Below are 55096 nucleotides of genomic sequence, written 5' to 3'. Positions count from 1 at the left end.
AACGAAAACCCGGGCACGAACGCCCGGGTTTTTTGTCAGGTGAAGGCAAGGCTTAGCCTTTCGAGAATTCGGGGTATGCTTCCATTCCCAGTTCAGCCATGTCGAGGCCGTTGATCTCATCCTCTTCGCTGACACGGATGCCGACGGTGGATTTCAGGATCGTCCACAGGATCAGTGCGCCGACAAAGGTGAAAACGCCGTATGCGACGATGCCCAGAAGCTGCGAGCCCAGGCTCGCGTCACCGTAGAAAATGACGGCGATGGTGCCCCAGATGCCACAGAACAGGTGAACCGGGATGGCACCGACAACATCATCGATCTTGAACTTGTCCAGCATCGGGACCGCGAAGACCACGATAATACCACCCACGGCACCGATCCACAGGGCACCGAACAGGGTTGGGGCCAGCGGTTCGGCCGTGATCGAGACCAGACCCGCCAGCGCGCCGTTCAGCACCATCGTCAGGTCGGGCTTCCTGTACAGAACCTGAGTCAGGATCAGCGCTGCAACCGAGCCCGAAGCAGCCGCCATGTTGGTGTTGGCAAAGATGCGTGACACGTCCGATACATCACCCACTGTTCCCATCGCCAGCTGCGAGCCGCCGTTGAATCCGAACCAACCCAGCCACAGGATGAACGTTCCTAGGGTCGCCAGCGCCAGGTTAGAGCCGGGCATCGGGTGAACTTTGCCATCTTTGTACTTGCCGATCCGCGGGCCCAGGATAAGGGCCCCTGCCAGCGCAGCCCAGCCACCGACCGAGTGTACGATGGTCGAACCGGCAAAGTCCGCGAAGCCCTTGGCATCCAGCCAGCCGCCGCCCCATTTCCATGAACCGGAAATCGGGTACATGATGCCTGTCAGCACGATGACGAAGATCAGAAAGGGCCAAAGCTTGATCCGTTCCGCCACGGCGCCGGAAACGATGGATGCGGTCGCGGCCACGAACACAAGCTGGAAGAAGAAGTCTGAACCGACCGAAGCATAGTCCAGTGCCGCATCCGCCGGCGCAACACCAACCGCATCAAGCGTTGTGGTCGAGAAGAACGGGCCAAGCCAGCCCGTGATGGACCAACCGTCGCCGGGATACATCAGGTTGAACCCGATCAGCCAGTACATGATTGCGGCAAATGAAAACAATGCCACGTTCTTGATCATCTGCATGGCAACGTTCTTGGATCGTACCAGACCGCCTTCCAGCATGGCGAAACCTGCGGCCATGAAGAAAACAAGAAAGCCCGCCATCAGAAACAGCAGCGTGGTAAAGATATACTGGGTGTGCTGTGCCGCTTCGCCGGTTGCGGCGGCCTCTTGCGTAAGACCCATCTGCGGCAGCGCAACAATGGCGGCGGCAGGGATGAGAGATTTCATCAGGTTCATTGTCAGTCCTCGAATGATTGTGAGTGGGCGCACTTACAGCGCGTCCTCGTTGGTTTCCCCGGTACGCACACGCATCGCCTGTTCGACATCGAGGACAAAAATCTTGCCGTCACCGATCTTGCCGGTTTTGGCGGTTTTGGTGATGGTCTCGACGATCTGGTCGGCCATTGTCGCAGGCACCACGATCTCAAGCTTGATCTTGGGCACGAAGTTCACCGCATATTCGGCACCACGATAGATTTCGGTGTGACCGGACTGCGAGCCGAAGCCCTTGATCTCGGTTACCATCATGCCGCGCACGCCAGCCTCGGTCAGTGCTTCGCGCACCTCCTCCAGCTTGAACGGCTTGATTGTCGCAATGATCAGTTTCACGTCTTTCCCCTCTGATTGTCCGGTGGGACCGGCTTGTTTGCACCTGCAGAAAAAAAGCGCGCCGCGGCGCAGTAAGAAACGCTTTCGGGGCCAAAACCTGTCGGAAAATAATGCGAAGTTGCACAATTTTTGCACAACACAGTCGTTGCGACTAATAATTGAGCACTATAGAGAGGGGAAATTCCGGAAATTCGGACCTCTACATACTGCGGTTGTCGAGGTATGGTGACCAAAAAGTATAACCGGGCAGAGATTGAGCATGACTGAGTCCAAGCGCCGCAAGCCGACATTGGTCGCGGATAGACGGTACCCTTCAAAGGGCCGAAAACCGGCGGCGACCAAAAGCGCGGCGGGCAAGAAATCGACGGCGCGCAAAACGGCCACGCGCAAAACCACACGCAGGAAAACCCGCAAGTCATCAGGGGGCAAAGGCGGGGGTATCTTTCGTCGCTTGTTCCGATGGATCTGGCGGCTGATCTGGGGCTTGACCTGGCGTGTCGGTGCGGTTTCGGCCATGCTGCTCGCGCTGGCGGTGGGTATCGTTTACGCAACCTTGCCGGATGTGGATGCCTTGCTAGATGGGCGCGCGCGGGGTTCCGTGACCTTGCTGGATCGTGACGGCAAGGTCTTTGCCTGGCGTGGCGATCAGTTTGGTGGCGTGATCACAGCCGATACCGTGTCTCCACATCTGAAAAACGCGGTTGTCGCAACCGAAGACAAACGATTTTACCGGCATTTCGGGGTCAGCCCGCGTGGTGTCGCCAGCGCGGTCAGCATCAACCTGAAAGAAGGCCGAGGGCCTTTGTCCGGGCATGGCGGATCGACGATCACGCAACAGACCGCGAAACTGCTGTGTCTGGGTGTTCCCTATGATCCCGGCGATTGGGATTCCGAGGCCGCGTATGAGGCCGACTGCCGTCAGGGCTCCTTGTGGCGCAAGGCCAAGGAGGCTGTCTATGCGCTGGCAATGGAGGTGAAATACTCCAAGGACGAGGTCCTGACGATCTACCTGAACCGCGCCTTTCTTGGCGCAGGCGCGCGTGGGTTCGAAGCCGCAAGCCAGCGCTACTTTGGAAAATCTGCCGCCGAGGTTTCGCCCGCAGAGGCCGCGATGCTGGCTGGTCTGCTGGTTGCGCCTACACGCTATGCGCCGACCAACAACCTGCAACGGTCTCAGGATCGGGCGCGGCTGGTTATCGGTCTGATGGAGGATCAGGGATATCTGACCGCCGCACAAGCCAGCGAAGCGCGTACGCGCCCGGCGCAACTGTCTGAAGCGGCTGCTGCCCGAGCGGGCGGCTATTTCGCAGATTGGGTTGTTTCGGAACTTCCCAGTTATTTTGGCGACAACACAACCGAAGATGTTGTGATTCAGACGACTTTGGATCAGCGGATTCAGCGATCGGCGGAAGAGGCTTTGCAATTCATCTTTCAGGAAAAGGTGCGCGAAGGCTCCAAGGCGCAGGCGGCCATCGTGGTTATGTCCGCGGACGGAGCGGTAAGAGCCATGGTCGGCGGCCGAGAAACACGGGTTGCCGGGGTGTTCAACCGGGCCACCATCGCCAAGCGCCAAACCGGTTCGTCCTTCAAACCTTTTGTCTACGCCACCGCGCTGGAACTCGGCTATTCGCCGCTGGATACGGTGATGGATGAACCTTACTGCGTGGACATTCCCGGGTCCGGTCAATGGTGCCCCAAGAACTATACCAACAAGTACTACGGGCGCGTGTCACTGGCGGATGCGTTGAAGAACTCGCTGAATATTCCGGCGGTGAAAGTTGCCGAGATTTCGGGTTTGGATAACGTCCGCACCGTGGCCAGTGGTTTTGGCATTGCCAGCGATCTGGCGCAAGGTCCGGCCTTGGCGCTGGGCGCGTCGGAAAGCACGCTGATTGAGATGACGGGGGCTTATGCAGGTATTCTGAACGGCGGCTCTGCCGTTGAACCTTATGGCCTGACCGAGTTGAAGCTACTGGGTGATGAAGCACCTGTCATGGTTACGACAACCGGTATCGGTGAACGGGTGATTAACGACGCGGCTGCCAAACAGCTGACATGGATGATGGAACGTGTGGTGTCCGAGGGCACAGGTGGACGGGCCAAGTTGCCCGGCTGGCAGGTGGCGGGCAAAACGGGCACAACCCAGGCGGCGCGGGATGCATGGTTCATCGGGTTTACTGCGGATTACGTAACCGGCGTTTGGATGGGCTACGACGACAACACGCCCCTATCTGGTGTGACCGGTGGAGGTTTGCCCGCGGAAATCTGGAGAGAAACCATGCTGCGAGTCACCGAAGGGATGACACCGACACCCTTGCCGATGATGGCACCAGCGCCGCCGGTTCAGGTCGCACAGCCACAACCGCGCCGAAAGCGCGGAGGCTTTGCCGATGATATCAACAATCTTCTGAAGAATATTTTCGGTGGAAACTAGAGCCTTCTCTGAGGGAAAAAACGAAAAAAGGCGGTGCATCGGGCACCGCCTTTTGTCATTTCGCTGTTTCGTGTTTCAGACGCTGGCATCCAAGGCCGCAAGGATCGCGTCGCCCATTTCAGTGGTTGATACGGGCTGAACGCCCTCATCTGCAAGCAGGTCGCCGGTGCGTACACCATCGGCCAGTACTTTCTCGATCGCGGCCTCCAGACGATCCGCTTCTTCGCCCTGATCAAAGCTGTAGCGCAGGGCCATAGCAAAGCTGAGGATACAGGCGATCGGGTTGGCTTTGCCCTGACCGGCGATATCCGGGGCCGAGCCATGGACGGGTTCATACATTGCCTTGGGCCGACCATTAGCCATCGGCGCGCCCAGAGAGGCCGAAGGCAACATGCCCAGCGACCCGGTCAGCATCGCGGCGCAGTCGGACAGGATGTCACCGAACAGGTTGTCGGTCAGGATCACATCAAACTGTTTCGGTGCGCGCACAAGCTGCATCGCGCCGTTGTCAGCGTACATATGGCTCAGCTCAACTTCGGGGTAGTCCGCTGCGACGCGGGTGACGACTTCGCGCCACAGGATGCCCGATTCCATGACGTTGGCTTTTTCCATCGAGCACAGCTTTTTGTTGCGGCGCATTGCCAGTTCAAAAGCCGAGCGCGCGGCGCGTTCGATCTCGGATTCGGTGTAACGCTGGGTGTTGATGCCGACGCGTTCGTTGCCTTCCTCGAAGATGCCGCGCGGCTCACCGAAATAGACGCCCGACGTCAGTTCGCGCACGATCATGATATCCAGACCGGCAACGATGTCTTTCTTCAGCGAAGAGAAATCGGCAAGCGCGTCAAAACACTGCGCGGGGCGCAGGTTCGAATACAGGTCCATTTCCTTACGCAGGCGCAGCAGGCCACGTTCGGGTTTCAGGCTGAAATCCAGATCGTCGTATTTCGGACCGCCGACGGCGCCCAGCAGAACCGCGTCAACCTCTTGCGCCTTTGCCATGGTCTCATCGGACAGAGGCTTGCCGTGGGCGTCATAGGCGGCACCACCCACCAGGTCCTCGCTCACGTCAAATTGAAGACCACGATTGGCACCGAACCAATCGATGATTCTGCGCACTTCGGCCATAACTTCTGGGCCAATTCCGTCTCCGGGCAGGATGAGGAGCGAGGGGTTGGGCATGAAGGGTCTCCTTGCGTTTTGTTGCACAGGCCCTAGCGTCTGCGCAGCATCGGGTCAATGAGACAGACCTGTCAAAACACAAGGAAAACACATGCTGACACCCGGAAATCTGGTTCCTGCGCTGAAAATTGAAACTGTCGCCCATGGCAGTTTCGACCTCGAGACCAACAAGGGCGAAAACGGAACGCTGGTGATTCAATATCGCGGATTGCATTGCCCGATCTGCATCAGGCAGATGACCGAGGCCGAGGCGGCGCTGGACGATTTCGCGGCGCTGGGTGTCGAGGTTATCATGATCACCACCGATACCGCCGAACGTGCCGCTGAAACCGCAGCAAAAGCCAATGTTTCCCGCCTGCGTGTAGGCCACAGCCTGCCCCTGTCTGAGGCACGGGAGGGTTGGGGGCTGAACATCTCGACCAGGCGCGAAGGCAGTGCCGAACCAGACCTGTTCGCAGAGCCCGGACATTTTTACATCGCACCTGACCGGACGCTTTATTTTGGGTGGCAGCAGACCACGCCTTTTGGACGTCCGTCGATGTCGGATATCGCAGGTGGTCTGAAGTTCACTTTGGGCAATAACTACCCGGCGCGCGGAACGTATACGGGCCCTCTTTGATCCTCAGAGGCTGGCCTTGAGCCCTTCTGCCAGCAAATCCCAGACCCTGCGGATACGTGGGGTCTGGCGCATGGCCTGCGGCGCAGCCAACCACACGGGCAGAACCGGGATTTCAACATCCAGCGGCAAGATTTCGACATCCGGGTCGGCTTCGGCCATCTGGACCTGACTGAAGCCAATGCCGCATCCCGCGCGGATCAGTTCCCAATAGGCGCTTTGCAGATCGCAGCGGGTCGCAAAACTGTTGCGGCTTGCGGGCCATCCTTTTTCGCGCATGGCCTTGATGATTTCCTGATTGGCGTCAAACCCCACAAGGTCGTGGGAAAAAAGTTCCTCGGGTGTCTTGGGGCGTCCCTTACGGTCGAGATAGGACCTGGCCGCGCAAAAGCATAACGGCACCTCGCCCAGATAACGCGAAATGATATCCATCTGCGCGGGGCGATACATGCGAACGGCAATATCTGCCTCGCGGTATAACAGGTTTTCCGTGGTATCGGTGGCGACCAGCTCAAGTTGAATGGCGGGTTCCTGCCTTCGGATATTCGCCAGAATCGGAGGCAGCAGATGATGCGATGCGAAGACCGAAGCGGTGATGCGGACCGAGCCTTCAAGCTGCTGCGACTGCCCTGCGGCGGCAAGGCTGAAGGCAGTCATGGCGCTGTGCATTTGCTGCGCCATCGGCAAGAGCTGGGAACCTGCCACGCTTAGTTTCAGGCCGCGCGCGTGGCGGTCGAACAAGGATACGCCCAGTTCGGTCTCAAGGCTTTGTACTTGCCGCCCCAATGTGGGTTGGCTGCGATCAAGGTGCCGAGCAGCGGCAGACAGGGATCCTGTTTCGGCCACGGCCAGAAAGCTTTGGATCAGAGACCAATCCGCATGCGTCAGTGCTTTATCCATTCATAATTGAATACACATTCTACATTTCCCGGCAATTCCATACGTGCATTGAATGGATAGATTGGTCCGAAACAGGAGGTATCAATGACACAAACTGCTCTGATACTCGGCGCGTCGGGCCGGTTTGGGCGTAATGCTGCAAAGGCGTTTCGGAATGCGGGTTGGACCGTGCAGACATTCCGTCGCGGGTCCGATTCTCTTTCCCAGGCGGCAAAAGGGGTGGATGTCATCGTAAATGGGTGGAACCCGCTCTATCCTGATTGGTCGCGTGAAATGCCCGACCTTACCAGACGTGTGATAGATGCCGCGTCCGAGACCGGAGCCACCGTACTGGTTCCAGGCAACGTCTATGTGTTTGGAGCGGACACGCAAGGCCCATGGTCCGGGAGTACACCGCACTTGGCCACCAATCCGCTTGGCCGCATCCGGATCGAGATGGAGGAGACGTATCGCGCCTCAACCGTCCGTACGATCCTTCTGCGTGCGGGTGATTTCATTGACACCGAGGCATCTGGAAACTGGTTCGATCAGGTCATGATCAAGCATCTGTCGCGCAATCAATTCGTGTATCCCGGAGATCCAGAAGCTTTGCACGCCTGGGCCTATCTGCCTGATTTGGCCCAAGCTGCCGTCGCGCTGTGTGAAATTCGAAAGGATCTGCCGCGGTTCTGCGATGTTCCTTTTGCTGGCTACACTCTGACCGGAACTCAGATCGCGCAGTCTTTGACGAGAGTGACCGGACGCGACATATCCGTGAAGCCGATGCAATGGTGGCCATTGCAGCTGGCGCGACCATTCTGGCGCATGTCTTCACACCTGATTGAAATGCGGTATCTGTGGCAGGTGCCACACCAGTTGGACGGATCGTACCTGACCGAGTTACTGGGTTCTGAGCATCAGACCGATCTGGATGATGCATTGCGTTCTGCAATCTCACCTAACCTGGTGACTTTGTCCTATGCGACCCCAGAGTCGATCATGCCTTAAGGCAGGGTGACGTCAACCCAGACCAATCGGTGCCTGCTGGCACGTAGGGCAGATTCGTAAAGCTTGTTGCCTTTTTCCGGCCACGTCACACCGGCATCCGAAATGCGCAGGTCGGCGGACGGCAACACATAATCCACGCGCATTTCACCCGTGGCCTTCCAAGCGACCGTTGAGGTCGAGCCTGAAGGGTCTTTCGGCAGCGGGTCTTGCAAACGGGGATGGGTCAGAAGGGACTGAATGGCCTGTTTACGGCCCTCTCCACGCGTTGGATCAAGGTTGGCATCGCCGGCGATCACAAAGGCACCTTCGGGGACTGGCTCCAGTTCACCGTTCAATATTACGGACCAGAGCCGGATCTCATCCTGATTGCGCAACCCGTTTCGATCCTCGGGCCCATCGAAAACGGGCGGCGCCGCATGAAAGGTCATGAGATTGAGCCGCCCATACGGGGTTTCGATCGGTACAACCCAATGTGCAGTCGAAGACAAGCGTTGTATCTGATGTGCCGCGTCAGACGGGAAGGGTTGCCCGTTTACGCCAGGCAGGGTGGCGCCCGGTAAACTGCGCCACAACAGCGCAGAATAATCCTGAACCTCAGCTGTGATAATTTCGTATCGTGATAACACCGCCAGCCCACCTTGACCTGTGAACTGGCCCCAGCCTTGGGCGTCGCCGGGGCCTTGGGCCTTGCTATCGCCGTCCAGGTCAAGCGAGGTTTCCAGCCCGGCATTGGGTTGTGTGGCAAGGTAATATCCGTAATCAAGCCCCGCGTTGCGCAGTTTCCCGGTCAGGGCTGTTACAGCGGTATTGTTCAGGTCCCAGTCGATACCCTGAAGGGCGATGATGTCAGGGCGCGCGGCTAAGATAACGTCGACAACGGCCAGAACTTGCGCGTCATCGCGTTGAATGTCGCGAACCAGTAGGCCGGGACCTTTTCTGCTGAGCTCGGTATTATAGGTGGCGATACGCACGACTTCTGCCTGTGCCGCAAAGGGCAGCCATAGCAGACACAAGATGCGGATCATGCGGTCTGTGTTGACTCGCTGGTCGAATAGGCGCGGCGTTTTTCCATGATCAAGCCCGCGATCCTGAGGGTCGCCATGCCGCGCATGATCATGCTGGCGGGCAGGAAGGCCCATGCGCTCATGGTCCAGATCAAGGTCTGTGGGTTCCCGAGAGAGATCGGGGCGATCACACTGCTCATCAACTTGATTATCGCCGGAATGAGGAATGGCAGCAGAATGCCGATACAGATGTTCAGGCGGCCATCCCGTTGAAGGCGCGTAACGACATCGCCCCCTTTGGTCGGGTCAAACAGCGGCAGGTTTGTCCAAACATTGAAGGCGCCATTTCCGGTTGGCCATCCCCGAACCCTGACCGCATAGGCAAAGCTGACAATCGTGACCAATGCCGCGACATAAGCCACGCTGGCCGTGATGCGGACCAGTTCAATCAAGGCGTGGCTGGCATCCGGGGGCAACATCAACACGATGAGGCGCACCGGAGAATAGGGGAAGTCCACCACATTTGCGACAGCCAAACCAACCGAATAAGAGAATGTGGTCAACTGCGTTGGTTCAAAGGCGTTTTTGCAGATCAGCGTCAGAAAGGTGACCATCGACATCAGGCCGACAAACCGAAGGCGATTGACCGGGGGCGCGTCGCGGAATTCGATGAAGCTGGGAAAGGCGGAATTGTATTCGGCAAAGGTCAGGATAAACGCGAGGATCGCGAGAAAGACCAGTATCTCGGTCCCGTTCGTAGATGAGACAGGCAGGTACAACGCAGGTGTCAGCACCATAAGTGCAACAAGTATACCGCGTATCGCCGCCCCTGTTGTGCGCGCAATCACTATCCGAACCCTTTTTCAAACCGGATCAGCCGATCTTTGTCGACTTGTTTCCAACTTGTGCCCGTCGCTTCGTCTGACGTTGACGGATGCCTCTTTAGCGCCAACATGAACGATAAGCGGCATTTTGCTCAAGCCGAGGTGCAGAAAACACGGGATTTCGGGCAAAAAGATGGCGCAACTGGTGCGGTATTGCATCATTTTCGACGCAAATCCGACGTGTATCTCAAATTGATACCCACATGTTGTGGTTTGCGAAAAATCAACCCCAAGAATGCGAGCGGGGCCGCCTTGGCGACCCCGTCAGGTTGAGTATCCACAGATTCGTCCCCAGAATCACACCCAGGGACGGGCCTGACTGGCGTGATCCTCGAACTTGTCGATGTGATGATCTTTTTCCATCGTTAGCCCGATATCATCCAGACCATTCAGCAGGCAGTGCTTGCGGTGAGGATCGATTTCGAAATCGATCACGACGCCGTCCGATGTGGTGATCTGCTGGTCTTCCAGATGTACGGTCATGCGGGCGTTTTCGCCTTTATGCGCATCATCCATAAGGATCGCGTGGTGTTCTGCCTCGACAACGATCGGCAGAATGCCGTTCTTGAAACAGTTGTTGAAGAAGATGTCGGCAAAACTGGTCGAGATCACGACCTTGATGCCGAAATCCTTGATCGCCCAGGGCGCATGTTCGCGTGAGGACCCACAGCCGAAGTTGTCGCCTGCAACCAGAATCTCGGCCTCGCGATAGGCAGGCTTGTTCAGGATGAATTCTTCATTCTCCTGACCGTCATCGTGATAGCGCATCTCGTCGAACAGAACGACGCCCAGGCCGGACCGTTTGATTGTTTTCAGGTGTACTTTCGGGATGATCATATCGGTGTCGATATTGATCAGCGGCATTGGGGCGGCCACCCCGTGGACTTTTTCAAACTTATCCATGTTCACACTCCTGCGGGAGAGGGCCGCGCCCAGACCCCGCGTTAAGCTTGTTTCGTTTCTTTTGGTGCGTCCTTGACGAAGAACGCCATGAAGACAAGGCCGAGCCCGTTAAAGATCATCTCGATCCCCAGCAGGATGCCCAGCAATTGCAGCAGCACCGAAGGATCCATCGCGGCAAAGCGCCAGATCAGGATCGCCAGAACAATCGACATGATGCCCGAGACCAGCGTCGCCCAGAAATACTGTGTTCCGCGCATCTGGAACGACAGGATCACGCGGGCAATGCCGCCAGCCATGAACAGGATCAGGCAGACGGTTGCCAGTGTCAGCGTTCCTTGCAGTGGGTGATCCAGAAAGGACCAGCCCAGAAACAGCATCACGACACCCATGATAAGTGACAGTATCTTGTTGCCGGTCCCTTCAACTGTGAAGCCGCCAACAACCTGCAATGCGCCCGAAATCAACAGCAATACACCTGTGACCACCGTCACGGTAATTGATGCCACGACCGGTGCGCCCAGCACAAAGATGCCGAACACGATGGACAGAAGTCCAAGCAATAGCCATTTTGTCCAGTCACTCATGTCTTCAATCCCTCAAATATCCAGTTATGAGGGTAGCTTACATCATTTCACGAACGTCTGTCAGCCGTCCTGTGATTGCCGCTGCGGCGGCCATTGCCGGGCTTAGCAGGTGGGTACGCCCGCCCCGGCCCTGACGGCCTTCAAAGTTGCGGTTCGAAGTCGCGGCGCAGCGTTCACCCGGTTGCAACTGGTCGGGATTCATCGCCAGACACATCGAACAGCCTGCCAGACGCCATTCGAAACCGGCTTCTTTGAAGATATTCGCCAGACCTTCTTCTTCGGCCTGTGCGCGGACCAGACCCGAGCCCGGAACGACCATGGCGCGTATGCCATCCTTGATCTTTTTGCCTTTCAGAATCTCGGCGGCGGCCCGCAGGTCTTCGATCCGGCCGTTGGTGCACGAACCGATAAAGACGGTGTCGATCTCAACTTCGCTCAGCTTCTGGCCGGCTTTCAGCCCCATGTATTCGATGGAGCGGCGGGCCGCGTCGACTTTGCCACCTTCGAAATCTTCGGGGTTCGGGACGGTTGCGGTGATCGGCAGAACGTCCTCGGGGCTGGTGCCCCAGGTCACGACCGGCGCGATGTCTTCGCCGCGCAGGGTGATGACCTTGTCGAAATGCGCGCCTTCATCAGTAAAGAGCGTTTTCCACCATGTCAGAGCCGCTTCCCACTGCGCGCCTTTCGGCGCGTGCGGGCGGCCTTTGACATATTCGAACGTTGTTTCATCCGGCGCGATCAGACCGGCACGAGCCCCGCCTTCAATCGCCATGTTGCAGACGGTCATGCGACCTTCCATTGACAGATCACGGATTGCTTCGCCGCAATACTCGATGACATAGCCGGTACCGCCAGCGGTGCCGGTCTCACCGATCACAGCCAGAGTAATGTCCTTGGCGGTCACGCCCGGTTGCAACTTGCCGGTGATTTCCACCTTCATGTTCTTGGACTTCTTCTGGATCAGCGTTTGCGTGGCCAGAACATGCTCAACCTCAGACGTGCCGATACCGTGAGCCAGCGCGCCGAATGCACCGTGAGTCGCTGTGTGGCTGTCGCCGCAGACAACGGTCATACCCGGCAGGGTCCAGCCCTGTTCCGGGCCAACGATGTGGACAATGCCCTGGCGCACGTCATTCACCGGGTAGTAGTGAATGCCGAAATCCTTGGCGTTCTTGTCCAGTGCCTCGACCTGAATGCGTGATTCCGGGTTTTCGATCCCGTTCACGCGGTCCGGTGTGGTCGGCACGTTGTGGTCCGGTACAGCGATGGTCTTTTCCGGCGCGCGCACTTTACGGCCTGCCATGCGCAGCCCTTCAAAAGCCTGCGGGCTGGTAACTTCGTGCACCAGATGGCGGTCGATATAAAGCAGGCAGGTTCCATCATCGGCTTCGTGCGCGACATGGGCATCCCAAATCTTGTCATAGAGTGTCTTGGGGGACATCGGTCCTCTCCCGTATGTAATGAGAAATAGCTGGCGAGTTAGCTCAGGCGACGGATAGGCGCGCCAGAACCGTGCGGGCAGCGCCAAAGAACCGTTCACGCAAGCGCGCGCGATCTTCCAGATTCTGAAGTTGGGCCACATTGAGTCTCATGCGGTTCAGATATACCGCGCCCTTCCGGCAATCAAGGTTCAAAACCAGTGTCAGGCTTGCATCGCCCCGCATTGCTGTCCAAGCTGACCCCGCAGGAGACGTGCATGAACCAAGACCTGATCCCCAGTACGCTGACGGACCTCTACAACAACATGGTTGCGGCTTTTTCCGCGCAATTCGAGAGGCTGCTTGATCTGATCGTCACGCCGGGCTGGCGACAATATCAATTGCTCATCATCCTGTTGCTGTGGGCGCTGGCTTTGCTGCTGAAATTCCTGACTCAGTCTAGATGGGATGCCTGGGCTCGTTCACGCACGGGATGGCCGAAATGGCGGCTGCGGGTTCTGGTGCAGCTGATGCGGCGGTTGGCGCTGGTCTACTTCATTCTGCTTTCGTGGGCATTGTATCTGACCATGCAGCAGCTCACCTGGCCATCGCGCAGCTATATTATCGGGGTGATAGCTACGTTGGCGGCGGCGTGGCTGGCGATAGCACTGGTCGCGAGACTGGTCCAAAACCGCACGCTTCGCCGGATTTTCAAGTGGGCAATGTGGATCTACGCAACGCTTGTCGCGCTGAATCTGACGGATGATGTCGCGGGTTTTCTTGATGGTGTCGCGATTTCCATCGGGGATCTGCATATTTCGGCCCTTGGGATTCTCAAGGCCACATTGCTGATTGGCATCCTGCTGACACTGGCCCGTATCGGCACGCGCGCAGCCGAACGCGCATTGCAAGGCAATGACGACATAACGCCGTCCATGCAGGTGCTGTTGTCAAAAGGCATACAGGTTCTGCTTTACGGGGCAGTCTTTATGGCTGCGATCCGCACGTTGGGGTTCGATCTAACCGGCATCGCGCTTTTGTCTGGCGCCATCGGCGTGGGTATCGGGTTCGGTTTGCAAAAAGTAGTGTCGAACCTGATATCGGGGATCATCATCCTGATGGACCGCTCGATCAAGCCGGGCGATGTGATCTCGTTGGGGGATACGTTCGGTTGGATCAATGCACTTGGCGCGCGATATGTGTCGGTCGTAACACGGGACGGGCGCGAGTACCTGATACCAAACGAAGATCTGATTACCAACCAGGTGGTGAACTGGTCGCATTCCGACCGGTTCGTGAGATTGGATCTGGATTTTGGTACCAGCTATGACGACGATCCGCATAAAGTGCGCGCAACCGCAATCAGGGCGGTAAAGGCGGTTGCCCGGGTCCTGAGCGGCGGCAAACATGAACCGGTTTGCCACATCACCGGATTTGGTGACAGCAGCGTGGATTATGTGCTGAGGTTCTGGATCAGCGACCCGACAAAGGGGCTGACCAATATCAGGGGCAATGTCTATCTGGCGCTTTGGGACGCATTCAAGGAAGAAGGTATCTCGATCCCCTTCCCGCAGCGCGAAATCCGACTGTTACCGGACGGCGCAACTGCGCAACAGATCATCACAGAGTAAGCGTCTGTGTACGCGCTGCAGCGCGCATTCATTGAAATGTTGCATTCCCCTTGCTACCTTATTAGTACCCCGGCGCCGGGGTTTCACGGCGCGCAACAAAGGAGGACTATGTCCTGTCTCTACATACACAGGCGGGTTTGCCCGCCGATGATGGGGTCAACATAATGGCCCACTCTCAGTCAATCAGCGACAAGCTGCTTGAACGAATCCTTTCCTCACTTTCCGATGACAAGGCCGAAGACGTCGTGCAGATCAACCTGCAGGGCAAGTCATCGGTTGCGGATCACATGGTGATTGCCTCGGGTCGGTCGACCCGTCAGGTGTCGGCCATGGCGGAAAAGCTGACGGATCGCATCAAGCAGGAATTCGGTTTCACCTCGAAGGTCGAAGGCAAGGATACCGGCGACTGGGTGCTGATCGATACGGGCGACGTCATCGTCCATATCTTCCGCCCCGAAGTGCGTGAATTCTATCAGCTGGAAAAGATGTGGCTGCCTCAGGGCGGCAGCGCCTCGGCGAACTGAGGCGCTATCCCGGCCTGCATTAACAGGCCGGAGGCGAGAGAGATATGCGTATCAGCATAGTTGCGGTCGGGCGATTGCGCGCCGGACCCGAGAAGACACTGCTTGACGATTACCTGACCCGATTTGACCGGACCGGCCGTGCGCTGGGCCTTGGGCCTGCGCAGGTGATCGAGGTTGAAGACAAGAAAAACGCAGGCATGGCAGCCGAGGCCGCGCTGCTGCGCAAGGCCCTGCCCAAAGGGGCAGTGTTGTGCACGCTGGATGAACGGGGGCGTGTCATGTCCTCGCCCGATTTCGCGAAGAAGCTGGGTGATTGGCGCGACGCGGGTCGGCAGGACCTGGCATTTGTGATCGGTGGTGCGGATGGAATTGACCCGATTCTGCGGGCCGAGGCGGATTTTTCCATTTCATTCGGGTCGATGGTCTGGCCCCATATGCTGGTCCGTGTGATGCTGGCCGAGCAACTTTACCGGGCCGCGACCATTCTGTCAGGTGGCCCCTATCACCGGGTCTGACATGGCGCAGCTACTGATTGTCTACCACTCGCGCACAGGCGGTGCCCGGCAGATGGCCGAAGCCGCGGCCGAAGCGGCGCGAGGTGAGACTGACACAAAGCTTATGCCTGCCGATCAAGCCGGGCCGGAAGATCTGTTGGCCTCCGATGGCTACATCTTTTGCGCGCCTGAAAATCTGGCGGCAATTTCGGGTCTGATGAAGGAATTCTTCGACCGCTGCTACTACCCGGTGCTGGGAAAGCTAGAAGGCCGACCCTATGCGCAGATGATTTGCGCAGGATCGGATGGTGAAAACGCCGCCCGTCAGATCGCACGGATAGCCACCGGTTGGCGATTAAAAGCTGTTCAGCCTCCGCTGATCATCTGTACTCATGCGCAAACGCCCGAGGCCATTTTGGCCGAAAAGACAATCCCGCAAGACCAACTGGATCAATGCCGCGAGACAGGAGCCGCTTTGAGTGCCGGTCTGGCCATGGGTATTTTCTGAGGGTCAATCCAGTTTGACCACTGTGGTGCCTTCCTTCCATCCATCGACGATGCACCGTGCCTGAATTTGCACCTGTGTCATGCCATCGGGAATGACCACCCCGCCCAGAGAGCGGGTAAAGGGTTGTTCGGTTTCGTGAGGATGGAGCAGGACGCGCATTCCCAACTCGTTTCCATCCATATCCAGAACACGCCAGCCATCGGCGTAATGATCCCAACCCGTATCGGGATGCCGGATCGTCACATCGAACCGCCATGTATCACCGTTTGCACTGGTGCGGACCTGTTCGATTGTTGGCGGGTCGGCAAGGGCGGGGCTCGCCAACATGGCGCAGAGAATCAAGTATCGCATCGCACCAGTGTAACCAGTGGGATAGCGCATCGGTATCACGTATCCGTGCTGGCGGCTCGGGCCATGAGTATTTCCCGGGAGTGTGAGGCGAACTCGCGCCGATACAAGACGCCAAACGTGACCGCTGTGCCCAAAATGAGCGCGACAGGTCCAAGAAACCATGCCAACGACGCCAGTGCAAAATAAGTGGCGCGCAGACCACGGTTGAAGCTGCGCGCGGCGGTGACACAGATTTCAGCCGCCTGACGGGCGCGGGGATAGGTTTGCGGGTCTTCGGGGTCATTGGGAACTGCAGCCATCAACACGGCGCAGTATCCGAAAAGGCGGTGCGCCCAGACATATTTCAGAAATGCGTTGGCCAGCAGCAATACGACGAAAAGGATTTTGATCTCCCAGACCATTGCCGGGACACTGCCGATGGCGAGGTCGATTGCGACGCCTGCCAGTCTTTCGGTATTGCCCAGCAGGGCCAGCCCGCCCCCGATGGCAATCATCGTGGTCGACGCGAAAAATGTACTGCCCTGCCGCATGGCCGCCACGACTTGCGCGTCGAACATGCGCGGTTGGCGGGTCACCATCTCGCGCATCCAGTCGCGCCGGTAATCGTCCATCATAAGAGCTACGGATTGCCTCTGCGGTGACGGATGTTCGATTTTCCACCCGATCCACAGCCACGCAACCAGCAGCAAAAGCAATGATGCGTAGTCCAGAGGGGCAAAAAGAGCGGCACGTTCGATCCAGATCATGACCGCGACAGTAAGGTCGGGCATGGGAACTTGCCAGTGCGATAAATTGGTAATATAATTTTACCAAAAGGAGGAATGCCATGGAGATGCCAAAGCCAAGCCCGGATGTTCTGAGCCGGAAATCTGCGCTTGTTGCGCGGCTGTCGCGGGTTCTGCCCGAAGATGCGATCATCCATGACCCCTCCGAAACCCGCGCTTACGAGTGTGACGCTTTGACGGCCTATAAATGCCCGCCAATGCTGGCCGTGCTGCCGTCAAGCACACAGCAGGTTTCGGATGTTCTGCGCATTTGTCATGACGAAAACGTGCCTGTGGTGCCGCGCGGTGCGGGCACTTCACTGGCCGGTGGAGCCTTGCCGACGGCGGATTGCGTCATTCTGGGCGTCGCACGGATGAATGAGGTGTTGGAAATCGACTATGACAACCGCTTCATCAAAGTACAGACGGGTCGCACCAATCTAAGCGTTACCGGTGCGGTCGAAGAAAAGGATTTCTTCTACGCCCCCGATCCGTCTTCGCAGCTGGCCTGTGCCATTGCTGGCAATATCGCGATGAACTCGGGCGGAGCGCATTGCCTCAAATATGGGGTAACAACAAACAACCTGTTGGGCGTGACCATGGTCATGATGGACGGCAGCGTTGTCGAAATCGGTGGTGCGCATCTGGATGCACCAGGTCTGGACCTGTTGGGCGTCATCTGTGGGTCCGAAGGTCAACTGGGTGTGGTGACCGAGGCCACGCTGCGTATTCTTCGCAAGCCCGAGGGCGCACGACCGGTCCTGATGGGTTTTAATGACAATGAGGTTGCGGGGCAGTGTGTCTCGGACATCATCCAATCGGGCATATTGCCGGTCGCGATCGAGTTCATGGATACATTGTGCATCAGGGCCTGCGAAAACTTTGCCCATGCCGGGTATCCCGATTGCAACGCGCTGCTGATCGTCGAAGTGGAGGGGTCTGACGCTGAAATAGATTTTCAGCTTTCGAAAATCATCGAGATAGCAAAACGCCATGACCCGGTTGAATTGCGCGAAAGCCAGTCGGCCGAGGAAAGCGCCAAGATCTGGTTGGGTCGGAAATCTGCATTCGGTGCCATGGGACAATTGAACGATTACATGTGTCTGGATGGCACGATCCCGGTGTCAGCCCTACCAACCGTTCTGCGTCGTATCGGAGAATTGAGTGGGGAGTTTGGGTTGCCGGTCGGAAATGTGTTCCACGCGGGCGACGGAAATATGCATCCGCTGATCTTGTTCGATGCCAACAAACCCGGCGATCTGGAAAAATGCGAAGCTTTTGGGGCAGAGATTCTGAAGCTGTGTGTTGACGAGGGCGGCTGTCTGACTGGGGAACATGGTGTGGGGATCGAAAAGCGGGATCTGATGTCTCATCAATATTCACCTGCCGATCTTGAGGCGCAGATGGCGGTTAAGGACGTTTTCGATCCCAAATGGCTGCTGAACGCGGCCAAAGTGTTTCCGCTCGACGTGTCGGAGCCGCGGCGTATGGCTGCAGAATAAGGGGGCGCTGCCCCCTTGCCCCCGGAGTATTTTGGAAAAGATGAAGCCAATGAGACCTGAGACTGAGGCCGATCTGGCAAAGCTGGTGGTCGGGTTAGAAAACCCTGTACGCATTGTCGGAGGCGGGACGCGTGGAATTGCCAGCCCGTATGCGGAAATCGAAACCGGAGCTTTGCGCGGTATTACGCTATACGAACCCGGGGCGCTGACCCTTGTTGCACGGGCGGGGACGCCCTTGGCCGAGATCACGGCGACGCTGGAAGCAGAGGGCCAGCACCTCGCGTTTGAGCCGATGGATCATCGCGGATTGCTGGGGACACAAGGTGAACCGACCATTGGCGGCGTCGTCGCGGCCAATATTTCGGGCCCGCGACGGATTCAGGCCGGGGCCTGCCGGGATTTTCTGCTGGGGGTACGCTATGTCGATGGGCGCGGGCAGGTGATCAAGAACGGTGGCCGCGTCATGAAGAACGTCACCGGGTACGATCTGGTCAAATTGATGGGCGGGTCCTGGGGTACTTTAGGAGTTTTGACCGAAGTTTCGCTGAAGGTGCTTCCAAAACCGGAACGGGTGGCAACATTATCTGTTGGGGTCCGGGAAGCTGGAACTGCGGTTCGGGTTCTGTCCGCTGCGCTGAGATCGCCGTTCGAAGTAACGGGGGCCGCGTATGATCCCGACGCCGGGAAAGCCCTGCTTAGGGTCGAAGGCTTCACGGACGCGGTCGCATATCGCACAGGCAAGTTGGCGGCTGAACTGTCCCGGTTTGGAGAGATTTCAGAGGAAGCGGATGCAGACACGCTGTGGGCTGGTATCCGCGATGCTCATCCGTTTCAGGGGCAGGACGGGGATGTCTGGCGGCTTTCAGTAAAACCCGGAGATGCGGCCGAAGTTTCAGCGCGTGCCGAAGCGGATCAGTTGCTTTTCGACTGGGGCGGTGGGCTTGTCTGGCTGCGCGTCCCGAAAGGTACGGATCTGCGCGCGCGTCTAGGTGTGTTTTCTGGCCACGCGACACTTGTACGAGCGGATGCAGAAACAGTCGCGCGACTGGGGCGTTTTCAACCGGAAAACGTGGCCGTCTCGAGCCTGACAAAGGGGTTGCGCGCTAAGTTTGACCCACGTGAATTGTTTAATCCGGGGCTGATGGGATAGGTTTATGCAGACATCATTCTCAGAACGGCAGCTGCAAGACCCGGCAACCAAGCGCTCGAACGAAATTCTGCGCAATTGCGTCCATTGCGGATTCTGCACGGCGACTTGTCCGACCTATCAGGTTCTTGGCGACGAGTTGGACAGTCCGCGCGGGCGCATCTATCTGATCAAGGATATGCTCGAAAACGAGCGGCAGCCCGATGAAAAGACGGTCAAACATATCGATCGGTGCCTGTCCTGTCTGGCTTGCATGACCACTTGCCCATCAGGTGTGCACTATATGCATCTGGTCGATCACGCGCGGGAATATATCGAGGCGAATTACAAACGCCCTTTGGCGGATCGTATTTTGCGTTGGGTTCTGGCACAGATCCTGCCCTATCCGATGCGCTTTCGCTGGGCGCTGATCGGGGCGAAACTGGGTCGCCCGTTCCGGTTTTTGATGCCAGATGCCCGTTTGCGTGCCATGCTGGACATGGCGCCCAAGAACATTCCGCCGGTCAGCCGTAACGATGACCCTCAAAGCTTTGCGCCCGAAGGCGAGCGGAAAATGCGGGTGGCGCTGATGACGGGCTGCGCACAGAAAGCGCTGAATACTGACATTAATGACGCCACGATCCGTCTGCTGACCCGGCTGGGATGTGAGGTTGTGGTGGCTGAGGGTGCAGGATGTTGTGGAGCGCTGACCCATCACATGGGCAAGGTGAAAGACAGCCACGCAGCCGCAATCGCCAATATCAGGGCCTGGATTCGCGAGATGGACGGCGGCGGATTGGACGCCATCGTGATCAATACCTCAGGCTGTGGGACGACGGTCAAGGATTACGGGCATATGTTCCGGAACGACGCGCTCTCGGTCGATGCTGCGCGGGTCTCGGGTATCGCGATGGATATCAGTGAGCTGGTTATGAAGCTGAGTCTACCCGAACGGCGTGATCAGGACCTTACAGTTGCGTATCACGCAGCCTGTTCGCTGCAGCATGGGCAGAAGATCAAGACCTATCCCAAAGACCTTCTGAAACGTGCCGGGTTCAAAGTGGTCGAGCCTGCCGACAGCCATTTGTGCTGCGGTAGCGCAGGGACTTACAACCTGATGCAGCCGGAAATCTCGGGTCAGTTGAAGCAGCGTAAAATCAGGACACTTGAGGTCAAGAAACCTGATATCATCGCAGCAGGCAATATCGGTTGCATGATGCAAATCGGGTCCGGCACCCAAGTGCCAGTCGTTCATACGGTCGAGTTGCTGGATTGGGCAACAGGGGGGCCGAAACCACCCGCGTTGCAACGGGCAGGAGATTCTGTTCCTATTTTGCGATAAGCCACTCTGATGCCGCCCCGCATCATTTCCTCAGGAAATTCACCTAGACTCCGATCGCCCTATTTTTGCCCAACGTGACACGTAGGACAAAAGCCTCAGAGTGAGTCCCCGGAGACCCGAGTGCGCAACTGGATTAAGGCGATTGTTCTTTGTGCTTTGCCGATGACGGCTACAGCACAGGACACCAGGCTGGAAAGCCTGGAGACCTCGGATTCCGGGCGCGAATGGATGGCTGTCGGGCGTCTGGATATTGCCGGAAAAGGGTTCTGCACCGGAACGCTTGTGTCGCCAACCCTTGTGCTGACAGCGGCGCACTGCCTGTTCGACAAGGTGTCCGGGCAGCGGGTGAACCCGTCCGATATCGAATTTCTGGCCGGGTGGCGGCTGGGGCGTGCTTTGGCTTATCGAACGGCAAGACAAGCTGTAATTCACCCGGATTATCAATTCAGTGCCGAGTCGTCGACGGACCGTGTCGGCGCGGATGTCGCCCTGATCGAGCTTTGGCAGCCGATCCGCAACACATCGGTCATTCCGTTTGAATCAGGAGATCAGCCGCGCCGGGGTGCGGAAGTAGGCGTGGTGTCATATGCACATGACCGGTCAGAAGCGCCTTCGTTGCAACAGGTTTGTTCGGTCATGAACCGGCAGGCAGGCGTTATGATCATGTCTTGCGACGTCGACTTCGGGTCTTCAGGAGCACCGGTTTTTTCTTTTACAGGCGCGCGCCCTCAGATCGTGTCGGTTGTGGCGGCAAAGGCCAGCATGGATGGCCAGAGCGTTGCGATCGGAACTGCGGTTGAACATTCGCTGCAATTGCTGCGAGACGAGCTGTCTGCCGGGCACGGATTTGGATTGTCGACCTCCGGTTCGGGGACGGGCAAGAACGTCGGTGCAAGGTTTATCCGGCCATGACCAAGGTCTTTCTAAGTCTGCTTTTGGGCCTGAGTGTTCTGGCGACCGCATCCCATGCGCAAGCCAACAAACGCAAGCTGACAGACCGGGACGACCTTTACGGTTGGGAAGCAATCGGGCGGCTGGATGTGCGCGAAGAGTCCTATTGCACAGGTACTCTGATCGCGCAGGACATGGTGCTGACCGCTGCCCATTGTGCTGTCGACCGCCGTACCGGGGAAACATACGCGCCCGAAGACATCACGTTTCGTGCGGGTCTGAGCAACGGCAGCGCGTTGGCCGAGCGTCAGATTACGCAAATTGCCGTTCTGCCCGGCTACGCTTCAAATAACCCGCTTTCGCACGAAGGCGTTCGGATGGATGTCGCCCTGATGCGGCTGAATGAGCCCATCCCGTATTCGATTGCCGATCCTTTCGTGTTGCACAGCGGGCGAGTTTCGGGAAACGAGATCAGCATAGCCTCGTATGGGCGCGGACGATCCGAGGCGATCACGCGGGAAAGGTCGTGCCGCGTATTGGATCGCAGGCAGGGCCTGATCACTTTTGATTGCGACGTCACCTTCGGGTCTTCCGGATCCGCCATTCTGGCAAAAAACGGCTCGCGCTGGCAGGTTTTGTCCGTGGTTTCAGCGGTAGGCACGAACGGTCGCAGAAAGGTGGGGTTCGGCATGGAGCTTGACGAGATAGTGGCCGAACTCAAGTCTATCATGCGGCGCGATGCGCCAAAACCAACGGCTACGATCCGCCGGTTACAGGCTGGGTCCGGCACGTCCGGGTCTGGTGCGAAATTCATCAGCTCCGGCGGGGGTTGAACTCGGTCAAATCGCTTCCCATGTCACTGATATCGGATCGCCATAACGGGGTCCGTCATTAACATTGGTCCGTCCAGCCGGAGGGCCAGATCGTGAATCGCTCAAGACTGAGGATATGACACATGCGTACATTTGATTTTGCACCGCTGCACCGCGCCACCATTGGCTTTGACCAGATCGCCGACATGATGGATCGCGTTCTGACCAATGATGTGGCACAGCCAAGCTATCCGCCCTACAACATCGAAAAAACCGATGTCGACACGTACCGTATCTCGGTGGCCGTCGCTGGTTTTTCGGAAAGCGACCTGTCCGTTGAAGTGAAAGAAAACTCGCTGGTTGTTGCCGGTAAGAAGGCATCCGAGGACAAGAGCCGCAGCTATTTGCATCGCGGCATCGCAACCCGCGCGTTCGAGCGTCGCTTTGCTCTGGCCGATCATGTCCGTGTCACCGGCGCGAGCCATGAAAACGGAATGCTGAACATCGACCTGAAGCGAGAAGTGCCCGAGGCCCTGAAACCGCGCCGGATCGAAATTACCTCGGCTAAAGCCATCGAAAAAGACGTGGTTGACGCCAAGGCCGTGAACTGAGGCTTTGAAAGCCTGGCGGCAGTCTCCTCCTCCCGGACTGCCGCAACACCCGCGCCCCGCGTTCCTCCAGACGCGGGGCGTTGTTTTTTGATGTCAGCGCCTATGCTCATCAATGCGTCGGCCCGGTAAACTCGGCTACACTCATCGCGAACCTGTGCTAGAACTTGCAGATGTCGACGACATCCACGCAGACCAGACCGGCTATTCCGCAACCGCTTGCGGTTGTTGGCGTTCTTTTTGCTTCAATCTGTTTCGGGCTTGTTCCCTATTTCAGCAGGGGGCTGACTGAGCAGGGCGTTGCACCTTTCGCGGTCGCATTCTATCGCTACATCGTTCCAGCGGTTTTGTTACTGCCAGTGCTCATCGTACACCGAAAAGCCTGGCGCGAGATTTGTTGGGGTCTTGCGGTCGGAGTGGTGATGGGGCTTGGCTGGATTGGATATGTCACAGCCTTAAAGACACTGCCCGCATCGACGGTGGGCGTGCTCTATATGACATATCCGGTTTTCACGTTGATCATTGCGTGGGCTTTGTTCGCAGATACTCCCACAAGGCGCGCGTTTCTTGCGTCTGGCCTCATCATTCTGGCTGCCATCATAGCAGGCTCGCCAGCATCCGTTCCGTTCGAGCACATTCCTACGCTTTTAATCTCGCTGGCTGCGCCATTTGGTTTTGGCTTCGGGATTTCTGTTTTGGTCCACAGGTTGTCCCGAATTGCGCCACTTGCACGTATCGCCTCGGTGTCGCTGGGATCGGTTCTTGGGCTTTTGCCTTTGATGCTGAGTGCAGACGTTTCCACGCTGCTTCCTGACGGTCAGTCCGATTGGGTTCTGATCATTGGAATTGGATTGGTCACGGCGCTTGTGCCGCAGCTTGTCTACACGATCTGTTCGCCGCTGATCGGCGCTTCTCAAACTGCAGTTGTCGGAAGCATTGAATTGCCCACGATGTTTGCAGTCGGGTTCTTTGCGTTTGGAGAAGCAATCACTACTGCGCAAGCCATAGCCTGTGCTTTGGTTTTAGGAGCGATTGCAATCACCAGAAGTCGGGTGACGCGCACCGTAACGACCGTGATAGCCAAAGAGGAGAAGACGTAAGTTTGGGATCGGATCGGGCCTATAGAAAAGTCCCCACGAAGCTTGCCCGCAGGGAATTCATGCTTGGTGAAATAAGGTCATTGCCCAGCCGTCACCGGCCCGTTTGACCGGAACAACGCTTCGCCTGTGGGCAGAATGGCCACCGCCCCAAGGCGATGGCCGCCAGATCAGACCGACATGCAGACGTATTTCATCTCAAGATAGTCTTCCATGCCGTGGTGGCTGCCTTCGCGACCCAGACCGGATTGCTTGACGCCGCCGAACGGGCCCAACTCGGTCGAGATGATGCCGGTGTTCACGCCGACAATGCCATATTCCAGCGCTTCGGCCACTTTGTAGACGCGGCTCAGATCTTTTGCATAGAAATACGAGGCCAGGCCAAAGATTGTGTCATTCGCCATTGCGATCACGTCATCTTCATCCTCGAACTTGAACAGCGGGGCCAGCGGGCCAAAGGTTTCGTCCTGCGCCACCATCATGTCCTGAGTCACTCCGGTCACGATGGTCGGCTGAAAGAACGTACCGCCCAGATCGTGAGGCAAGCCGCCGGTCAGAACGGCGCCGCCCTTGTCCGTAACATCCTTGATATGCTCTTCCACCTTGGCGACCGCATCGGCATTGATCAGCGGACCGGTTGTGGTGCCCTCGGCCAGACCGTCGCCGATTTTCAGGGCTTCGACCGCCGCTTTCAGTTTGGCAGCGAACGCGTCGTAAACACCGGCCTGTACATAGATGCGGTTGGCACAGACACAGGTCTGGCCGTTATTGCGGAATTTGCACAGCATCGCGCCTTCGACCGCAGCATCCAGATCCGCGTCATCAAACACGATAAAGGGTGCATTGCCGCCCAGTTCCATCGAACATTTCATGACCTGATCAGCAGCTTGCCGCAGCAGGATGCGCCCCACCTCGGTCGAGCCGGTAAAGGTCAGCTTGCGTACACCGGGGTTTTCGCAAAACTCCTTGCCGATCTCGCTGGCCTGGGAAGAAGGCACTACGTTGAACACGCCAGCTGGCACGCCGGCTTGTTCCGCCAGACGCGCCAGAACCAGCGCGGAAAGTGGCGTTTCTGCCGCCGGGCGGGCAACAAAAGCACACCCCGCCGCCAGCGCAGGTCCTGCTTTGCGAGTGATCATGGCGTTGGGAAAGTTCCAGGGTGTGATCGAGGCCGCTACACCAATGGGCTGTTTCAGCACCATGATCCGTTTGTCGCGCTGATGCCCCGGGATGGTCTCGCCATACACGCGCTTGGCCTCTTCCCCGAAAAATTCGATGAAGGAGGCACCATAGCCGACTTCGCCGATGGCCTCAGCCAGTGGTTTGCCCTGCTCCGCGGTCAGGATCTTGCCCAGATCTTCGGCGTTCTCCATCATCAGGTCGAACCAGCGCCGCAGGATCACCGCTCGTTCCTTGCCGGTCAACTTGGCCCATTCCTTTTGCGCGGCTTCGGCCTGTGCAATTGCTCCGGCGACTTGCGCTCGGCTGACATCGGCCACTTTGGCCACCACATCGCCCCGGGCCGGGTTGGTCACGTCGAAAGTTCCGTTGTCACCATCCACCCACTGACCACCGATATAGGCTTTGGTTACAAGCAAGTCAGGATTCTTCAGAATTGATTTCAGATCGGTCGTTGCGTCCAGCATGTCATTCTCCGCGCAGAAGTTGAGTTGCCGCACCCAATCAGGTGTTGAGGGCTTTGTCTATGTCCACCGATGCGGGTCGATCAGCCCAGATTTGATCAAATTATTTTCAGACCCAATCGTTGCAGCATAGTCGCAGCGTTGAGTTCTACGTCAGGTTGCGATCACGTGGCTTTCCTTTCCACCCCAAGTTTGCCAGAGTTTGCGTGATTTTTGGACTCAAGGGGATGTAAATGACCGTAACATTCCCTATCTTATTGGGTAATTAAAGAAAAAAAGGACAGCAGAGATGTCGAACCAGCAATTCGAAGCGCTTATCAAAGAAACGCAAGCGAAAGTGCGCGAAAGCCAGTCGCAGATTGAGGGGCTGACCTCGCGGATCGAAGCGGCGCGGGCCAAGATTGGAACGGCCGAGGCCGATATCGACATCGAAAATGCCACGCTTGAGGATGTTCACGCCCACACCGAGGTGATGAACGCCAACATCGCCGAGCTGATCATGGGTCTGGACGATGTTACCAACGCGTTTTCCAAGGATTTCGACGAGATGCGCTCGAAAACCGGGTGGGAGTCGTTTGTCGGCATCTTTTCCAAGGGAAAATCCGAGTCGCTCCGGCAAGAGCGGATGCGAACGGCCAATATCGACGACAAATTGCAGGACCTGATCGCCAAATCCGATGTGATCGTGAAGCTGTTACAAGGGCAGCTGACTGTGCTGGAAGAGCAACGCGTAAAGGTCGAGGATAACCTGACAGGCACGCTGGACGATCGCGAGGCAACCGTGGCCGAACTGGAAGCACTGCGGGCCGAGATCCAGGGCATGGACCCGGCGATTATCACGCTGGAAAACAAGATCAGTGTCGAACAGGACGCCGCCGCGCGCACCCAGCTGGAAACTCAGCTGGCCGAGCTGAACAAGCAATACAACGCCAAGGTTCAGGAAGAGCAGGTCAAGTTGGCCAAGTCTCAGACGCTGGAGCGTTATATCGAAAAGGGTAAGACTTGGGTCGATTCACTCCAGAACCAGGCGGCGACGCAGATGGTGCTGATCAACAAGCTGCAGACGGACACGCAGCAGCGCGTGGTGCTGTATGACGCCCTGACCAAATCGCTGAAAACCGCGCAGCAGCAGGACGTGGCCCACCGCATCAACGAGATCGGTGTGCAGACGGATCAAGAGGCGCAGACGGCGATGGCCGCCATCGGCACCGCGACCAACCAGAAAATGGCCGACATGCTTGAGGCGCACGAGGACCACATGGTGTTTGCCCGCGACGTGCTTGAGAAAAAGGCCAAGGCGGATGAACGCTTTGCCCGCCGGTTTGCCTCGATTGTCGAGAAGCATGATAAGAATTTGTATGGGGGTTGAGCTTGGGCCGATTGAAAAAAAGCCGGTCAGAGCAGTTTGGTTGGTCGCCCCTTCGTTGGGTTAATGGTATCTTCGGTGCAGTGCTTGCGATGGCATATATCGGGGGGTGGTACTTTCTCTTTGCGCTACCTTTGATGGTGGCATTTGCCATTAGCTTTGCGGTTACGTTTTGGATTACCGGTGGCAACGAAACTGCCATGGGAATTTCACTAATATTGCTGTCGCCAATTTCTTTGGCGTTTCTCGTTTGGCAAGTAGCGAGGTTTGTGGGCCCTGCTTATGTTGGCATAATTCAGAAATGTGGAATTATCTGGCAGCGCGCTCACCATTTCTCTCCAGCGGATTTGCTTGGTTCTGTTCGCAAACAGCGCCAGGTAGCGTCTGCGGACTTTCTTAGACTGTGGGAGAAAGCAATTGGTAGCTGACCCCAACAAAGACCATGTTGGCCTGACCGACACGTTCGCCTCGCGCCGCTATTTCCGCAAGTTCGAGGTGATCACTGTTCACCTCCTGCGCGTGGCGGCGACGATGGAGGCGGAGGGTGCGATCAGCAAGCAAGAGGTGCGGATCATCTCGCGCTACCTCTCGGGGCTGCTCTACACCTTTCGCGCGCTTAGCATGAAATACCTTCTGGTTGGGCGCGATACGGGGCGGTTCTTTGGCAGCCTCGCCATGGACAAGCGCGACAGCGGGTTTCCGGTGGCGGCTGAGTTGCTGACCATGGCCAATGACGCGCAGCAGGCACAGGTGCATCTGGCGAATATGCCCTCGGAAGATGACCTGAAAACCGACATGGTCCGCACGATCATTGGGGACCGGGAAATCCCCACCAAGCTGCAATTCGCGCTGTCGCAAAGGCTCTATTACGAAGAGTTGCTAAAAGGTCAGCTGTTCTGGGCCCGGAACGATCCCGAATGCCACTGGATCGGGAATGAGGGCGAGCGGCGCAAGTTCATGATCCACTGGGCGGTCTATGACAGTCAGGTCAACCTGCCCGTCATATATCTGATGCAGCTGGAGGACACAGGCAAATCCGCCCTGCCCAAGGATCAACGCCGCTGGCCCGAGGTGCAGGCACATCTGATGGCGCAATCGCTGGGCGGTCTGAAATTGGTGACCATCGCCAAGGGCTTTGATCAAGATTTCGATGACCTGCATCCCAAACACCTTCGTCGAATCCATGTGGGGCCGATGTATTCCTCGGCCTATACCGAACAATCCGGCCCTTTGCGGCAGGTGTTGGAGGATGCGCAATCTCCGCAAGGGCAGGATTGGGCGCTGGCCTGGACAACCGAAGAGCTGCACAGCGAAGAGGTCATCGAGGAGCGCGCGGGCTGGTTTTCAACTGTCGAGCGCGAGGTCTTTGCGCTGGATCCTTTCGGCGGGCAGGGGGCCGAAACCGGCGCCACCCGCACCCAACGCTCGATCATCCTGCCACAGCGCCCGTTTCAGGTGCTGGCCGAACGTAACCCGCCGGGGTTTGCAGATGTGCGCAAGTTCGTCGTCAGCAATGCCGGGCAGGTATTGAGGTACTAATTTTCGCCTTCGGCGAGAGTATTTTTGAAAAGATGAAGCAAGGGCGGTTTGTTAGATGAGTTTGACGTCAGATCAGATGGAATTGCGCGAAGACGACATTCGCAAGCATTATCCGGCAGCGACCGCTTTGCTGAACGGGTTCGAACACGCGCCGCGGATCGCCAAAGCCGTGGAATCTACCGTTGAACGCTCACCAGGTGTTTCGACTGGTCGGCGGTTTCGCTCGACGACACCGGGGTTGGTGACACGCCGGACCGTGCGCGCAGACGGGGTGCATCTGGTTGAGAGGATCGAAGCCTCGGACGATGGTGACGCCTTGGTTTCGCCGCCGCAGGCAACTGCACAACAGGCGATCCGCCGCGCCATCGCAATCGCTTTGGCCGTGGCCGACACTTATGCGGAACAGACCCCGCTTGCGGATCTGAAACGCGCAAACCTTGCCGGGGATCTGCCCGCCGCGCGGAAGACCGAGTTTTCGGCGGTTCTGACAGCCGAAGCGCTGATCACGATGCACACGTTCGGCAATGCGCTGGCCTATCTGTTGTCCTCGCATCTGGGTGAGACCACGGTTGATATTGGTGAGATCGAAGAGGTCCTGACAGACAACGGCCAACTTGCCCTGCACGGCGCGTTGTGGGAACTGGACCAGACGCTGGCCAAATACGCCTCGGACGATGCCCACCTGATCGCCGCCACCAGTGCCTATGCCGAGCAACTGATGGAGAAGTCAGCCCTGCGCGCAGGGTCCGCAGGTTACCTGGCCCCGTTCCAGAACGCAGCCTGGCATATCGAGGCCGACGATCTGACGATCCGGGGGTTCGAGCCGGCCTCCAAGGCCAAATCCACCACCTTGACCATGACGTTCAAGAAGCCGAACGAAGTGGTCGGCAACCATATCGCCAAATATCAGGCGATGAAGCTGGCCAAGATGGTGATGGCCTATGATTTCGACCGCCGCCTGAACCCGTTTGCGGAACTTGGCGGGTTCATCTTTACCTTCATGGGTGACGGAAAGCCGGGCACCGGTAAGACCACGCTGATCCAGATGATGGCCGGGCTGATCAACGAGTATTGCCAGAACGCAGGCTATCCGTTCCGCTATCAGAACCTGAGCACCGACAATATCGACAGCTATCAGGGCAAATCCGGCCAGAACGCCAAGGCGTTTATCAACACGATCATCGACCCCTCGGTCATCGGCTTTGGCACCATCGACGATATCGACCAGCTGGCGGGTAAGCGCGGTGACCGGCAGTCGTCAGCCGGGCAGTTGGAGATCACCGCCGTACTGATGGAGAGCTTTGCCGGTGCCAACACCGTCGTGCGCGGCAACTGCACCTTTGGTATGTTCTCGAACTACCCTGAGAATGTGGACGACGCCCTGCGCCAGCGGGCGGGCGCGCGGTTCCTGGTCGATGGGCCGCAGACGCGCGAGGATTACATCGACATCCTGCACCTGTTGATGGGCCGCAACCACGACATTCCGCTGGGCGAACACGAGGCCTATGCCGCGCAGGAAATCAAAAAGGCCGTCGCCGCCAGTTTCGAAAGCCATTCCCGCCCGCATGAGGACGCTTTGCTGCAGGTCTATGACCGGGTGTCTGGCAAGATCGGCGAAATGGACACGATCGCCAAGCTGGGCACATACCTCAAGGCGATCCAGCAGGCGGATGAGCGGTTCACCGGCCGCGCGATCAAGAACATCACCGACGCGGTCAAGGTCCGCGCGATGGATTTCGAACTGCCCGACGAATGGATGGAGAACCCCGACCTGTTCCTGTTCCGCGACTACGACACCAAGAAGGCCATGATCGAGGATCTGCGCCAGCCGATCACGGTCGAGATGGTTATGCAGGAAATCAACCGCTACGCCGACAGCGAGTTCCGCTATGCCGACAAGAGCGATGAGGTCGCAATCGAAAACGCCGTCCGCGAGATGGGCCGGATGGAAGAGGCCAAGCGGCGGTATCTGGAGGGGAAGGTGTGACCGGCGGTCTGGAAGTTTTTATGTTCGTCGTTTCCAGCATGGTGGTGTCCTGCCTTGTTGGCTGGTGGACAGGAAAAACAGGTTCAGAAAAACTAAATCGACTTAGGCTTCGCGCAGTATTGATTACTGTGGCTTTGTTTTTCACAATCATCCCTTTTGTCCCAGTAGTGGTATCAATCGTTTTGACGGGAGGTGTAGAGAGCTTAGACTACTTTCTAAGCATGTGGGCAGTTTCCATATTCATTGTTCTTGTTTCTATTATGTCCGGAATTGTTGGAGTGTGGGCAATACTGGTCTTGAGTCTCTTGTTTTGTCTGGCAACGCTTTCGATCAGCCGTCGACGTTCCGGCAATAGTGACATGTTTTCGAAACATAATTTGGTCCGAATGGCTCAACAGGAAGAATTTCTCTGGAACATCGAAGAAACGATTACCCAACAGAAAGAGCGCCAATGATCCGCCTTATCGAAAAAGGCCTGATGTTCGGCAACCTCGTCCACATCTCCAGCCCGGCCTTAGTCGAGCGGTATAACCGCGCGCTGCAGCATCTGGCGGGCAAGACCACGGCGCTGAGGGATTTCCATGTCGATATCTCGGGCTATTCGCCGGAAGTGGGGATTGAGCTGGACGACCCGCTCTACCTCAACCCCAATGGGGTCAACCGACAGTTCATCCTGCTGACGACCGAGCAGAAACGCGCGCCTTTGCTGAACGTCAAATTCTCGACCTCGCGCGATATCCTGCGCGAGTTCATCGAGATGAACGAGGCGCAGCTGTTTGCCCTGACCGCCACCGATGCCGTGGCCGGAGAGTTGGTGAACTCGGTCTTCAAACTCAGCAGTCCCCACGATCTGTTCAATCTGCGCAAGATCGAGATTGAGGCCGACACCGCAGGCGGCACCTTGCGTAAGGCGCAGCAGCTGGCGGGCATGGTCGAACAGTTCAAAACCGCCGAGGACGCCTGGTTCGACGATGTGCTGATCGCCAGGATGATCGAGACCGCCAAGGAGACCGGCGACGTTACGCGCAACCCCGTCCATCTGCGTCACACGGATTTTGAGCAACGCAACTTCTGGACGGCGCATTTTGGCGGGCTATACCTGTTCCCGGACCTGGATCACCCGGCGGCGATCTGTATGGGTGACAGGCCTGACGATTTGCCGATCAAATACGTTTTTGACCCGTTGCAGCGGAACCAGATTGCCAAGTTTCTGGATTACAATGATCTGGTCGAACCCATCGTCAAGGCGCGCGGTGTAGACGCTGCCGCAATCCTGCAGCAGAAGATGGATTTCCTGACTGTCGATGCGGCGGCGGATGCGGATGTCGACCTGACCGGGCTGGACCGAAGCGATATGCGGCGGTTGGCGCGCACTCACTCGGATGGCTTGCCCGAAGCCTATCACGGCCTTGCGCAACTGTTGCGCTGGGCAAGCGACGGGGGGCCGTGGCCGCGTATCACGTCGGATCATCCGGCTTATTTCTACACTTTGCGCGCCGCTGACACGCCGAACCGTGATCTGGTGAACATGCTGCTGGCCGAACTGGCCCCGCTGGACCCGCGCCAGATGTTCATTTGCCACAAAGAGCTGTTCTATAGCACCTATTCCAGATGGCCCGAGAGCAAGAAAGCCTATGTTGCCGACTTCCTCGCGCGCGAGTATCAGGTGGACAAGCAAGGGGCCCGTGCCGCGCTGTTCGGCCATGAGCCGGATATGAGCGGCGAAGACCGGGTCAGCGATGACATAATCGCGCGGGTCGGTCCGTGGGGTTCGGTAAGGAAAGGCTGAAATGTTCGGGTTATTGCGCCTTTTGCTGATCTTGTTGGTGATCCAGACGATCGCCTATGCCGCGCTGTCTTTCTACTCGCGCGGGATACGCCGTCGCAAACTGGAAAGCTGGTGGGATGAGAAGGGCAAGACGGGCAACAAGGACGCTTTTGTCGAACGCGGATTGCATGTGTATGACAATTCGTTCCGGCGCAAACTGATCCTGGGTGTCTATATTGTGCCATGGGTGGCGATTGGCGCGCTGATCTACATCGTGAATTACATGTGAGGGTTTAGGCATGGCCTATGTGAAATGGGCGTTCATCATCATCTTCTGGGGAACGATCGCGGCGGTCCTGCAATACTCGCTGCCGCAACATGATGTTGTGCGTATCGTAAACACCTACGAAGAGCGGCAGGATCTGAACGACTGGACACGGATTTTCTGGTCCGAACCCGAAGACCAATCCACCAGCCTGTCCAACCGGGATGTGCAATTCATTCAGGCCGTGCGCGAAAATGGCAAGCCGATCGTGTACCGAAACGAAGACACCGGGTGGGGGTGGCCACCCTACTTCAAGTTCGACACGGCGAACCTTTACACCGAAGCCAATGATGCGAAATCGACCAAGGAAAACCCGAAATGGGTGGTCGTGACCCATTACGGATGGCGAAACGAGTTCATGTCGATCTTTCCCAACGCCATTTTCATCAAACATGTGGAAGGGCCGGATGTGCAGGTCATTCCCTGGTTCAACATCATTTTCCTGACAATTTTCGCCGCGCTGGTCTGGGCGGTTTGGGTGCGCTGGCGCAGGTTCCGAAAGGCCCGAATTGATCCGATGATCGAGAATGTGGAAGACGGCTTTTATGCGGCCGGTGACGCGATTGAAGAACGCCGAAACAGATTTCAGCGCTGGCTGGACAGCTGGAAATCGAAATAGGCCTTAACGTCACGGGCGTGTTTGTGGCACACCCGTTGGACCAAAGATATCGGCTACCTGACAACAAATTCTGCGTGCAAGGCGCCCGCCGCTTTGATGGTTTTCAAGATATCGATCATATCCTGGGGCGATACCCCCAGCGCATTTAGACCTGCGACAACCTCGGACAGGGTCGTAGCTTCGGGGATTTCGGCAAGGCCGGTTCCTTCTTCCTCTTCGATCCCTGCAATAGTGCGCGGAACGACCACTGTTTCGCCCCTGGCAAACGGATTGGGTTGCACGGCAATCGGTGCTTCCTGAACTGTCAGGGTCAGATTACCCTGAGAGACAGCCACACGCGATATCCGGACTTCCTGCCCCATTACGATGGTGCCAGAGCGCTGATCGACCACCACACGCGCCTTTGCTTCCGGCTCGACCAGAATATTCTCGATACGCCCAATGGCATGGGCCGTCGACACTGCCTGAGTTGCAGCAATGTTGAGTTCAACCGTGCCTGAATCGCGCATGATTGCTACAGCTCTGTTGAACTCGGTGTTTATGGCGAATTCGATACGCGCGGCCGTGGTGAAATCGGGTTCTCTCAACGCAAGGCGCATTTGGGTTAAAGTTGACAAGTCGAACTCAATTTCACGCTCAACACGCGCGCCGGACGGGATTACACCCGAGGTTGGCACCCCACGCACGACCGACGCAGCCTCTCCTTCAGCGGAAACGCCACCTGCAAGGATTGTGCCTTGTGCAACCGCATAGATTTGCCCGTCTGCTGCGTTTAGTGGGGTCATAACCAGTGTCCCACCCAACAGACTGTTTGAATCGCCTATCGCCGAAACCGTTACATCAATTTGGCCGCCGACTCTGGCGAAAGGCGGCAGACTGGCTGTCACCAAAACCGCTGCCACATTCTTGGGCCGGAAATCCTCGCCCGTTACGTTGACACCCAAACGCTCCAAGATGTTGGACATGATCTCTTCGGTGAAAGGAGAGTTGCGCAATCCGTCGCCGGTTCCGTTCAAACCGACAACCAGGCCATAACCCACAAGATCATTACCCCGTACACCGTCGAAATCGACAAGGTCCTTGAGGCGGATTGCCCCCGCCCAGGCTATACCGGGAACAAGGATCAGGAGAAGTATCAGCGCCCTCATCTCAGGAAATTCACCAGCGAAAGGTTCGCATTGCGAACGGTTACCGAATAGAGGCTTTCCAACTGAAACTGCACCGTTTGCAATTTCGCCGCTGTTTCATAAGGATCTGCTGCGATCAGCTCGTTCCTGCTGAATTCCAGACTGGTTCGGGCCATCGAATTTCGCGTGGCGGCCTGTTCGATGCGGCCCTCGGCGCTGCCGACCTGGGCCCGCAAGTTTACTGTGGCATCCTGTGCGTTGGCCAGATCGACGCCCAGCTGGGTGAACAGGGCGGTGCGCTGGTCGGAAGAAAGAGCCAACGTATTGTCGGTGGCTAATGCCGCTGTTGCAACATCCCTTAGGGCCGCCTTGAATGCCGGGTCGGTTGCCGTGAGTGGCAGCGTAACGCTTTCATTTTCCGAGATCTGCATAGGAGAGAGTGTGGTGCTCGCACCCTGATAAATCATGGCGTCAAACCCGGCAGGGCTATTGAACCATGTGTCGGCAGCCAAGCGTATGTCGGCGACGGTCACAGCCCCCGTCAGTTGTGTCTTCAACGCAGCCAACAGCGTGTCAGTCGAGGGCAGTGGCGAGACATCCGTGGCTGTACCCGAAAACAGACTGCGCCCACCAACTCGCGTGTTGAGCGCCGATACCATCGTGTCGAGCTCATTCCTGGCATGATCTGACGCCTGCGCATGATTTACCGGCTGATTGGCCGTTCCGTAGGCCAACAGAGACGCGGTTATTTCGCCAACCGAATCTCCAAATGTCTTCAGGCTCAACTGCATGGCATCCGTGAACAGGGCCGCTTCGGCTGTGGCGATGCCAAAGGCGTCGAGTCTGGCAAGCGAACGGTCCAGGTCCAGGATCTGAGAGTAATCTCCGCCAAGTCGGCCGGATATGTCCTGCACTTTGCCGGTGGACATCTCGTAAGAGAGAGTTTCAATCTGTGTTTTGATTTCAGTGGCGCGGGTGCGAAGGGTCATACCGCGCGCCAGATCGCCGATAGCAGTCAAGTTCATGCTCATAACCTCAGAAGCGTTTCCATAAGCTCATCGACGACCGAAATGACACGCGCGTTTGCTGCGTATGTCTGTTCGATCTGCATGAGGCGCTGTAATTCCTGATCCGTATCGACGCCTTGTTCGGCCTCAATCTGTGACATTTGTTGTTGGCTGTTGCTGGCAAAAACCTTCCGCTGCTCTGCAGCGTGGGATTGCGCCCCGGCTTTCGACATAAGCGCCTCGGTCAACTCGGCGGCGCGCATGTTTCCAGTGCCAAACAGCCCGCCAGGTACGGTGCGCGCATCATTCAGAATGGCACCGAAAGCACGCAGTTGCGACGCTTGTCCGGGATCGCCCGGCGTTGCGGCACCCAGCCCGGCGCGGAGCTTCCAGCTGTTCCCGCCGTTGTCGGGGTCCGCAACCGAATTCATCGAAATGCGCGATGACAGCCCGACAAAGGTTGTCGGGTCGAACCGATTTCCGTTGTCTGTGAACAGACCGGGATCTGTCGCAAGTGCCGTGGGATCCAAGCCCGGCGTTTCAAATCGTTCGATAAGATCGCGGGCAACGGTATCAAGCTGCAGCTGCGCCTCAACCGCCAATTCATCGCGAATTGAAAACTGGGCCATCAACGCGCCGCCACGGATTTGCGCAGTGTCCCCGCTGGTGCGTACCGGGTTGCCGTTCATAGCCAATCCGGACAGGAGACCATTTGCAACCGTCATGTGGGGTTTCGTCTCACCGGTCGTGGAAAAGGTGAACTCGGACGCCTTACCTTCAAGAAGTATCAACCCGCCGTCTGAATAGAGCGATACCTGATCGTTGGCACGTGGCACAACGTTGACCGGGATCAAAGTATTGACCTGATCGATCAGGACTTGCCGTTGATCCAGCAAGGCCCCGATATCGCCGCCGGAATTTTGAATGGCCGGAATCTTTGCGTTCAGAACTTCGATGTCTTTCAGAACCAGGTTCAGGCTTTCGATCTGATCGCCTATCTTGCGGTCCGCGTCCGAGCGTGCCTGTCGCACACCCTCAGAAGCCGCGTTAAGCTCTGCCGTAAGATCGCGCGCCGCGCGCGCCACTTGATCAAGCCTTTCGATCGAGTCGGGGAGACTGGCTGCGGTGATGAAGCTGTTTTCCAAGGCAGACATACGGCTGGCAAGGGATGGCGTGCCGTCTGCTGTTCCGACAAAGTTTTCGAACCGTGAACGGAAATCCGAAATGGCGGATTGAAAGGCAAGCTCGGCGTCTGACGACCGTCTGTTGGCCGTCAGAACCGGGTCCTGATGCCGGATCACTCCAACCGTACGCACGCCATTGCCAGATATGGGGCTTGTCGCCAGTTCAAGGGACCTGCGCGCATAGCCCGGTGTCAGGGCATTCGCGATATTCCCCGACACTACAGCGGCCCCGCGACTGGCCGCTGTCAGCCCGCCCAATGCGTTATTGAGTGCCGTCGACATATTCATGAGGCCGCTCCTTTCCTTTGGTCAGTGCCTAGATCAGCGCTTCAGGTTGGTCGTTTCCTGAAGCATCTCGTCCACCGTCTGGATCACCGTGGCGCTGGATGAATAGGCGCGTTGTGTCTGGATCAGGGATGTCAGCTCGGTTGCCACATCCGTGGTGGATTCTTCGCGTGCGAAGGAAACGATATCACCGGTTGGGCCTTCGCCCGCGTTCCACAGAAAGAACGTGCCGCTTTCGCGGGATGGCGCGTAGGTTTGACTGTCCAGTGCCGTCAGGCCATTGGGGTTAGGAACATCGGCCAGCGGGATCTGGAACATTCGGCGGCTGACGCCGGTATCGTAGAATGCATAGACATAGCCACTTTCATCGACCTGAACGCTGGTCATCGTACCAACGGCAGAGCCATCCCGCGTGATTGAAACTGGCGCGAAGGTGTCGGACAGCTGAGTAATGCCATCGGAATCGCCGATCAGTCCGATATTGACCTCCATCGGGCCGCCAGCGACATTGACCATGACACTGCCGGTTACCGGATCGTAAGCGCCACCGGATACAGGAGTGACGCTGGCCAGCGTACCACCAGCCGTTCGATTATCGGTAAAGGTCAAAGTGTATTCCCCGATAATCGCGCCACCGGATGCTGAATCGCGCAGAACCATGGTCCATTCATTGCTGCTGCCAGTTGCGGGAACGGTCGGGATCAGCTGAATATCAATACTTTCGGATTTCCCAAGATTGTCGAAATACTCGACCGATAAAGGCTGTGTGTCGCCCGGCGCACCCGCATCTGTTGCTGTTGCGGGAAGGTTCATACGCAGGTTCATCTTTGTCGTCGGGGCACCGGACAACTGGTTGACGCTCAACTGAATTGGTTCAAGCGCGGCGGGCGTGTCGCGTGGAACGGGCGGGATGGACCCGTCTGCCGCAGCACGCCATCCCAAAAGAACAAGGCCGGATTCGGTCACCAGATATCCTTCGTCGTTGGTCCGGAAGGAACCCGTGGTCGTCAGCAACATCTCGTTCGAATTTGCGCCGACCTGCGAGCTGGATCGTACCGGCAACATGCCGCGTCCGCGCACTGCAAGATCGGTAGAGTTGCTGGTGGTCACCAGTGATCCGCGCTGATCAATCATGCGCTGGCTGGTCGTGCGCACGCCCCCTGCCGAGTAACTGCCACCCTGGCCAGACGTGACCATCGAATGAAAGTCAGTTTCCACTCGTTTGTATCCGTAGGTCGAAGAGTTTGCGATGTTGTCGGAAATCGTTGCCAACCTGTTGGCGTTGGCCTTCAACGCCGCCACACCGGCATTCAGCGAAGAGGAAATTGTCATTGGCGCGCCCTTCTGTTGCGTCAAGCTTCGATGCAACAGGTAACGCGCTGCCCCTTAACAGCGCGCTAACAGGTAAAATGCGTTCTATCCTTTAGGGTCGCCGCAGATAGGGTCGCCGCAGAAATATCACTTCGATTCTGTTGTTCCGAACCGCCATCGGATTGTCGGTGAAGAGTTTTCGGTCAGCATGACCTGTGACGCGATCCATCCGGCTTGCCGCTACGCCTTTGTCCTGTAACAGCTGGCGGACTGATTGCGCCCGGGCAGTGGACAGTTCCCAGGCGGTATTGCGAACCTGCACAACAGGAGATGCGCTGACATGGCCTGTGACAGCAATCGGGTTGGTCACGAGATCCGAAGAACGCGCTATGATCAAAGCAAGCGCCCGCAAGATCCCGGTTGGTTTCCCTGAACCGGGGTCGAACAGTGGCTGGGTGTCCGTATCGAATAGCTCAACAACGAATCCTTCGTCGGTGACGCGTGTCACGATATGCCTAAGAAGCTTGTCCGACACCTCGCTTTCACCGGTTCGCCCCAAAAGCTGAGCTTCAAGCGTCGAGAAGTCTTCGGTGTCACCTTTGCCACCACCGATGGCATCCAAACCGGTTGACCCGCGTGCCTGACGGGATTCAGTTGCGTGTTTGGTGCTGGCCCCGGCACCATCCCGCAGCAATGTCTTTTCCGACAACATGCTGTCGCCGCCAAAAGCACCGTCTCCGCCGCCGGATTCGGGGCTCAGGGGGATTGTCGGGGCGAAGTAATCCGCCAACCCTTTGCGTTGCTGTTCAGTTGTCGCGTTCAGCAGCCACATCAACATGAAGAAGGCCATCATGGCCGTGACAAAGTCGGCATATGCAACTTTCCACGCACCGCCGTGGTGACCATCACCACCCGACACACGCTTCTTCTTGATGATGATTGGCGCCGCATTGGTCTGCGCACCCATCTCCACCACCTATATTATCACCCGACTTTTTGCCTAGCAGCGCAGGTCTTAAGGTGGCCTTAATACTTAAAACTGTTTGGAATTCTGCCTAGCGTGGCAAGCTGATCGATGCACGACGCAGTATCAATGACAAGCGGTTAAAGCTGTTTTCGATTCCCTCAGCTTCCGGTTTGGCAAAAAAGGCGTCCAATTCCTCGTGAACGCGAACGGCCTGATCCAGCAGCGGATCAGACCCTTCGGCGTATAGCCCGGCCTTGATCATCACTTCTGACTGCTCGTAACTGCCCACGAGTTTTCGGGTTTCTGTGATCATCTGGTTCTCGGCCTCGGATGCGGCTCCCGGCAGGCTCCGCGACACAGATCTGCTGACGTCAATGGCCGGGAAACGCCCCCGTTCGGCGATGTCGCGGCTGAGTACAATGTGCCCGTCCAAAACGCCGCGCAGAATGTCAGCGATGGGTTCATCCATGTCCGAGCCGGCCACCAAAACGCTGAATACCGCGGTAATATCCCCCTGTTCCTGCGTTCCGGGACCTGCGCGTTCGCAAAGACTGGCGATCAGGGGGGTGACAGAGGGTGGATATCCCCGCAAAGACGGGGATTCCCCCATAGAAACAGCGATTTCACGATGCGCCTCGGCGAAGCGGGTCACGGAATCAGCCAGAAAAAGAACGTTCAAACCCAGATCCCGCAGATACTCGGCTGTCGACATGGCCGACCAGGCACACCGCCTGCGCGCCAATGCCGACTGGTCAGAGGTGGCGGCGACCACGATTGTGCGTTTCATGGCTTCGGGGCCAATGGCCTGCGCGACAAATTCATTCACCTCGCGTCCGCGCTCGCCAATCAGAGCGACTACGACGACATCGGACTGCATGGACCGGGCCAGTGTGGAAAGCAGGGTCGATTTACCGACACCCGACCCGGCAAACAACCCCACTCGCTGCCCGCGTACGACGGGCAACACAGTGTTGAGAACCGACAAGCCGGTGGCCATCCTCTGCCCCATTGGTTTGCGTGCCACGGCTGGTGGAGGGGCCTGCATGATATCGCGCGTCTGCGATCCGCTCAGCAGCGGTTTTCCATCCAAGGGCCTGCCAAAGGGGTCGATTACCCGTCCAAGCCAGTGCAATCCCGGTGCAAAATCCGGTGATGGGTCAAGGTAGACGCGATCCCCCAGGCTGACCCCATCGGGGGCCGCATTGGGGAGCATTTTGATATGGCCAGAACCGACATGATGCACCTCGCCCGCAAGATCGGACCCGACGCGCCGCCGCAATGTCAGCAAATCCCCGACCCGGGCATGCGTGTTCAAACCACCGATTTCGATCAGACCCTGCGCGACGCCGGTGACCAGCCCCACGTGACGGACTGCGGTCATCCTGTCGAGTTCGTGTTTCAGAAGTACCGGGTCGAGATCAGACATCGTGGAGTCTCCAACTGAGTTCTGAAAACGGTTTCTAAAGGAATCAGGGTTAAGCCTTGATTGAAATTGATCGAGGGAGAAGCCCCGATGTTCTATGACCTGAACGTCTTTAAGACAGCGTACGCAATGGCAACCCATGCCGGGCAACGGCAGGCGGTCATTGCACGCAACATGGCGAATGCCGATACGCCGGGCTATCAGCCGCGCGATATCGAGGCCTTTCAGAAAGCTTTCGAAACCACCGGGCATGACGTGACCATGGACGCCACGCGGCCGGGCCATCTGCACGGCCGTATGGGTGCGCAAAACTGGGCTGAGGTTGAAGCTGTCCCATCAGGTGATCCCAATGGCAATGGTGTGTCGCTTGAGGAAGAGATGCTTAAATCGGTCGAGGTCAAACGACAGCATGATCGAGCGCTGGCGATCTACAAATCCTCAATGGACATTCTGCGCACCAGTTTGGGTCGCGGATAAGGGGCGACAGGTATGAGCGATTTTTCCCATTCCCTTGCTGCGTCAGCCAGTGCTTTGCGCGCGCAATCCGCGCGGTTGCGGCATGTGTCCGAAAACATCTCGAACGCGGACACGCCCGGCTATCGACGCAAAACCGTACCGTTTGAAACCGTGCAGAAAAACGGTGGGGACATGGTGCAGGCTGGCCGTGTGACGCTTGACCAGCGTTCGCTGAGCCGCATCTACGACCCCGGTCATCCGTTGGCAGATGAAAGTGGTCACTACCAGGGCTCAAACGTCGATTTGATGATTGAAATCGCGGACGCGCGGGAAGCCCAGCGCAGTTATGAGGCCAACCTAAAGATGTTTGATCAGACGCGGCAGATGTCGTCGTCGCTGATGGAATTGCTCAGAAAATAAGGACAGCCAGAATGGATATCCGATCACTGAACGCCGCGCAGAATTATGCCGGCGCACGCTCTGCCACACAGGCCGATCCCGATCATGGCGGGGCGGCACAAGGATTGAGAGCGACCTTTCAGGACTTTGCAGCCACGCTGAGACACAGCGAACAGATATCTCAGTCTGCGATGGTCGGTCAGGCTGATCCCCATGCACTTGTTCAGGCGCTGGCCCAGACCGAACTTGCGGTAGAAACCGCAGTGATCGTCCGCAACAAAGTGGTCGAAGCCTATCAGGAAATCCTAAGAATGCCGGTCTGACCCGATGCTCAGCGAAGGGCTTTTCTATGACATCGTTCGTCAGGCGTTGTGGGTTGCGGTCATTACATCCGTCCCGATCCTTGCCGTTGCTCTGGTTTCTGGCCTGATTGTCGGTCTGTTCCAGGCGCTGACCTCGATACAAGAGATGACCCTGACCTTCGTTCCCAAATTGATCGCCATTGTCATCGTGTTCTGGATTTCGATGGGGTTCATGACTCAGACCCTTGTTACGTTTTTTACCGGAACGCTTGTTCCCTTGATTGCAGGAGGCCGCTGATGGACACGGCTTACGTCACCCTGTCCCGCCAGTCCGGGCTGATGAATGAAATGCGGCTGGTGGCGAATAACATCGCAAACGCAAACACGACCGGATATCGACAGCAGGGGCTGGTGTTTTCGGAATACGTGCGCGACATTCCGAACAATCCGTCCCTCTCCATGAGCCGGGCCGAGGCGCGCAACACATCGTTGCAACAAGGTGTGCTTACGAAAACCGGAGGGCAGTTTGATTTCGCCATCGAAGGGGACGGGTTTTTCATGGTTGAAACCCCGGATGGCAACCGGCTGACGCGTGCGGGCAGCTTCTCGACAAATGCCGAAGGCGATCTGGTTGCGATGGATGGTGCGCGTGTTCTGGATGCCAACGGTGCCCCGGTCTTTATCCCACCCGATGCAGCTACGATTGATGTCGGCAGTGATGGGACGTTGAGTGTCAACGGCCAATTTCTGGGCCAGTTGGGCGTTTTCAATGTCGCTGATCCGCAGGAGCTGATCCGCGAAGGAAATACGCGGTTTCGTGCCAATGGTGCGATAAACCCGGTTGATGAACCCGTTGTTTTGCATCGCTTTCTCGAAGGTTCAAACGTCAATGCCATTCAGCAGGTGACCCGCTTGGTGGAAATCCAGCGCGCCTATGAGCTGGGACAAAGCTTTCTTGACAGCGAAGACGAACGCGTGCGCGGGGCGCTCAAGGCGCTGATGCGCTGAACGGTAAAAGGAGAGTTTGACATGCGAGCCCTGAAAATTGCCGCCACCGGAATGACCGCGCAACAGATGCGGGTCGAAACGATTTCGAACAACCTGGCAAACATGAACACCACCGGCTACAATGCCCGTCGGGCCGAATTTGCCGATTTGCATTATCAACAGATGGCGCGCGCCGGAACCGTAAACGCCTCGGACGGAACAGTATTGCCGACGGGTATTCAACTTGGTCTGGGTGTGCGGCCCGCAGCTGTTACCGTGCAACTGGAACAAGGTGCTTTGTCAGCCACCGGCAGTGATCTGGACGTGGCGATTGAGGGGCGCGGATATCTGGAAGTCACGCTGCCCAGCGGTCAGTCCGCGTATACGCGTGACGGCAGCCTCAAGCGGTCGGCAGAGGGTCTGATTGTAACCTCCGATGGTTATGCGGTTTCGCCGGAACTCACCGTTCCCGACGACGCACGGTCAATTTCGATCAATGCCGCGGGTGAGGTCTATGCTTATTTCGACGACTCTCCCGAGGGGCAGTTGCTGGGTGAGTTTGTCCTTGCCAGCTTTTCGAACGCCAAGGGGCTGGAAGCCATTGGCAGCAATCTGTTCAAGGAGACCGAGGCGTCGGGTGCCCCGGTGCTGGGAACTCCGGGAAGTGATGGGCTGGGCACATTGCGGCAGGGTTATCTGGAAGACAGCTCGGTCGACGCAGTGCGCGAGGTAACCGAACTTATCGAGGCGCAGCGCGGCTATGAGATGAATGCCAAAGTCATCTCGGCTGTGGATCAAATGATGAGCGCGACAACGCAGGTGCGATGATGCGAGGGATCGGCATATGTTTGGCACTACTGGCTCCAATCACAGCACAGGCTGACATTGTGGTTCCAACCCGCACGATCCGGGCCAAAGAAATCATTTCTGCAACTGACTTGAAAACAAGCCCGACGGATGTCCTAGGTGCGGTGACTGACCCTGATTTTCTGATCGGGCAAGAGGCGCGGGTGGCACTGTATCCCGGCAGGCCGGTCCGAGAAGTTGATGTAGGCCCCCCCGCCATCGTTGACCGCAACGATCTGGTCGTCCTGATATTCGACCGCCAAGCCTTGTCGATAACCGCGGAAGGCCGCGCCTTGGGGCGTGGCGCTGCTGGGGATCGCATCCGGGTCATGAACCTGTCGTCCAGAACAACTGTAACCGGCCAAATCCGCGCGGATGGCCAAGTCGAGGTTAAGTAATGACCGGACTGTCGAAAACTCTCCTTCTCATAGCTTTGTCTTTGGCCGCGTGTGGTCGTCTGGATCATCTTGGCAAGCCCCCGAGTTTTACACCAAACGAAGAATCTCCCGAGCAGGTTGCCATGCTGTGGCCGGGTCTGCCTTTGCACACGCAACCACAACGCACCGTTGACCGCTCATCTCTTTGGAGCGGAGGGCAGCAATCCTTGCTGGGCGATCAGCGGGCGATCAAGAAAGGTGACATTCTGACTGTAGTCATCGAGTTGGATGAAAAAGCTGAGATATCAAACAACACCAGACGGTCCAGATCAGGCTCGGAAAACCTTGAGGTTCCTGGCCTCTTTGGTTTGCCCCAGCGCGTGCAAAAACACTTACCTGACGGGGCATCGCTGGATGAAGCCGTGTCCATCGAAGCGGATTCCACAAGTTCCGGGCGGGGATCTGTGAGGCGAAACGAGAAACTAACCCTGCGTGTCGCCGCGACGGTTTTGGATGTTCTGCCGAACGGGGTTCTTTCGATTTCCGGCTCGCAGGAGTTGCGGGTCAATTTTGAACTGCGCGAGCTTTTGGTGGCCGGGTATGTCCGCCCTCAGGATATCTCGCGTCAAAACGAAGTTACCTACGACAAGATCGCCTCTGCGCGGGTGTCTTATGGTGGAAGAGGTCAGATTACGGATGTCCAGCAACCCCGATACGGCCAGCAAGTTCTTGATTCACTCTTGCCATTCTGAGGTGCGACCGTGATTGCAAAACTGGTTCCAGTCGTTCTCCTGATTGTCGGCCTGGGTGCGGGTGTCGGTGCCGGGCTGTTTCTGTCACCTTCGGGCAAGCCCGACAAAACAGCCGCCGAAAAAGAAGTGGCAAAAGAAGAGAAGGCCGGTCACGAGAAGTCTGAAAAGTCCAAGGAAAAAAAGCCAGCCTATGGGTATCTAAAGTTGACCAAGCATTTTGTCGTTCCGGTGGTTGGGGATGACGAAATCGAAGCGATGGTCACTTTGTCCCTCAGCCTTGAGGCGAACACAGCAATTGAAGAAACTTTTTATTCCATTGAGCCCAAGTTGCGGGATGGCTTTCTTCAGGTTCTGTTTGATCACGCAAATACCGGGGGATTTGATGGGACGTTCACAGAATCCCGGAATCTGGATGTCTTGCGTAAGTCCTTGTTGGAAGTGGCGAAAAAAGAGCTGGGTGAAGATGTTTCAAAAGTGCTGATCATGAGCGTGAACCGTCAAGATACCTGACGAAGGTCGCTTCACGGCACGGATCCGGTCAGCATTAACGGGTTTGCTTTCGGGCAACGGCCTGCCGATGGCTTTTCAGCTGCTGCTCCCGCAGGGTTGCGACGGCTTGTTTGCGGCCAAATGCAATTCTGAGCGCCTCCAGACCGGCCAGTTTCTGAGCGCGCGTTTGGGCAAGTCGCATGTTCAACGCGCGGCGCGTGGCAGATTCCCAGCCATTCCAAAGAATGTCGGCCCCCGATATCTGATATCCTTCTGTCCAACCGCTGGCTTTGCGCACCTGGTCAAGCTGATGATCCAGTTTCGCCAATTGGTTCTGAATTCTGGCCTCGGCCTCGAGGATTGGGCGGAGTGTCTGAAATTGCTTCTGGAAAGCGACGTCGGCTATTTTGTCCAGCTCGCTTAACTGAGTGTCCTTCATCGGATCTGCTCCTTTGCACGTTTCCGCATCGCTTCGGCGAACCTGATTGCAGCGGCAACGGGGCGAAAATGTTCTTCGGAGATCTCCTGCCCGATGTCGACAGTTGCGTGAAGCGCACGCGCCGTCGGAGGATCCGAGCGGATCGGAACGCCGGCCTGAGCCGCAGCAGAACGGATGGAAGCGGCTACTGCATCCACACCTTTGGCAACACAAACAGGTGCGCTGCCAGTAGCCCTGGTCCATTTCAGTGCAACGGCAAAATGGGTGGGGTTTACGATAACAACATCCGCGCCCGGAACATCTGCCATCATCTGGCTCGAGGCGATCTCCTGTGCACGTTGACGGCGGTGTTGCTTTACATACGGGTCGCCTTCGGCGTCCTTAGTTTCATCCTGGATCTCTTTGCGCGACATGCGGTTCTTGCGCATGTGCTCGGCGTATTGCCACAGAAAGTCGATAACGCCGATGCCGAGTGCGATGGCAACCACAATGAACAGGAAGCGAAACAACAGGTTCATCATCAGCAGTATGGATGACTTTGCCGGGGCCGCGCTGGCAGACAGAATTTCGGCCAGATTCGACTTGATGAAAAGTGCGAGGCACAGGCTGTAAATCGCCAGTTTGGTTGCGCTCTTGGCGAACTCGAACAAGCCACCGCGCCCGAACTTGTTTTTGGCATTCGAAACAAGGGAAATCCGCGAAAGCTTTGGATTCAGTTTGCTGGGGGCGAACACCAGCGTGCGTTGGGCAATCAGGTTTAGCAGAACGGCCACCGCGGGCAGGCAGAAAAGCACGGCAATGGGTGTCACCGCGCCACTCAGAATTCCGGCAACCGTCGCTGTCGCAGGTCCCATTTTCAGAAGGTTCGCGATCTGGTCGGATTGGTCGATCAGGACCATGAACAGAGTTCCCAATTGCGCGACGGCGTACTGCCCTGCCGCCAACAATGCGATCAGCAGTCCGGTATATGCCGCAACAACCGACAAGTCGTTGGACTTGGGAACTTCACCCTTTTCACGGGCTTTCTGGAGCTTTTGCGGCGTCGGCTCGTATGACTTGTCGCTGTCGTCATCGGCACCGCTCATCGCTGGCCTCCGATCGGGTTCATGAAGAAGGCAATCAGCGCGTCAGACCAAACAGAGAGGATCAATGGTGCGCCCGTAAACAGCAGAAACAGCCCGGCAAATGTTATTGCTGGCGCGCCCACGAAGGCGACCATCAATTGCGGCATGGCCCGGTTGATAACCCCAAGTGCAAGATTGTAGATCAACGAGGCGATGACGAATGGCGTTGCCAGCGAGAAGGCCAACCCAAAGCTGCGTGAGATTTGTCGCACACCCCAATAGGACAAATCTGCCGAGCTTGGCACCAACCCCATGGGGAATAGGGCATAACTCTGGATCAGGAATTGCGCGGCCCGTACGTGCAAGCCCATGATGACGGCAAGCGTTAGCCCCGCGATCGTTAGCAGGTATCCCATTGCCGGAACAGGATCAGTGGCCGCCGCACCCAGCAATTGCGACAATGACGTGGATTGCGCGGCAATGGATCCGGCGGTTTGCAGCGCCAAAACAAACAGCCGCAGCCCGGTTCCAAGCGCCAGCCCAATCAGGATTTCTGTCCCAACCAACCGCCCCAGCGTCCACAGGTTGAGAGACAGGTCCAATGGTTGGGTTGCCGGAAAAATGATCAGGGTAAAGGCGACGGATATCCCCAGTTTCATCCGTGTTGGAATGCTGCGCTCGCCGAAAGCAGGCAGCAGCGAAACCAAAGCAGAGACGCGCAGAAAAACCGCAAAGGCCTGCCAGAGCGGTTCGGCCAGCTGCGTCAACAATTCTGGCGGCAGAGCGATCACGCGGGAACAGTTCCTACCAGCGCGGGTTTGGCTTCCAACCCGATTTCCTCAAAAGAAAGGACCGGGTTTGGAACGCCGCGCGCATGCATGATCGTACGCAACAACCGGCGTCGCCGGGTCGAGGTCACGACAGCAGGAAACAAACCGTTATCAGCAGATCTGGCGATACTGCTGACCATGCCGTCGGCCAGCTTGTTAAACAGGTTCGGCGGTAGCGCGACATCCAGTCCGGCGCTGGGCGCGTCGACCTGATAGGTGGTGAACGTTTCCTCCCACTCGGGGGCCAGTTGGATCAGCGGGATCGAGCCATCCTCACGCTTCATATCGGCGACCAGTTGAAATCCGAGACGCTGGCGCACCAATTCGCAGATGCCTTCAGGCTGGGTGGTTGTCAGCCGTGCTTCGGCAACGCTTTCAAGGATCAGGGCCATGTTCCGGATCGAAACCCGTTCCTCCAGAAGCAGTCGCAGAACGGCGTGCAATGTGTCCATTGGCACTTTGTCGGGGATCAATTCATCCAGCAACTTGCGGTTTGCCTCAGCCCGAACTGGGTCGCTCAGGCGGGTCATTTCGGTCAGCAGGCGGCGCAGGGATTTCAACGTCAGCAAGCGCGAGAAGTTCTGCTTGATAATCTCTAGCAGATGCGTGGCCAGGATCTCGGGCGGTGAGACGATAGTGGCCCCGTTCAGCGCTGCGTCCTCCTGATGTTTGGGCAGGATCCAGCGGGCAGGCGCGCCGTAAACCGGCTCGGTCACGTCATTGCCTTCGGGCAACAGATCGAACCCGTCCTGAACCAGAGCCAGAACCAGATCGGGGTTCAGAACGCCGCGCGCCTGTTCGACCCCCTGAACCTTGATCACGTAGGTTCCGGTTGGCAGGTCGGCTCGATCAGTCAGGCGAATTTCGGGCAGGATCAATCCGAAGGTAGACGCCACGTAGTTGCGCATATTGGCAATGCGGGCATCCAACCCAGTTCCGGGATTCAAAACCAAGCTTACCAGATCGGGTGCGAATTCAAGGTGCACGTCATCTAGGTCCAGAATATCACCAATAGCCTGCGAGACCGACACCTCGGTTTCGGTCGCCTGCGAATGCAATGACGGATCTGTTTCTTTCTGCTTTTTCCGAATTCTGTAGGCCGCATAACCAAGTACAGCTGCACCGAGGATGAACGGCAGGAAAGGCAGGCCGGGCACCAGCGCAAACAGGACCATAAGAACCGCCACGGTAGACAGCGCAGCCGGATGACGCCCAAGTTGGGAGAAAATGGCATTGTCGGTGGCACCCTGTGTTCCGCCGCGCGCCAGCAGCAATGCAGAGGCAATCGAGATGATAACCGCGGGGATCTGCGAGACCAGACCATCACCGACGGTCAGGATTGCATAAGTCTCGAACGCCGAAGCCACCGGCATTCCGTGCACGATCACCCCCATGACCAAACCCATAACAAGGTTCAAAAGAGTGATCAGAAGGCCAGCAACGGCATCACCTTTGACAAATTTCGACGCACCGTCGAGCGAGCCGAAGAATGTCGTTTCCTGCTGTTCGCGTTCCCGCCGTTCCTTGGCTTGCTGATGGTCGATGGCCCCGGCTGACATGTCGCTGTCGATGGCAAGCTGCTTGCCCGGCATCCCGTCCAAGGCAAAGCGCGCGCCGACCTCGGCCATACGGGCGGCCCCTTTGGTGATGACCATGAAATTCACGATCAGCAGTACGCCGAAAACCACAAGACCCAGAAAGATGCTGCCGCCCATGACGAAATTGGCGAACCCTTCAATCACGTCACCAGCTGCGTTGGGTCCAGTATGCCCCTGACCGATGATCAGTTTGGTCGACGAGACGTTCAGCGACAGGCGCAGCATCAGCGATGCCAGCAGGATCGTTGGGAAGGACGAGAAATCCAGCGGACGTTCGATGAACAGCGTCAGAGTGAAAATCAGGATGGCCAGCGCGAAAGAGGCGGCTAGCCCCACATCCAGCACCCAGGCAGGCATGGGCAGGATCATCATGACGATGACGGTCATCAGCGCCAGTGCCAACAGGACAGTGGGCGAAAACAGGGACCGGATGTCAATCTGGGGCACGCAGGTTTCCTAATTGAAAGGGATGAAAGCAGTTGCTGTGCTATTGGTCGGGACCAGAGAGCCCAAGGCAGTGGTGGCGGGTGAAGCCACTAGCACCGGAATCAAGGGCGTTCCGGCCCTTGTGAACGGATCGCGTGACTTGCCAGAAAACCCGTGCGAGGGCGGGTTGTCCAATTGAGCCATCACTGTCTGGAACCGACCACGATAAGCCTCGGCCAGAGCATTCGTGCGGGAATGATACGCCCCGGCCGCAGCAGGCCACGAACCAAGTTCGAAATAAAGGTCTTTCAGGAAGCGGGCGGCGTAGGTTGCGTTCGCATCCGGCTCAAACATCGCATCGATCGAGCGGAAGGCCTTACCATGCCAGCGATAATTGACCTGGAAACACCCGACGTCAAAGCTGCGAGAGCCCGCTTTGAAAATTTTGAAAACATAGGCCTTGGCCTCGGCCTCGGACTTGAACCAATACCCCTGACCTTCGGCATTTATTGTCCAGGGCCAGGGCTGCAACAGCCCGTCGACTGTTCGCCCGGTTTCAACGCGAGTTATGGCGCGCAGCACGTCCAGCGGAACATCTTCGGACAGTGCCGCACGGCGCGCGGCCTGATCACAAAGCCCGCCTGTCGGTGCTGCGTGCATGGCAGAACCCACCTGCGCCAACAGCACATGCAGTATCATGAAAGCAATTGGTATTCTGCGAATTGGCATTCTGCCGGTCCGGGATTCTGGTGTTCCCGGCCAAGCTAGCCGCCGATCGGTTTACAGAGAGTTATCGCAGCCTCAGTTTCGGTCGATCCTGCGCCCGAAAACAACGCTTGTATTGGTGCGCAGGACGCCGGGGATCTTCGCCAGATCGTCCACCAGAATGTCCAGATCCTCCAGCCTCGGGGCATCTGCGGTCAGCATCAGATCGAATTCACCATTGATCGACAGGCATAGTTTGACCTCGGGATAAGCCTCGAGCCGTTTAAGGATCCGGTTGGTTTCCTTCTGCTGCACTTCCAGCATGACGATGACCTGCACTTTGGGCGTGTCTTCCGTGGACCCAAGGCGCACGGTGTATCCGGTGATTACGCCGCGATGTTCCAGACGATTGATCCGTTCATGCACAGTCGTGCGGGCCACACCCAGCGAGGCCGCGATCTGCGTGGTCGAGGCACGTGCATTGGCTTGCAGGGCGGCGATGATACGGCGGTCAAGCTGGTCCATTGGGGCTCCGGTTTGCGGTAAGTCCGGGTTTAGATCAGATGGACATCCTTTCTCAAGGCTCACGCGGTATGCGTGGGTGCAGGTCGTCGATTATGATCGGGTGCGCGTGCGGGCCCGCCCCGGCCAGATGCGGATGATCGGCTGGCAGATCGGGGTGAGTGTGAACAACCGGTTCCTGATCGTCACGCGGCCAAAGGCTGACTGCCACAATCACGCCTGCCACGGACAGAATAGACATACTGCCGAGCGCAACAGTCGGCCCATAAACGGTCATTATCCACCCAGCCAGCGGATACAGCACCAGCCAGCAGCCGTGTGACAGAGTAAACTGTGCAGCAAAGACAGCGGGGCGGTCTTCGGGATGGGCGGAACGGGTCAACAAACGACCCGAAGGCGTAAGGGTTGTAGAATATCCAAAGCCAGTAAAAGCCCAAAAAACGGCAAGGACACCCAGCGTAAGCGGGATCGTCGCGGTCAGAACCGAGGCGACGGCCATAGCGCCCGACGCAAGAATGGCTCCGGACAGCATAACCTTGCGATCCTCAATCCGATTCAGCAGTCGGGGCAGAGTAAACGCCGCCAGCATCGACCCGCCGCCAAATCCGGCCAGTGCAATGGCCACGGCGCTTTCTGACAGGCCAAGGGTGGCCCGCACGATGACCACTGTGTTGACGATTACCATCGAACTCAGCGCTGCGGCGCTCCAATTAAGCGCAAGCAGCCCCCTCAGCCGGGGCGTTTTCAGATAGATGCGAATTCCGCGTGTCGTGCGGTCATAGATTCCGCGTGGTTTGCTGGGCTTGGGCGAGGGCAGGACGACCGAGACCACCAGCAATGCCGAAGCAACAAATCCCAGCGCTGTGCCCCAGAACAGGCTGTTGAAGCTGACCAGCAACAGAAGAGCCGCGGCAAACATCGGGCTCAGCAGGCTTTCCATGTCGTAGGCAAGACGTGACAGTGACAAAGCGCGGGTATATTCGTTTTCGTCCGGCAACACGTCCGGGATCGTTGCCTGAAAGGCGGGCGTAAAGCCCGCCGAGGCGGATTGTAGCACGAAGATCAGCACATAGATTTGCCAGACCTCGGTCACGAAAGGCAGGCATACAGCGACTGCGGCGCGGATCAGGTCCAGAAGAACCAGCATTTTCCGACGGTCCAGCCGCTCGGCAAATGCAGCGGCCAGGGGGGCCACGGTGACATAGGCCACCATCTTGATCGTTAGCGCGGTGCCCAGCACAAGGCCAGCAGCGTCTCCGGCCAGATCAAAGGCCAGCAGCCCAAGCGCGACTGTGGCCAGCCCGGTTCCGGTCAGGGCGACGATCTGGGCAGCAAACAGGTGGCGGTAGGTCCGGTTTTTTAGAATGCTCAGCATGGTTCAGAGGTATTTCGTAATGGCTTTGAAATCCTCGATCCCGCCGCTATCGCCATCGGAAGACAGGCAATGGTCGATGTGATCATGGATCAAGGCGCGCTTGGCGTTGGTGACCGCTTTTTCAACGGCAAACAGCTGTTGGGCGATGTCAGAACAGGGCGCCTGACCTTCAAGCATGGCAATGACCTTTGCCAGATGCCCGTGGGCCCGTTTCAGCCTTGCCGTGATATGCGGATGCGACTCGCGGGGTACATTTGTCATGATGTATCCCTATCCCCCCCATGAGGATATTGTCAATCTTGTTGCGGGGATTTGCCCGTGACTTTTGGACGGCGTTGAGTTTATGGACCAAACCGCCTATCTCGGAGGCGATACCGCACAAAGGAATAGTCGGGTGGCGAACCATTTGTACAAAAACGACCTGCCGGACGGGCTGGATCTGGGCCCTGTTGTGGCCATTGACTGTGAAACCATGGGTCTGAACCCACATCGGGACCGCTTGTGCGTGATTCAGATGTCGGGTGGTGACGGCAACAGCCATATCGTGCAGGTGGAAAAAGGCCAGACTGAGGCGCCGAACCTATGTGCCATGCTGGAAAACCCTGACATTCTGAAGCTGTTCCATTTCGGGCGCTTCGACATCGCCGCTATGTACCATACATTTGGTGCTCTGGCCGCGCCGGTTTATTGCACCAAGATTGCCAGCCGCCTGGTGCGGACCTATACCGACCGGCATGGGCTCAAGAACCTGTGTCAGGAACTCATCGGTGTCGATATTTCCAAACAGCAACAGATGAGCGACTGGGGCGCAACCTCATTAACGGACGCTCAATTGGATTATGCTGCGTCTGACGTTCTTTATCTGCATCAGCTGCGCGATGCGCTGAACATTCGGCTGGCTCGCGAGGATCGGACTGAAATGGCGCAGGCCTGTTTTGACTTCCTACCGATGCGTGCGAAACTGGACCTCGCCGGTTGGCCCGAAACGGATATCTTTGCGCACTCATGACCGATACCGAAGCATTCCTGAAAACCGCCCGTCAGGTGGTGACTGACGAAGCCCGCGCGCTGGACGTACTTGCCGACAGTCTGGACGCGCATTTTGCTGAAGCCGTGCAGCTGATCCTTCAGGCCACCGGGCGCATCATAATCAGCGGTATCGGCAAGTCAGGCCACATAGGTCACAAGATTGCGGCCACGCTGGCCAGCACCGGAACGCCTGCCTATTTCGTGCATCCGGCCGAGGCCAGCCATGGTGATCTTGGCATGGTCTCCAAGGGTGATGTGGTTTTGGCGATTTCGAATTCGGGCGAGGCACCGGAACTTGCCAATCTGCTGGCCTTTACGCGCCGCTTTGGCATTCCGCTGATTGGATTGTCCAGCAAACCTGACAGCACATTGATGAAACAGGCCGATGTACATCTTCTGATCCCGTCGATGGGCGAGGCCTGCGGTTTTGGTATGGTGCCGTCGATCTCCACAACGCTGACCCTTGCCATGGGGGATGCACTGGCGATTGCCCTCATGAAATACCGCGATTTCCGGCCCGAGGATTTCCGTGCCTTCCATCCCGGCGGCAAACTGGGTGCTCGGCTGAGCACAGTACAGGATCTGATGCATGTCGGAGAGGCCCTGCCTCTGATTGCGGCACATACTCCGATGAGCGATGCGCTGATCGAAATCAGCCAGAAGGGGTTTGGTGTTGCTGGCGTAACAGACCCGCAGGGTCAATTGGCAGGGATCATTACAGACGGTGACTTGCGGCGCCACATGGATGGGCTGCTGAACAAAACGACCGAGCAGGTCATGACCCCCAACCCCACAACCATATCCCCGGATGCGTTGGCGGAAGAAGCGGTAGCAATCATGAATGACCGTAAGATCACCTCGCTCTTCGTGGTTGACGAGGCGACATCAGGTCAGGCTTTGGGGCTGCTTCATATCCACGACTGCCTGCGCGTCGGTCTGGGCTGAGGGAGGCTGAAGTGGACAGGTATTCCCGCATGGTGCAGTTCCTGAAGGTGCTGTTGCCGCTTGCGGCTATTGTGATGTTGTCCACGGTATTCCTGCTGTCCCGCAGTATCGAAACAAACGTTTCCGTGCCTTTCGCGCAGAAAGACATTGATGAGAGACTGGCACAACAGGTGGTAACGCGGCCGGATTACCGCGGAACGACCCGCAAGGGAGAGACCGTGCACATCGAGGCGGTGCAAGCCACGCAGGGCACCGAGGCGTCGGTTCCGACCGCTTCCGAGTTTCGCGGCCGCTTTGGGCTGCTCAATGGCGGCACAATTACGCTGGATTCGAATTCCGGCCTGATCCGTCCGGATAGTGGAACAGCAACCTTTGTTGGTGACGTGGTCATCACCACGGCGGATGGGCTCAAGGTCACGACGGATCTGCTCAATACCTCGTTGGACGAAGTCCGGGGCGATACGCCGGGGCAGGTGAACGGAACCGGTCCGATCGGTAACTTTTCCGCGGGGCGTATGACCTTTGGCACTGAAAAAACGGACGGGCCGGTCCATATTGTTTTTACAGATGGTGTGAAGCTGGTATACGAGCCTGAAAAAGCAGAAAGATAACTTGTGTTCGATTTTCGATTTGTTCCTTTGTGCCTCGCCTTGATCGCGGGCGCCGCGCCCGTGACTGCGCAAGAGGCGCAGGTG

General features: G+C 57.4%; 62 protein-coding genes (1 of these 62 running past the window's edge). 35 read left to right on the top strand and 27 right to left on the bottom strand.

Going from position 1 to position 55096, the window contains the following annotated elements:
• Window positions 1-52: 52 nt before the first annotated feature.
• Both ACR0ES_RS10740 and ACR0ES_RS10735 read right to left on the bottom strand, forming a co-directional pair.
• Complete coding sequence (locus tag ACR0ES_RS10740; protein WP_480870595.1) at window positions 53-1378, bottom strand: ammonium transporter; 1326 nt, start codon at window positions 1376-1378, stop codon at window positions 53-55.
• 33 nt (window positions 1379-1411) lie between these two features.
• Window positions 1412-1750, bottom strand: coding sequence for a P-II family nitrogen regulator (locus ACR0ES_RS10735; protein WP_209507249.1), 339 nt, complete (start codon window positions 1748-1750; stop codon window positions 1412-1414).
• A 259-nt stretch (window positions 1751-2009) separates the two neighbouring features.
• Between ACR0ES_RS10735 and ACR0ES_RS10730 the strand changes: the two genes are divergently transcribed.
• Window positions 2010-4184, top strand: a complete 2175-nt coding sequence (locus ACR0ES_RS10730) for a transglycosylase domain-containing protein (RefSeq protein ID WP_480870592.1) — start codon at window positions 2010-2012, stop codon at window positions 4182-4184.
• A 75-nt stretch (window positions 4185-4259) separates the two neighbouring features.
• Here ACR0ES_RS10730 and leuB read toward each other — a convergent pair whose 3' ends face one another.
• Window positions 4260-5363, bottom strand: coding sequence for a 3-isopropylmalate dehydrogenase (leuB, locus tag ACR0ES_RS10725; RefSeq protein WP_209507247.1), 1104 nt, complete (start codon window positions 5361-5363; stop codon window positions 4260-4262).
• Between the two features lie 91 nt (window positions 5364-5454).
• Here leuB and ACR0ES_RS10720 point away from each other — a divergent pair, with 91 nt between their 5' ends.
• Complete coding sequence (locus tag ACR0ES_RS10720; RefSeq protein WP_267364240.1) at window positions 5455-5982, top strand: redoxin domain-containing protein; 528 nt, start codon at window positions 5455-5457, stop codon at window positions 5980-5982.
• A gap of 3 nt (window positions 5983-5985) precedes the next feature.
• Here the strand turns inward: ACR0ES_RS10720 and ACR0ES_RS10715 are convergent, their stop codons facing one another.
• Window positions 5986-6879 (bottom strand): LysR family transcriptional regulator, encoded by an 894-nt coding sequence (locus ACR0ES_RS10715; protein WP_209599231.1) that lies wholly within the window; start codon window positions 6877-6879, stop codon window positions 5986-5988.
• Between the two features lie 84 nt (window positions 6880-6963).
• Here ACR0ES_RS10715 and ACR0ES_RS10710 point away from each other — a divergent pair, with 84 nt between their 5' ends.
• Window positions 6964-7866 carry a Rossmann-fold NAD(P)-binding domain-containing protein gene (locus ACR0ES_RS10710; RefSeq protein ID WP_480773957.1) on the top strand — a complete coding sequence of 301 codons (903 nt, stop codon included), beginning with the start codon at window positions 6964-6966 and terminating at the stop codon, window positions 7864-7866.
• On the opposite strand, the gene ACR0ES_RS10705 is transcribed toward ACR0ES_RS10710, so the two are convergent.
• The 6 genes from ACR0ES_RS10705 to ACR0ES_RS10680 form a co-directional block, all read right to left on the bottom strand.
• A complete protein-coding gene (locus ACR0ES_RS10705) occupies window positions 7863-8891 on the bottom strand; it encodes an endonuclease/exonuclease/phosphatase family protein (protein ID WP_480870589.1) in 1029 nt (342 codons plus the stop codon). The genes ACR0ES_RS10710 and ACR0ES_RS10705 overlap by 4 nt on opposite strands.
• Entirely contained in the window at window positions 8888-9718 is an 831-nt protein-coding gene (locus ACR0ES_RS10700; protein WP_480474695.1) for a hypothetical protein, read from the bottom strand. Before ACR0ES_RS10700 ends, ACR0ES_RS10705 begins: the two co-directional genes overlap by 4 nt.
• Before the next feature lie 333 nt (window positions 9719-10051).
• Window positions 10052-10657, bottom strand: coding sequence for a 3-isopropylmalate dehydratase small subunit (gene leuD / locus ACR0ES_RS10695; RefSeq protein ID WP_480773959.1), 606 nt, complete (start codon window positions 10655-10657; stop codon window positions 10052-10054).
• A 41-nt stretch (window positions 10658-10698) separates the two neighbouring features.
• Window positions 10699-11241, bottom strand: a complete 543-nt coding sequence (locus ACR0ES_RS10690; RefSeq protein WP_209507240.1) for an HdeD family acid-resistance protein — start codon at window positions 11239-11241, stop codon at window positions 10699-10701.
• 37 nt (window positions 11242-11278) lie between these two features.
• Complete coding sequence (gene leuC / locus ACR0ES_RS10685; protein ID WP_480773960.1) at window positions 11279-12682, bottom strand: 3-isopropylmalate dehydratase large subunit; 1404 nt, start codon at window positions 12680-12682, stop codon at window positions 11279-11281.
• Window positions 12683-12725: 43 nt separating this feature from the next.
• A complete protein-coding gene (locus ACR0ES_RS10680; protein ID WP_245220657.1) occupies window positions 12726-12821 on the bottom strand; it encodes an isopropylmalate isomerase in 96 nt (31 codons plus the stop codon).
• 116 nt (window positions 12822-12937) lie between these two features.
• On the opposite strand from ACR0ES_RS10680, the gene ACR0ES_RS10675 reads away from it, so the two are divergent.
• The 4 genes from ACR0ES_RS10675 to ACR0ES_RS10660 all read left to right on the top strand — a co-directional run bounded on the left by ACR0ES_RS10675 (window position 12938) and on the right by ACR0ES_RS10660 (window position 15816).
• Entirely contained in the window at window positions 12938-14290 is a 1353-nt protein-coding gene (locus ACR0ES_RS10675; protein WP_480870586.1) for a mechanosensitive ion channel family protein, read from the top strand.
• Window positions 14291-14454: 164 nt separating this feature from the next.
• Window positions 14455-14814 (top strand): ribosome silencing factor, encoded by a 360-nt coding sequence (rsfS, locus tag ACR0ES_RS10670; RefSeq protein ID WP_209599225.1) that lies wholly within the window; start codon window positions 14455-14457, stop codon window positions 14812-14814.
• Window positions 14815-14858: 44 nt separating this feature from the next.
• Window positions 14859-15329, top strand: coding sequence for a 23S rRNA (pseudouridine(1915)-N(3))-methyltransferase RlmH (gene rlmH / locus ACR0ES_RS10665; RefSeq protein WP_480870585.1), 471 nt, complete (start codon window positions 14859-14861; stop codon window positions 15327-15329).
• A gap of 1 nt (window position 15330) precedes the next feature.
• Window positions 15331-15816 carry a flavodoxin family protein gene (locus ACR0ES_RS10660; RefSeq protein ID WP_480773963.1) on the top strand — a complete coding sequence of 162 codons (486 nt, stop codon included), beginning with the start codon at window positions 15331-15333 and terminating at the stop codon, window positions 15814-15816.
• Between the two features lie 3 nt (window positions 15817-15819).
• Here the strand turns inward: ACR0ES_RS10660 and ACR0ES_RS10655 are convergent, their stop codons facing one another.
• Window positions 15820-16167: a hypothetical protein gene (locus tag ACR0ES_RS10655; RefSeq protein WP_480774007.1), complete on the bottom strand. Its 348-nt coding sequence runs from the start codon at window positions 16165-16167 to the stop codon at window positions 15820-15822.
• 35 nt (window positions 16168-16202) lie between these two features.
• Entirely contained in the window at window positions 16203-16913 is a 711-nt protein-coding gene (locus tag ACR0ES_RS10650; RefSeq protein WP_480774008.1) for a DUF599 domain-containing protein, read from the bottom strand.
• 80 nt (window positions 16914-16993) lie between these two features.
• On the opposite strand from ACR0ES_RS10650, the gene ACR0ES_RS10645 reads away from it, so the two are divergent.
• From ACR0ES_RS10645 to ACR0ES_RS10615, 7 genes are all read left to right on the top strand, one after another.
• The gene (locus ACR0ES_RS10645) at window positions 16994-18433 is read left to right on the top strand and encodes an FAD-linked oxidase C-terminal domain-containing protein (protein WP_480773964.1); all 1440 of its coding nucleotides are present in this window, start codon (window positions 16994-16996) and stop codon (window positions 18431-18433) included.
• Between the two features lie 49 nt (window positions 18434-18482).
• Complete coding sequence (locus ACR0ES_RS10640) at window positions 18483-19583, top strand: FAD-binding protein (protein ID WP_480773965.1); 1101 nt, start codon at window positions 18483-18485, stop codon at window positions 19581-19583.
• A 4-nt stretch (window positions 19584-19587) separates the two neighbouring features.
• The gene (gene glcF / locus ACR0ES_RS10635; RefSeq protein WP_480773966.1) at window positions 19588-20901 is read left to right on the top strand and encodes a glycolate oxidase subunit GlcF; all 1314 of its coding nucleotides are present in this window, start codon (window positions 19588-19590) and stop codon (window positions 20899-20901) included.
• A 120-nt stretch (window positions 20902-21021) separates the two neighbouring features.
• Window positions 21022-21813, top strand: coding sequence for a trypsin-like serine peptidase (locus tag ACR0ES_RS10630; protein ID WP_480773967.1), 792 nt, complete (start codon window positions 21022-21024; stop codon window positions 21811-21813).
• Entirely contained in the window at window positions 21810-22625 is an 816-nt protein-coding gene (locus ACR0ES_RS10625; protein ID WP_480483896.1) for a trypsin-like serine peptidase, read from the top strand. The genes ACR0ES_RS10630 and ACR0ES_RS10625 overlap by 4 nt, the downstream gene beginning before the upstream one ends.
• A 122-nt stretch (window positions 22626-22747) precedes the next feature.
• Window positions 22748-23215, top strand: a complete 468-nt coding sequence (locus ACR0ES_RS10620; RefSeq protein WP_209599221.1) for an Hsp20 family protein — start codon at window positions 22748-22750, stop codon at window positions 23213-23215.
• Between the two features lie 170 nt (window positions 23216-23385).
• Window positions 23386-24312 (top strand): DMT family transporter, encoded by a 927-nt coding sequence (locus tag ACR0ES_RS10615; protein ID WP_209507228.1) that lies wholly within the window; start codon window positions 23386-23388, stop codon window positions 24310-24312.
• A gap of 167 nt (window positions 24313-24479) precedes the next feature.
• Here the strand turns inward: ACR0ES_RS10615 and ACR0ES_RS10610 are convergent, their stop codons facing one another.
• Window positions 24480-25955 (bottom strand): NAD-dependent succinate-semialdehyde dehydrogenase, encoded by a 1476-nt coding sequence (locus tag ACR0ES_RS10610; protein ID WP_480483897.1) that lies wholly within the window; start codon window positions 25953-25955, stop codon window positions 24480-24482.
• A gap of 286 nt (window positions 25956-26241) precedes the next feature.
• Here ACR0ES_RS10610 and ACR0ES_RS10605 point away from each other — a divergent pair, with 286 nt between their 5' ends.
• Genes ACR0ES_RS10605 through ACR0ES_RS10570 form a run of 8 tightly spaced genes read left to right on the top strand, consistent with a single transcriptional unit; the run spans window position 26242 to window position 33556 of the window.
• On the top strand, window positions 26242-27321 hold the full coding sequence (locus ACR0ES_RS10605; RefSeq protein ID WP_480483898.1) for a hypothetical protein: 1080 nt from the start codon (window positions 26242-26244) through the stop codon (window positions 27319-27321).
• Between the two features lie 2 nt (window positions 27322-27323).
• Entirely contained in the window at window positions 27324-27746 is a 423-nt protein-coding gene (locus ACR0ES_RS10600) for a hypothetical protein (protein ID WP_480483899.1), read from the top strand.
• Window positions 27736-28857 (top strand): hypothetical protein, encoded by a 1122-nt coding sequence (locus tag ACR0ES_RS10595; RefSeq protein WP_480870583.1) that lies wholly within the window; start codon window positions 27736-27738, stop codon window positions 28855-28857. The genes ACR0ES_RS10600 and ACR0ES_RS10595 overlap by 11 nt, the downstream gene beginning before the upstream one ends.
• Window positions 28858-28912: 55 nt before the next feature.
• A complete protein-coding gene (locus ACR0ES_RS10590; protein ID WP_480870580.1) occupies window positions 28913-30844 on the top strand; it encodes an AAA family ATPase in 1932 nt (643 codons plus the stop codon).
• Window positions 30841-31299 carry a hypothetical protein gene (locus tag ACR0ES_RS10585; RefSeq protein ID WP_480488156.1) on the top strand — a complete coding sequence of 153 codons (459 nt, stop codon included), beginning with the start codon at window positions 30841-30843 and terminating at the stop codon, window positions 31297-31299. Before ACR0ES_RS10590 ends, ACR0ES_RS10585 begins: the two co-directional genes overlap by 4 nt.
• The gene (locus ACR0ES_RS10580) at window positions 31296-32633 is read left to right on the top strand and encodes a DUF6638 family protein (RefSeq protein ID WP_480870577.1); all 1338 of its coding nucleotides are present in this window, start codon (window positions 31296-31298) and stop codon (window positions 32631-32633) included. Before ACR0ES_RS10585 ends, ACR0ES_RS10580 begins: the two co-directional genes overlap by 4 nt.
• Window position 32634: 1 nt before the next feature.
• Entirely contained in the window at window positions 32635-32901 is a 267-nt protein-coding gene (locus tag ACR0ES_RS10575; RefSeq protein ID WP_480488153.1) for a hypothetical protein, read from the top strand.
• Window positions 32902-32911: 10 nt separating this feature from the next.
• On the top strand, window positions 32912-33556 hold the full coding sequence (locus ACR0ES_RS10570; protein WP_480488151.1) for a DUF1523 family protein: 645 nt from the start codon (window positions 32912-32914) through the stop codon (window positions 33554-33556).
• A gap of 53 nt (window positions 33557-33609) precedes the next feature.
• Here the strand turns inward: ACR0ES_RS10570 and ACR0ES_RS10565 are convergent, their stop codons facing one another.
• The 6 genes from ACR0ES_RS10565 to ACR0ES_RS10540 form a co-directional block, all read right to left on the bottom strand.
• Window positions 33610-34704, bottom strand: a complete 1095-nt coding sequence (locus ACR0ES_RS10565) for a flagellar basal body P-ring protein FlgI (RefSeq protein WP_480483905.1) — start codon at window positions 34702-34704, stop codon at window positions 33610-33612.
• Window positions 34701-35708 carry a flagellin gene (locus tag ACR0ES_RS10560; protein ID WP_480483906.1) on the bottom strand — a complete coding sequence of 336 codons (1008 nt, stop codon included), beginning with the start codon at window positions 35706-35708 and terminating at the stop codon, window positions 34701-34703. Before ACR0ES_RS10560 ends, ACR0ES_RS10565 begins: the two co-directional genes overlap by 4 nt.
• A 2-nt stretch (window positions 35709-35710) precedes the next feature.
• A complete protein-coding gene (gene flgK / locus ACR0ES_RS10555; RefSeq protein WP_480870574.1) occupies window positions 35711-37162 on the bottom strand; it encodes a flagellar hook-associated protein FlgK in 1452 nt (483 codons plus the stop codon).
• A 33-nt stretch (window positions 37163-37195) separates the two neighbouring features.
• Window positions 37196-38491, bottom strand: coding sequence for a flagellar hook protein FlgE (locus tag ACR0ES_RS10550; protein ID WP_267366907.1), 1296 nt, complete (start codon window positions 38489-38491; stop codon window positions 37196-37198).
• Between the two features lie 91 nt (window positions 38492-38582).
• Complete coding sequence (locus ACR0ES_RS10545; protein WP_480773974.1) at window positions 38583-39437, bottom strand: flagellar motor protein MotB; 855 nt, start codon at window positions 39435-39437, stop codon at window positions 38583-38585.
• A gap of 88 nt (window positions 39438-39525) precedes the next feature.
• Entirely contained in the window at window positions 39526-40863 is a 1338-nt protein-coding gene (locus ACR0ES_RS10540) for a FliI/YscN family ATPase (protein ID WP_480773975.1), read from the bottom strand.
• An 87-nt stretch (window positions 40864-40950) separates the two neighbouring features.
• On the opposite strand from ACR0ES_RS10540, the gene ACR0ES_RS10535 reads away from it, so the two are divergent.
• The 9 genes from ACR0ES_RS10535 to ACR0ES_RS10495 are packed head-to-tail and all read left to right on the top strand — an operon-like array spanning window position 40951 to window position 45489.
• On the top strand, window positions 40951-41337 hold the full coding sequence (locus ACR0ES_RS10535; RefSeq protein WP_480587263.1) for a FlgB family protein: 387 nt from the start codon (window positions 40951-40953) through the stop codon (window positions 41335-41337).
• A 12-nt stretch (window positions 41338-41349) separates the two neighbouring features.
• On the top strand, window positions 41350-41736 hold the full coding sequence (gene flgC / locus ACR0ES_RS10530) for a flagellar basal body rod protein FlgC (RefSeq protein ID WP_480520033.1): 387 nt from the start codon (window positions 41350-41352) through the stop codon (window positions 41734-41736).
• 11 nt (window positions 41737-41747) lie between these two features.
• Complete coding sequence (gene fliE, locus ACR0ES_RS10525; protein ID WP_480773976.1) at window positions 41748-42038, top strand: flagellar hook-basal body complex protein FliE; 291 nt, start codon at window positions 41748-41750, stop codon at window positions 42036-42038.
• A 4-nt stretch (window positions 42039-42042) separates the two neighbouring features.
• On the top strand, window positions 42043-42315 hold the full coding sequence (locus ACR0ES_RS10520) for a flagellar biosynthetic protein FliQ (RefSeq protein ID WP_480488141.1): 273 nt from the start codon (window positions 42043-42045) through the stop codon (window positions 42313-42315).
• Complete coding sequence (locus ACR0ES_RS10515) at window positions 42315-43025, top strand: flagellar hook-basal body complex protein (RefSeq protein ID WP_480870572.1); 711 nt, start codon at window positions 42315-42317, stop codon at window positions 43023-43025. The genes ACR0ES_RS10520 and ACR0ES_RS10515 overlap by 1 nt, the downstream gene beginning before the upstream one ends.
• A gap of 21 nt (window positions 43026-43046) precedes the next feature.
• Window positions 43047-43832, top strand: coding sequence for a flagellar basal-body rod protein FlgG (gene flgG / locus ACR0ES_RS10510; RefSeq protein ID WP_480483915.1), 786 nt, complete (start codon window positions 43047-43049; stop codon window positions 43830-43832).
• Window positions 43832-44248: a flagellar basal body P-ring formation chaperone FlgA gene (gene flgA / locus ACR0ES_RS10505; RefSeq protein ID WP_480483964.1), complete on the top strand. Its 417-nt coding sequence runs from the start codon at window positions 43832-43834 to the stop codon at window positions 44246-44248. The genes flgG and flgA overlap by 1 nt, the downstream gene beginning before the upstream one ends.
• Window positions 44248-44979: a flagellar basal body L-ring protein FlgH gene (gene flgH / locus ACR0ES_RS10500; RefSeq protein ID WP_480483916.1), complete on the top strand. Its 732-nt coding sequence runs from the start codon at window positions 44248-44250 to the stop codon at window positions 44977-44979. The genes flgA and flgH overlap by 1 nt, the downstream gene beginning before the upstream one ends.
• A 9-nt stretch (window positions 44980-44988) precedes the next feature.
• A complete protein-coding gene (locus ACR0ES_RS10495) occupies window positions 44989-45489 on the top strand; it encodes a flagellar basal body-associated protein FliL (protein WP_480483917.1) in 501 nt (166 codons plus the stop codon).
• Between the two features lie 34 nt (window positions 45490-45523).
• Here the strand turns inward: ACR0ES_RS10495 and ACR0ES_RS10490 are convergent, their stop codons facing one another.
• The 8 genes from ACR0ES_RS10490 to ACR0ES_RS10455 form a co-directional block, all read right to left on the bottom strand.
• Entirely contained in the window at window positions 45524-45907 is a 384-nt protein-coding gene (locus tag ACR0ES_RS10490; protein WP_480773978.1) for a hypothetical protein, read from the bottom strand.
• Window positions 45904-46992: an EscU/YscU/HrcU family type III secretion system export apparatus switch protein gene (locus ACR0ES_RS10485; RefSeq protein WP_480773979.1), complete on the bottom strand. Its 1089-nt coding sequence runs from the start codon at window positions 46990-46992 to the stop codon at window positions 45904-45906. Before ACR0ES_RS10485 ends, ACR0ES_RS10490 begins: the two co-directional genes overlap by 4 nt.
• Window positions 46989-47762 (bottom strand): flagellar biosynthetic protein FliR, encoded by a 774-nt coding sequence (locus ACR0ES_RS10480; RefSeq protein ID WP_267363081.1) that lies wholly within the window; start codon window positions 47760-47762, stop codon window positions 46989-46991. The genes ACR0ES_RS10485 and ACR0ES_RS10480 overlap by 4 nt, the downstream gene beginning before the upstream one ends.
• The gene (flhA, locus tag ACR0ES_RS10475; RefSeq protein WP_480773980.1) at window positions 47759-49846 is read right to left on the bottom strand and encodes a flagellar biosynthesis protein FlhA; all 2088 of its coding nucleotides are present in this window, start codon (window positions 49844-49846) and stop codon (window positions 47759-47761) included. The genes ACR0ES_RS10480 and flhA overlap by 4 nt, the downstream gene beginning before the upstream one ends.
• 9 nt (window positions 49847-49855) lie before the next feature.
• On the bottom strand, window positions 49856-50554 hold the full coding sequence (locus ACR0ES_RS10470; protein WP_480773981.1) for a transglycosylase SLT domain-containing protein: 699 nt from the start codon (window positions 50552-50554) through the stop codon (window positions 49856-49858).
• Window positions 50555-50626: 72 nt separating this feature from the next.
• On the bottom strand, window positions 50627-51055 hold the full coding sequence (locus ACR0ES_RS10465; protein WP_267363085.1) for an Lrp/AsnC family transcriptional regulator: 429 nt from the start codon (window positions 51053-51055) through the stop codon (window positions 50627-50629).
• Between the two features lie 52 nt (window positions 51056-51107).
• Complete coding sequence (locus tag ACR0ES_RS10460) at window positions 51108-52427, bottom strand: MFS transporter (protein ID WP_480773982.1); 1320 nt, start codon at window positions 52425-52427, stop codon at window positions 51108-51110.
• A gap of 3 nt (window positions 52428-52430) precedes the next feature.
• Complete coding sequence (locus ACR0ES_RS10455; RefSeq protein ID WP_480546232.1) at window positions 52431-52688, bottom strand: metal-sensing transcriptional repressor; 258 nt, start codon at window positions 52686-52688, stop codon at window positions 52431-52433.
• A gap of 133 nt (window positions 52689-52821) precedes the next feature.
• On the opposite strand from ACR0ES_RS10455, the gene ACR0ES_RS10450 reads away from it, so the two are divergent.
• The 4 genes in view from ACR0ES_RS10450 to ACR0ES_RS10435 are tightly spaced (at most 11 nt apart) and all read left to right on the top strand, a layout consistent with a single transcriptional unit that may run on beyond the window.
• On the top strand, window positions 52822-53436 hold the full coding sequence (locus ACR0ES_RS10450; RefSeq protein WP_480832873.1) for a ribonuclease D: 615 nt from the start codon (window positions 52822-52824) through the stop codon (window positions 53434-53436).
• Window positions 53433-54401 (top strand): KpsF/GutQ family sugar-phosphate isomerase, encoded by a 969-nt coding sequence (locus ACR0ES_RS10445; RefSeq protein WP_480773983.1) that lies wholly within the window; start codon window positions 53433-53435, stop codon window positions 54399-54401. Before ACR0ES_RS10450 ends, ACR0ES_RS10445 begins: the two co-directional genes overlap by 4 nt.
• A gap of 11 nt (window positions 54402-54412) precedes the next feature.
• Window positions 54413-55012: an LPS export ABC transporter periplasmic protein LptC gene (gene lptC, locus ACR0ES_RS10440; RefSeq protein WP_267363092.1), complete on the top strand. Its 600-nt coding sequence runs from the start codon at window positions 54413-54415 to the stop codon at window positions 55010-55012.
• Window positions 55013-55015: 3 nt separating this feature from the next.
• A protein-coding gene (locus tag ACR0ES_RS10435; RefSeq protein WP_480483925.1) for an LptA/OstA family protein crosses the window boundary here: on the top strand, window positions 55016-55096 show its 5' portion. 411 nt of this gene lie beyond the right edge of the window; 81 of the gene's 492 nt are visible here — the first part of the coding sequence; it begins with the start codon at window positions 55016-55018; the stop codon falls past the right edge of the window.

This window comes from Ruegeria sp. N7 (genome assembly GCF_056531345.1).
Note: the sequence above shows the minus strand (reverse complement) of the source record. Positions and strands in the feature narration are given on the sequence as shown.

Bases quoted from the DNA above. Each gene is read 5' to 3' on its own strand.
- ACR0ES_RS10620 (WP_209599221.1), top strand. From the start codon at position 22,748: ATGCGTACATTTGATTTTGCACCGCTGCACCGCGCCACCATTGGCTTT.
- ACR0ES_RS10640 (WP_480773965.1), top strand. From the start codon at position 18,483: ATGAGACCTGAGACTGAGGCCGATCTGGCAAAGCTGGTGGTCGGGTTA.
- ACR0ES_RS10540 (WP_480773975.1), bottom strand. From the start codon at position 40,863: ATGTCTGATCTCGACCCGGTACTTCTGAAACACGAACTCGACAGGATG.
- ACR0ES_RS10645 (WP_480773964.1), top strand. From the start codon at position 16,994: ATGGAGATGCCAAAGCCAAGCCCGGATGTTCTGAGCCGGAAATCTGCG.
- ACR0ES_RS10675 (WP_480870586.1), top strand. From the start codon at position 12,938: ATGAACCAAGACCTGATCCCCAGTACGCTGACGGACCTCTACAACAAC.
- ACR0ES_RS10560 (WP_480483906.1), bottom strand. From the start codon at position 35,708: ATGAACTTGACTGCTATCGGCGATCTGGCGCGCGGTATGACCCTTCGC.
- fliE (WP_480773976.1), top strand. From the start codon at position 41,748: ATGGATATCCGATCACTGAACGCCGCGCAGAATTATGCCGGCGCACGC.
- ACR0ES_RS10535 (WP_480587263.1), top strand. From the start codon at position 40,951: ATGTTCTATGACCTGAACGTCTTTAAGACAGCGTACGCAATGGCAACC.
- flgK (WP_480870574.1), bottom strand. From the start codon at position 37,162: ATGAATATGTCGACGGCACTCAATAACGCATTGGGCGGGCTGACAGCG.
- flgA (WP_480483964.1), top strand. From the start codon at position 43,832: ATGCGAGGGATCGGCATATGTTTGGCACTACTGGCTCCAATCACAGCA.
- ACR0ES_RS10455 (WP_480546232.1), bottom strand. From the start codon at position 52,688: ATGACAAATGTACCCCGCGAGTCGCATCCGCATATCACGGCAAGGCTG.
- ACR0ES_RS10490 (WP_480773978.1), bottom strand. From the start codon at position 45,907: ATGAAGGACACTCAGTTAAGCGAGCTGGACAAAATAGCCGACGTCGCT.
- ACR0ES_RS10705 (WP_480870589.1), bottom strand. From the start codon at position 8,891: ATGATCCGCATCTTGTGTCTGCTATGGCTGCCCTTTGCGGCACAGGCA.
- ACR0ES_RS10605 (WP_480483898.1), top strand. From the start codon at position 26,242: ATGTCGAACCAGCAATTCGAAGCGCTTATCAAAGAAACGCAAGCGAAA.
- ACR0ES_RS10565 (WP_480483905.1), bottom strand. From the start codon at position 34,704: ATGAGGGCGCTGATACTTCTCCTGATCCTTGTTCCCGGTATAGCCTGG.
- ACR0ES_RS10710 (WP_480773957.1), top strand. From the start codon at position 6,964: ATGACACAAACTGCTCTGATACTCGGCGCGTCGGGCCGGTTTGGGCGT.
- ACR0ES_RS10465 (WP_267363085.1), bottom strand. From the start codon at position 51,055: ATGGACCAGCTTGACCGCCGTATCATCGCCGCCCTGCAAGCCAATGCA.
- ACR0ES_RS10580 (WP_480870577.1), top strand. From the start codon at position 31,296: ATGATCCGCCTTATCGAAAAAGGCCTGATGTTCGGCAACCTCGTCCAC.
- ACR0ES_RS10550 (WP_267366907.1), bottom strand. From the start codon at position 38,491: ATGACAATTTCCTCTTCGCTGAATGCCGGTGTGGCGGCGTTGAAGGCC.
- ACR0ES_RS10575 (WP_480488153.1), top strand. From the start codon at position 32,635: ATGTTCGGGTTATTGCGCCTTTTGCTGATCTTGTTGGTGATCCAGACG.
- ACR0ES_RS10590 (WP_480870580.1), top strand. From the start codon at position 28,913: ATGAGTTTGACGTCAGATCAGATGGAATTGCGCGAAGACGACATTCGC.
- ACR0ES_RS10485 (WP_480773979.1), bottom strand. From the start codon at position 46,992: ATGAGCGGTGCCGATGACGACAGCGACAAGTCATACGAGCCGACGCCG.
- ACR0ES_RS10445 (WP_480773983.1), top strand. From the start codon at position 53,433: ATGACCGATACCGAAGCATTCCTGAAAACCGCCCGTCAGGTGGTGACT.
- leuB (WP_209507247.1), bottom strand. From the start codon at position 5,363: ATGCCCAACCCCTCGCTCCTCATCCTGCCCGGAGACGGAATTGGCCCA.
- glcF (WP_480773966.1), top strand. From the start codon at position 19,588: ATGCAGACATCATTCTCAGAACGGCAGCTGCAAGACCCGGCAACCAAG.
- flgH (WP_480483916.1), top strand. From the start codon at position 44,248: ATGACCGGACTGTCGAAAACTCTCCTTCTCATAGCTTTGTCTTTGGCC.
- ACR0ES_RS10650 (WP_480774008.1), bottom strand. From the start codon at position 16,913: ATGATCTGGATCGAACGTGCCGCTCTTTTTGCCCCTCTGGACTACGCA.
- ACR0ES_RS10520 (WP_480488141.1), top strand. From the start codon at position 42,043: ATGCTCAGCGAAGGGCTTTTCTATGACATCGTTCGTCAGGCGTTGTGG.
- ACR0ES_RS10690 (WP_209507240.1), bottom strand. From the start codon at position 11,241: ATGAGTGACTGGACAAAATGGCTATTGCTTGGACTTCTGTCCATCGTG.
- ACR0ES_RS10655 (WP_480774007.1), bottom strand. From the start codon at position 16,167: ATGCGATACTTGATTCTCTGCGCCATGTTGGCGAGCCCCGCCCTTGCC.
- ACR0ES_RS10570 (WP_480488151.1), top strand. From the start codon at position 32,912: ATGGCCTATGTGAAATGGGCGTTCATCATCATCTTCTGGGGAACGATC.
- ACR0ES_RS10615 (WP_209507228.1), top strand. From the start codon at position 23,386: ATGTCGACGACATCCACGCAGACCAGACCGGCTATTCCGCAACCGCTT.
- rlmH (WP_480870585.1), top strand. From the start codon at position 14,859: ATGCGTATCAGCATAGTTGCGGTCGGGCGATTGCGCGCCGGACCCGAG.
- ACR0ES_RS10460 (WP_480773982.1), bottom strand. From the start codon at position 52,427: ATGCTGAGCATTCTAAAAAACCGGACCTACCGCCACCTGTTTGCTGCC.
- ACR0ES_RS10545 (WP_480773974.1), bottom strand. From the start codon at position 39,437: ATGGGTGCGCAGACCAATGCGGCGCCAATCATCATCAAGAAGAAGCGT.
- ACR0ES_RS10660 (WP_480773963.1), top strand. From the start codon at position 15,331: ATGGCGCAGCTACTGATTGTCTACCACTCGCGCACAGGCGGTGCCCGG.
- leuD (WP_480773959.1), bottom strand. From the start codon at position 10,657: ATGGATAAGTTTGAAAAAGTCCACGGGGTGGCCGCCCCAATGCCGCTG.
- rsfS (WP_209599225.1), top strand. From the start codon at position 14,455: ATGGCCCACTCTCAGTCAATCAGCGACAAGCTGCTTGAACGAATCCTT.
- leuC (WP_480773960.1), bottom strand. From the start codon at position 12,682: ATGTCCCCCAAGACACTCTATGACAAGATTTGGGATGCCCATGTCGCG.
- ACR0ES_RS10730 (WP_480870592.1), top strand. From the start codon at position 2,010: ATGACTGAGTCCAAGCGCCGCAAGCCGACATTGGTCGCGGATAGACGG.
- ACR0ES_RS10610 (WP_480483897.1), bottom strand. From the start codon at position 25,955: ATGCTGGACGCAACGACCGATCTGAAATCAATTCTGAAGAATCCTGAC.
- ACR0ES_RS10470 (WP_480773981.1), bottom strand. From the start codon at position 50,554: ATGCCAATTCGCAGAATACCAATTGCTTTCATGATACTGCATGTGCTG.
- ACR0ES_RS10740 (WP_480870595.1), bottom strand. From the start codon at position 1,378: ATGAACCTGATGAAATCTCTCATCCCTGCCGCCGCCATTGTTGCGCTG.
- flgC (WP_480520033.1), top strand. From the start codon at position 41,350: ATGAGCGATTTTTCCCATTCCCTTGCTGCGTCAGCCAGTGCTTTGCGC.
- ACR0ES_RS10720 (WP_267364240.1), top strand. From the start codon at position 5,455: ATGCTGACACCCGGAAATCTGGTTCCTGCGCTGAAAATTGAAACTGTC.
- ACR0ES_RS10515 (WP_480870572.1), top strand. From the start codon at position 42,315: ATGGACACGGCTTACGTCACCCTGTCCCGCCAGTCCGGGCTGATGAAT.
- flgG (WP_480483915.1), top strand. From the start codon at position 43,047: ATGCGAGCCCTGAAAATTGCCGCCACCGGAATGACCGCGCAACAGATG.
- ACR0ES_RS10715 (WP_209599231.1), bottom strand. From the start codon at position 6,879: ATGGATAAAGCACTGACGCATGCGGATTGGTCTCTGATCCAAAGCTTT.
- ACR0ES_RS10625 (WP_480483896.1), top strand. From the start codon at position 21,810: ATGACCAAGGTCTTTCTAAGTCTGCTTTTGGGCCTGAGTGTTCTGGCG.